The 45,816-nt window shown below is 43.2% G+C and carries 39 protein-coding genes, 3 tRNA genes and 2 pseudogenes (1 of these 44 cut by a window edge); 14 read left to right on the forward strand and 30 right to left on the reverse strand.

Annotated elements, in window-relative coordinates:
• Together dnaN and dnaA are read right to left on the reverse strand one after the other, a co-directional pair.
• Positions 1-234 carry the beginning of a DNA polymerase III subunit beta gene (dnaN, locus tag HYV65_01700; GenBank protein MBI2462931.1) on the reverse strand. Its footprint begins 906 nt before the window's first position, so 234 of the gene's 1,140 nt are visible here — the first part of the coding sequence; its start codon is at positions 232-234; the stop codon falls past the left edge of the window.
• 222 nt (positions 235-456) lie between these two features.
• Positions 457-1,827, reverse strand: coding sequence for a chromosomal replication initiator protein DnaA (dnaA, locus tag HYV65_01705; protein MBI2462932.1), 1,371 nt, complete (start codon positions 1,825-1,827; stop codon positions 457-459).
• A 410-nt stretch (positions 1,828-2,237) separates the two neighbouring features.
• Here dnaA and rpmH point away from each other — a divergent pair, with 410 nt between their 5' ends.
• The 7 genes from rpmH to HYV65_01740 all read left to right on the forward strand — a co-directional run bounded on the left by rpmH (position 2,238) and on the right by HYV65_01740 (position 7,048).
• Complete coding sequence (gene rpmH, locus HYV65_01710) at positions 2,238-2,372, forward strand: 50S ribosomal protein L34 (GenBank protein MBI2462933.1); 135 nt, start codon at positions 2,238-2,240, stop codon at positions 2,370-2,372.
• 1 nt (position 2,373) lies between these two features.
• Positions 2,374-2,721 (forward strand): ribonuclease P protein component, encoded by a 348-nt coding sequence (rnpA, locus tag HYV65_01715; protein ID MBI2462934.1) that lies wholly within the window; start codon positions 2,374-2,376, stop codon positions 2,719-2,721.
• A gap of 4 nt (positions 2,722-2,725) precedes the next feature.
• Positions 2,726-2,950, forward strand: coding sequence for a membrane protein insertion efficiency factor YidD (gene yidD / locus HYV65_01720; GenBank protein MBI2462935.1), 225 nt, complete (start codon positions 2,726-2,728; stop codon positions 2,948-2,950).
• Between the two features lie 5 nt (positions 2,951-2,955).
• Entirely contained in the window at positions 2,956-3,714 is a 759-nt protein-coding gene (locus HYV65_01725) for a YidC/Oxa1 family membrane protein insertase (GenBank protein ID MBI2462936.1), read from the forward strand.
• An 81-nt stretch (positions 3,715-3,795) separates the two neighbouring features.
• Positions 3,796-4,251 carry a KH domain-containing protein gene (locus HYV65_01730; GenBank protein MBI2462937.1) on the forward strand — a complete coding sequence of 152 codons (456 nt, stop codon included), beginning with the start codon at positions 3,796-3,798 and terminating at the stop codon, positions 4,249-4,251.
• An 18-nt stretch (positions 4,252-4,269) separates the two neighbouring features.
• Positions 4,270-5,742, forward strand: a complete 1,473-nt coding sequence (locus tag HYV65_01735; GenBank protein ID MBI2462938.1) for a flippase — start codon at positions 4,270-4,272, stop codon at positions 5,740-5,742.
• A gap of 73 nt (positions 5,743-5,815) precedes the next feature.
• Positions 5,816-7,048 carry an O-antigen ligase family protein gene (locus tag HYV65_01740; GenBank protein ID MBI2462939.1) on the forward strand — a complete coding sequence of 411 codons (1,233 nt, stop codon included), beginning with the start codon at positions 5,816-5,818 and terminating at the stop codon, positions 7,046-7,048.
• A 2-nt stretch (positions 7,049-7,050) separates the two neighbouring features.
• Here the strand turns inward: HYV65_01740 and HYV65_01745 are convergent, their stop codons facing one another.
• The 12 genes from HYV65_01745 to HYV65_01800 form a co-directional block, all read right to left on the reverse strand.
• On the reverse strand, positions 7,051-7,803 hold the full coding sequence (locus HYV65_01745) for a hypothetical protein (protein ID MBI2462940.1): 753 nt from the start codon (positions 7,801-7,803) through the stop codon (positions 7,051-7,053).
• 11 nt (positions 7,804-7,814) lie between these two features.
• Positions 7,815-9,326, reverse strand: coding sequence for a hypothetical protein (locus HYV65_01750; protein MBI2462941.1), 1,512 nt, complete (start codon positions 9,324-9,326; stop codon positions 7,815-7,817).
• Complete coding sequence (locus HYV65_01755) at positions 9,327-10,805, reverse strand: hypothetical protein (protein MBI2462942.1); 1,479 nt, start codon at positions 10,803-10,805, stop codon at positions 9,327-9,329.
• A 2-nt stretch (positions 10,806-10,807) separates the two neighbouring features.
• Complete coding sequence (locus tag HYV65_01760) at positions 10,808-13,426, reverse strand: hypothetical protein (GenBank protein MBI2462943.1); 2,619 nt, start codon at positions 13,424-13,426, stop codon at positions 10,808-10,810.
• Positions 13,419-13,781: a hypothetical protein gene (locus HYV65_01765; protein ID MBI2462944.1), complete on the reverse strand. Its 363-nt coding sequence runs from the start codon at positions 13,779-13,781 to the stop codon at positions 13,419-13,421. The genes HYV65_01760 and HYV65_01765 overlap by 8 nt, the downstream gene beginning before the upstream one ends.
• Positions 13,782-13,935: 154 nt before the next feature.
• Complete coding sequence (locus HYV65_01770; protein MBI2462945.1) at positions 13,936-15,753, reverse strand: ATP-binding protein; 1,818 nt, start codon at positions 15,751-15,753, stop codon at positions 13,936-13,938.
• A 176-nt stretch (positions 15,754-15,929) separates the two neighbouring features.
• Positions 15,930-16,595, reverse strand: a complete 666-nt coding sequence (locus HYV65_01775; GenBank protein MBI2462946.1) for a hypothetical protein — start codon at positions 16,593-16,595, stop codon at positions 15,930-15,932.
• A gap of 121 nt (positions 16,596-16,716) precedes the next feature.
• Positions 16,717-17,118: a PrgI family protein gene (locus HYV65_01780; GenBank protein MBI2462947.1), complete on the reverse strand. Its 402-nt coding sequence runs from the start codon at positions 17,116-17,118 to the stop codon at positions 16,717-16,719.
• Positions 17,119-17,120: 2 nt separating this feature from the next.
• Positions 17,121-17,480, reverse strand: a complete 360-nt coding sequence (locus HYV65_01785) for a hypothetical protein (GenBank protein ID MBI2462948.1) — start codon at positions 17,478-17,480, stop codon at positions 17,121-17,123.
• Positions 17,481-17,492: 12 nt separating this feature from the next.
• Positions 17,493-19,973 (reverse strand): hypothetical protein, encoded by a 2,481-nt coding sequence (locus HYV65_01790; GenBank protein MBI2462949.1) that lies wholly within the window; start codon positions 19,971-19,973, stop codon positions 17,493-17,495.
• 35 nt (positions 19,974-20,008) lie between these two features.
• Positions 20,009-20,893 carry a 16S rRNA (adenine(1518)-N(6)/adenine(1519)-N(6))-dimethyltransferase gene (locus HYV65_01795; protein MBI2462950.1) on the reverse strand — a complete coding sequence of 295 codons (885 nt, stop codon included), beginning with the start codon at positions 20,891-20,893 and terminating at the stop codon, positions 20,009-20,011.
• Positions 20,894-20,996: 103 nt separating this feature from the next.
• A complete protein-coding gene (locus tag HYV65_01800) occupies positions 20,997-22,919 on the reverse strand; it encodes a UvrD-helicase domain-containing protein (protein MBI2462951.1) in 1,923 nt (640 codons plus the stop codon).
• 256 nt (positions 22,920-23,175) lie between these two features.
• Here HYV65_01800 and HYV65_01805 point away from each other — a divergent pair, with 256 nt between their 5' ends.
• Positions 23,176-24,480: a peptidoglycan DD-metalloendopeptidase family protein gene (locus HYV65_01805; GenBank protein ID MBI2462952.1), complete on the forward strand. Its 1,305-nt coding sequence runs from the start codon at positions 23,176-23,178 to the stop codon at positions 24,478-24,480.
• A gap of 232 nt (positions 24,481-24,712) precedes the next feature.
• On the opposite strand, the gene HYV65_01810 is transcribed toward HYV65_01805, so the two are convergent.
• The 11 genes from HYV65_01810 to HYV65_01860 all read right to left on the reverse strand — a co-directional run bounded on the left by HYV65_01810 (position 24,713) and on the right by HYV65_01860 (position 35,675).
• Positions 24,713-26,242 (reverse strand): YifB family Mg chelatase-like AAA ATPase, encoded by a 1,530-nt coding sequence (locus HYV65_01810; GenBank protein ID MBI2462953.1) that lies wholly within the window; start codon positions 26,240-26,242, stop codon positions 24,713-24,715.
• 3 nt (positions 26,243-26,245) lie between these two features.
• Positions 26,246-26,623: a TraR/DksA C4-type zinc finger protein gene (locus HYV65_01815; protein MBI2462954.1), complete on the reverse strand. Its 378-nt coding sequence runs from the start codon at positions 26,621-26,623 to the stop codon at positions 26,246-26,248.
• Positions 26,624-27,064: 441 nt separating this feature from the next.
• A complete protein-coding gene (locus HYV65_01820) occupies positions 27,065-28,030 on the reverse strand; it encodes a nucleotidyltransferase domain-containing protein (protein ID MBI2462955.1) in 966 nt (321 codons plus the stop codon).
• A 99-nt stretch (positions 28,031-28,129) separates the two neighbouring features.
• Positions 28,130-29,743, reverse strand: a complete 1,614-nt coding sequence (locus HYV65_01825; protein ID MBI2462956.1) for a hypothetical protein — start codon at positions 29,741-29,743, stop codon at positions 28,130-28,132.
• Positions 29,744-29,884: 141 nt separating this feature from the next.
• On the reverse strand, positions 29,885-31,969 hold the full coding sequence (locus tag HYV65_01830) for a polyribonucleotide nucleotidyltransferase (GenBank protein ID MBI2462957.1): 2,085 nt from the start codon (positions 31,967-31,969) through the stop codon (positions 29,885-29,887).
• Positions 31,970-32,379: 410 nt separating this feature from the next.
• A complete protein-coding gene (locus HYV65_01835) occupies positions 32,380-32,931 on the reverse strand; it encodes an NYN domain-containing protein (GenBank protein ID MBI2462958.1) in 552 nt (183 codons plus the stop codon).
• A gap of 146 nt (positions 32,932-33,077) precedes the next feature.
• Positions 33,078-33,344, reverse strand: coding sequence for a 30S ribosomal protein S15 (gene rpsO / locus HYV65_01840; protein ID MBI2462959.1), 267 nt, complete (start codon positions 33,342-33,344; stop codon positions 33,078-33,080).
• Between the two features lie 267 nt (positions 33,345-33,611).
• Positions 33,612-34,145, reverse strand: a complete 534-nt coding sequence (locus HYV65_01845) for a hypothetical protein (protein ID MBI2462960.1) — start codon at positions 34,143-34,145, stop codon at positions 33,612-33,614.
• A gap of 149 nt (positions 34,146-34,294) precedes the next feature.
• The gene (locus tag HYV65_01850) at positions 34,295-34,711 is read right to left on the reverse strand and encodes a DUF4430 domain-containing protein (GenBank protein MBI2462961.1); all 417 of its coding nucleotides are present in this window, start codon (positions 34,709-34,711) and stop codon (positions 34,295-34,297) included.
• 136 nt (positions 34,712-34,847) lie between these two features.
• Positions 34,848-34,921, reverse strand: a tRNA-Ala gene (locus tag HYV65_01855).
• A 181-nt stretch (positions 34,922-35,102) separates the two neighbouring features.
• Positions 35,103-35,675 carry an elongation factor P gene (locus HYV65_01860; protein ID MBI2462962.1) on the reverse strand — a complete coding sequence of 191 codons (573 nt, stop codon included), beginning with the start codon at positions 35,673-35,675 and terminating at the stop codon, positions 35,103-35,105.
• Between the two features lie 242 nt (positions 35,676-35,917).
• On the opposite strand from HYV65_01860, the gene HYV65_01865 reads away from it, so the two are divergent.
• On the forward strand, positions 35,918-37,258 hold the full coding sequence (locus HYV65_01865) for an ABC transporter ATP-binding protein (protein MBI2462963.1): 1,341 nt from the start codon (positions 35,918-35,920) through the stop codon (positions 37,256-37,258).
• Positions 37,259-37,303: 45 nt separating this feature from the next.
• Positions 37,304-39,232, forward strand: a complete 1,929-nt coding sequence (locus HYV65_01870; GenBank protein MBI2462964.1) for an ABC transporter permease — start codon at positions 37,304-37,306, stop codon at positions 39,230-39,232.
• A gap of 156 nt (positions 39,233-39,388) precedes the next feature.
• On the opposite strand, the gene HYV65_01875 is transcribed toward HYV65_01870, so the two are convergent.
• Both HYV65_01875 and HYV65_01880 read right to left on the reverse strand, forming a co-directional pair.
• A tRNA-Pro gene (locus HYV65_01875) sits at positions 39,389-39,459 on the reverse strand.
• Between the two features lie 90 nt (positions 39,460-39,549).
• A complete protein-coding gene (locus tag HYV65_01880) occupies positions 39,550-40,977 on the reverse strand; it encodes an HD domain-containing protein (protein MBI2462965.1) in 1,428 nt (475 codons plus the stop codon).
• Between the two features lie 273 nt (positions 40,978-41,250).
• Between HYV65_01880 and HYV65_01885 the strand changes: the two genes are divergently transcribed.
• Both HYV65_01885 and HYV65_01890 read left to right on the forward strand, forming a co-directional pair.
• Positions 41,251-41,529: a hypothetical protein gene (locus HYV65_01885; GenBank protein ID MBI2462966.1), complete on the forward strand. Its 279-nt coding sequence runs from the start codon at positions 41,251-41,253 to the stop codon at positions 41,527-41,529.
• A 103-nt stretch (positions 41,530-41,632) separates the two neighbouring features.
• Positions 41,633-41,708 (forward strand) — tRNA-Arg (locus HYV65_01890).
• 487 nt (positions 41,709-42,195) lie between these two features.
• Here the strand turns inward: HYV65_01890 and HYV65_01895 are convergent.
• From HYV65_01895 to HYV65_01905, 3 genes and pseudogenes are all read right to left on the reverse strand, one after another.
• Positions 42,196-42,372, reverse strand: a pseudogene (locus tag HYV65_01895) (recombinase zinc beta ribbon domain-containing protein).
• Between the two features lie 378 nt (positions 42,373-42,750).
• Positions 42,751-43,206 (reverse strand): annotated as a pseudogene (locus HYV65_01900) (recombinase family protein).
• 40 nt (positions 43,207-43,246) lie between these two features.
• Positions 43,247-43,633, reverse strand: a complete 387-nt coding sequence (locus tag HYV65_01905; GenBank protein MBI2462967.1) for a hypothetical protein — start codon at positions 43,631-43,633, stop codon at positions 43,247-43,249.
• A gap of 32 nt (positions 43,634-43,665) precedes the next feature.
• Here HYV65_01905 and HYV65_01910 point away from each other — a divergent pair, with 32 nt between their 5' ends.
• The gene (locus tag HYV65_01910; protein MBI2462968.1) at positions 43,666-43,872 is read left to right on the forward strand and encodes a helix-turn-helix transcriptional regulator; all 207 of its coding nucleotides are present in this window, start codon (positions 43,666-43,668) and stop codon (positions 43,870-43,872) included.
• A gap of 4 nt (positions 43,873-43,876) precedes the next feature.
• Positions 43,877-45,649 carry a hypothetical protein gene (locus HYV65_01915; protein ID MBI2462969.1) on the forward strand — a complete coding sequence of 591 codons (1,773 nt, stop codon included), beginning with the start codon at positions 43,877-43,879 and terminating at the stop codon, positions 45,647-45,649.
• Positions 45,650-45,816 lie beyond the last annotated feature (167 nt).

Consider the following 45,816-nt stretch of genomic DNA (forward strand, 5'->3'; position numbering starts at 1 on the left):
TATAAGACCGCTTAATGTATGCGCTGGTAAGGCCAATACGCCTTCTTTCTGCACTTTAGCGGAAACCCACGCGGAAATACCAACCTCTAAATCAGTAGCAATAAACACTAATCTATTCTGCTCTGCTCTAATAAGAATATTTTGAAGAATGGGCAGTGTGGTATTACGACCGCATACACGCTCAACTAACTGTATTCCTTGAAAAAATTTATTTTTAGTACAGGTGAATTCCATAATCTAATTATTATATTTATTTATAGTGTAATAGTTGTTAGTGTCTCAACAATTCTGGGGATAAGTAAATTTAACCTTTTATTTATCAGTAGAATAGATATGCATATCTATGTGTATAAACAAGGCGCAATATAGTGTATTACTAGGCGCTTTTAGAAATATTCGTACTTGTGTTCAGTTCTACCACAACTTATCCATATGGTTTTCCACACGTTGTACACCCTACAATTGTAGTATTTTTTGTTTTATTATCTCAAATTCCTCTCTAAAAAATTCATCTTTTTTTAATTTTTCCGCAATTTTATTACAAGCATGCATAACTGTGGTATGATCTCTTCCCCCAAGTGTTTTGCCAATTAATGGATAGGAGGTGTGAATAACTTCGCGCATGGCATACATAATAACCTGACGCGCGTGAGCGAGCTCTTTTCTTCTGTTTTTGCTTAATATTTCCTTTTCTTTAATATTATAAAACCCAGACACTGCGGCAGTAATAACCTTGTGTGTTATGAGAGGACGAGAGTTTTTAACAATACCCCTTAATGCTTTTTTAGTATCTTCTAATGTGATTTGCCGATCTGGCTCATTTGCTTTAGATGTAAGCAGAATATTAAGAGCGCCTTCTAGCTCCCTCATATTTCTTTGTATTTGTTCCGCGATAAATTGAAGGATACTTAGGTGTAAATTAAGGTTTTTTTCTTTACATTTTGCTTGTAAAATGGCTAGTCGCATTTCATATTCTGGGTAACTGATATCAGCGATCATTCCTCCCTCGAAACGAGATCGCAATCTCTCCTCAAGTGTTGCAATTGATTGTGGCGGTCTGTCAGAGCTTAAAATAATTTGTTTATTGTTTTCGTAAAGAGTATTAAATGTGTGGAAAAACTCCTCTTGTGTTGTTACTTTACCGGCTATAAATTGAATATCATCAATGATTAGCGCGTCAATTTTCCTATAGCGCGCCTTAAATTCATCCATTTTTTTGTTGCGCATTGACACAACAAGATCGTTTAAAAAATGTTCAGAAGAAAGGTATCTAATTTTTTTTCCTTTTTGGAAAAATTCATTTCCTATGGCTTGCAAAAGATGTGTTTTACCAAGCCCCACCCCCCCGTATATAAATAAGGGGTTATAAAGTGTTCCGGGTTGTTTAATAATAGCTTGGGCTGCCGCATGAGCTATTACATTTGAAGATCCCACTATAAATGAGTCAAAAGTATATTTTGAATTAAGTCCTGTCTCTTTATTTACCACTATGCGTTCCAAGGGCAGTTCGTATAAATTTGTTTTTTGCATCTGTTGTGGGGTAATCAAACGAACCCTAGTATTTTGAGTTAAGGGATTTTTTCGCGCGTTTATTATATAGCTTATTTCTTTTATTTCAGGGGCAAGCGTTCTTATTGCCTTAAGTATATGTTTATGATATTTATTTTCTAACCATTCTTTAGCAAAGCCGCTAGGAACAGCAATAATAACCTCCCCATCATTTTTTGCAGTGATAGAAGTATTACGAAACCACGTTATGTAATTTGCGGGAGAAATTTGAAGCTCTATGTCGGCCAAAGCCGCTTGCCATAGTTCGTTCGGGTTCATTGCAAAAAAATTTAACTTGCTAATTCCAACACAGGTTATATTGGTTGGTTACTTTATTGGAAGGTGTCGGAAACCGCGGGTTTCTGACTATAAAATTTTTCATTCAATACCGACCCGCTTGCTAGTCAGAGGTTCATTCCAGGTGTGATTAATTATATCACAAGGTACTTTATAAAAGTAAAATAACGGTAAAGAGCGGAAAAATCATTAAAAACTGTTAATAAGTCTGTGGATTAACGGTGGATAACTTTTTTAATAGATTAAACTAGAAAAAATTATACTTCTATTTTTAAATTAGCATAGAAAAAATTTTTTGTATTGTCCAACAAACAGATATTAAACATTTAATATTAAATTTGACCAACAAACTAATCTCTGCTACAAAAAGAATGAGCGCTAATAATATCATTATGTCGGTTACATACCAAAAAAAGACCAAAAAAAGAAATCGCAAGCATGGTTTTATGGAAAGGAGTTCAACTCCCAGTGGAAGAAGGGTTTTAGCTAGGAGAAGGACTAAGCAAAGAAAGAATTTATCAGTATAATATGCCTACAAAGCGCCTTTTGGCGTTGCGCGGTTCGTATAATATTCAAAATCTTTTCTCTAAAGGAAGGGTTATAAAAACACCACACTTCCTTATTAGGTATAAGGAAAAAAAAGATGATAGCGTGAGGGCGGGTGTTATTGTGACTAAAAAGATAGCTAAGAAAGCCGTTCAAAGAAATAAAATTAAGAGGCAGGTTCGCGAATGTCTTCGCAGTGTCGCGGATTTTTTTATTGGAGGAGTAGATGTTATTGTAATACCAAATTCAATAGATATGGAGTTTCAAGATATGAAAAACGAGATTATATTAGCTCTCAAAACAAGCAGACTTATTATTATAAAAGAATAGATTTATGCTCAGTTTTATTAATGTTATTATATCAAGAATCTTCCTGGTGTGTATTAAATTGTATCAGTATACATTATCCCCCGACCACGGTTTAGCGTCTTATTATACAGTGGGCGTATGCCGCTCCCGTCCAACATGCTCAGAATTTGCGTATTTAGAAATTAAAAAAAGAGGCATTAAAGCAATCCCAGCAGTTTTTATAAAGATAAAGAATTGCCAGCCTTTTTAATATATATGTGGTCAACGATTACAAATACATTATATGGCTTCTTTCATCCTGTTCTAATACAGCCGCTTTTTAATCTTCTCATTGTAATTTATATTGTTTTTCCAATAAAAGATCTTGGCATCGCTATTATTTTAATGACATTATTTGTGCGCGCTGTGACATACCCCCTCTCTCAGAAGGTTGCCGTTTCACAAAAAAAACTTTCCTTACTTCAGCCCCAAATAAAGGAAATTGAAAAAAAATACGCGCACGACAATGAGGTAAAAACTAAGGCGATGATGAATTTTTATAAAGAGAACGATGCCAATCCATTTAGCGGCTGTTTTCCAACAATAATACAACTTGTTTTATTTATAGGTTTATATTATATGCTGCAGGAGAGTATGGCGCCCCAAAATACTTTTGGTGATTTATATTCATTTATTCCCGCGCCTACAACGCTAAATACCAATTTTCTTGGGATTATAGACATAACTCATTCAAACAAAGTGCTTGCCATTCTTGTTGGTGTAGCAACATATCTACAATCAAAAGTGACATTTAATCAAAAGAAACACATTGGCGCGCAAGAGACAAAGAGTAGCGAACCAGATATTCAAAAAATTATTGGAATGCAAATGGTGTATTTTCTTCCTATTTTTATAGGTTTTATTGCATGGACTCTTCCGGCGGGGCTGTCATTGTATTGGATAACAACAACGCTATTTTCTTTTATTCAACAATATAGTATAAATAAGAGATTCAATGTAGGGTTGGGTGCGTAAAGCACCACGCGGTGCGGGGCGTTTGTGCAAAGAGGGCGCGGTCCTCCACCGAGAGTTTTACACAATTAGCAATTCTGTTTTATGGAGACGGATGAATTGGTAAAAAAAGAAGCACACACGCTACTTTCCCATATGGGATATGTGTGTGTTGCTCCAACGGAAGTAAAGGAGCGTGAAAATCGCGTATCTATTTCGCTTTCAATTGAGCGTCCTCACGAACTTATTGGAGAACGCGGCGCTACTCTTAACGCGCTTCAGCATATTATTCGTTTATGTGTTGTAAAGAAATATAATATTCACATACCCATAGACATTGATATTAATAACTATAAAAAGAAAAGAGAAGAATTTCTTCAAGAATTTGCAAAACAAATCGGGGAACGAGTTAGGATGACGAAAAATGAGATGGAGCTTGAACCCATGTCCCCCTTTGATCGTCGGGTAATACACTGTACTCTTGCGGAGTATTCTGACTTAATAACGGAAAGCAAAGGAGAAAACGAGAGTCGTCATATTGTCGTGCGCTTCTTTTCTTAATTATGTGATACATTTTAAATGCGATTCAATAATCTAAACCTAACCCAGCGCATTACTTTAAATACTATTGCGGCTGTCGGTGTTCGAGTTGCGGGAGGTTTTTTTGCGCTTTTAATAGTAGGCATCACAACACGCGCCCTTGGTCTTGATGGATTTGGCGAGTATTCTACGGTAATTGCGTATCTCTCCACAGTTGGTATTTTTGTTGATCTGGGGCTTTACACCTTGATGACGCGCGAGATCTCGTCTGTAGAAGATAAAAACGAGGAGAAGAAAATTGTAAGCTATTTTTTCACTCTGCGCCTGGCGCTCGCGGTGATTTTTTTTGTTCTGGCCGTGGCAGGATCGTTTTTATTTCCATATACCACCGCGGTGAAAATTGGAATTATTATTACATCAAGCGGGTATATTTTTCTTTCGCTATCGCAGGTGTTAATGGGAGTTTTTCAAAAATATCTTCATATTGAGAAAGCAAGTATAGCGGAGCTTGTTGGGCGTGTCGTTCAGCTTATTTTTGTTTCACTTTTCTTTATACTCGGCGGCGAATTATTTGCGTATTTGTGGGCCGTGGTATTTGGAACCTTTGCGACTCTCGTGGCCAATATATTTTTTGCTAGAAAGTTTGTAGCTTTTGGGTTAGCCATATCTATTCCCTATTGGCGTAAGACACTCGTTACAACACTGCCGATCGCAATCTCTTTATTATTTATTCTGCTCTATTTTAAAATCGACGCGATTATTCTTTCTTTAATAAAATCTCCAAGAGATGTCGGAATATATAGCGTGGCATACAAAACACTGGAAACATTAATTTTTTTCCCTGCTATGTTCGTAGGAATTACAATGCCAATACTATCCCGCGCCGCGGTAAATAAGGACGAGTTTTCTCGGACGTTTCAACGTGTATTTAATGCTTTGGTTATAAGCGCGCTGCCTATTGTTGTGGGTGGCATTCTGACCGCCTCTTCAATAGTAAATATTATAGGAGGATATCAATTTTTACTTTCAACCCTGCCACTTCAAGTGCTTTTTCTTGCCGTAGGAATAATATTCTTTGGGACCCTAGCTGGAAGCAGCGTTGTTGCTCTTAACATACAAAAAAGAGCAATGTGGATTTATTTCTTAGGAATGGTTTTTAATGTAATTGCTAATTTGATACTAATCCCATCATATTCATACATGGCAGCTGCTTGGACGACTGTGATAACCGAGCTTATTGTAACCGCAATGCTTTTCTGGCTTATTTGGAGCAATATACGCGTTTTTCCAAAGTTTCGCGTATTATGGCGTAGCGCGCCGGCGGCTATTGCGACGGGTATATTTATATATATTTTTACTAACCCCATTAGCCAGCCGATGTCGGTGTGGTATTTTATACTTATTATCGGGTTTGCTAGCGCAATCTATGGATCGTTGCTTGTTCTGTTTAGAGCAATAACAAAAGATGATTTGAGATTGCTTAATATATACAGAAGCCCCAAATCCCAATGACCAATGTTGTTGCCACGCAATTTTACGTTAGGCATTTGTGTTTGGTCGCCGGGATTTATAGGTTATGCTATCCATGCAAACATTTACCATTCTAATAATATTGTTTTTTTCTGCGGTCGCTTTATATAAGAGGCAGTGGGGTTTATATCTGTTTGTATTTCTATTGCCGCTATATATTTTTCGCATTGATGTGCAGGTATTTAACACCGGAAGGATGGTAGCGTTATCTATAAGCGAAATATTATTCTACATACTTACAATCATAGTATTGATAAGAGATTGGCGCGAAGCGGGTAGAAAAATGAGAGAATTAATTATTAGAGAGAAGCTTTTATTGTTAGGTATTTTATATCTTTTATCTGGTGTTTTTGTTGGTGTGTGGCAGAGCAACAATGCCCTACAGACGGTGGGTATCTTGCGTGGCTGGATTATAGCACCAACGGCACTGTTCTTTATATCCATAATAATCAGAGCCAATAAGGAATATATTGCAAGGGCGCTTGCGGTCAGCGCGTCGTTTGTTGCCGCGGCAAGTTTTTTTGCGCCCCACGCCTTTAATGCAGACGTAAGGCTGCAGGGTTTCCTTGGGTCTCCTAATTACTTGGCTATGTATCTCGCCCCCCTATTGCCTTTTATACTATACGAAATTTTTAAATGTATTAGAGATAAAAAACCTTTTATAACATCTGCTTTTTGGGTGGCAGGTTGCGCGGTGACCACAACAGCAATATTTTTTTCATTTTCACAAGGGGCATGGCTTGGGATTGTTGCGGCGCTTGTTGTTGCGGCGTTGTGGTATGCTAAAAAAAGATTTTCAACAAATGCCATTATTATCGCAATGTTTTTTATAATTTTATTTAGTGAGTTTATTGGGCAGTCGTTTTTACAAGACTCCATTGCTTCTTCGTTGAAATCTCGCGCTGGGCTGTGGGAGGCCGCGTGGAACATCGGCGTCTCCCATCCCCTATTTGGTATTGGCGCCGGCATGTTCCCCGAAGCCTATAAGATTCAAAAACACATTGTGCTTTACCCCACCAGCATGGAAACAGCGTTGCACCCACATAATATTTTTCTATCTTTTTGGCTTTACGGCGGATTACTAGGAATGCTTGGTTTTGGGATTATTCTTATTTGGCTCGCTAAAAAATTATATATAAGGCTTTTAGAAAAAGAAAAAAACAGCGCTATGTTATATGGCGCTGTTGCCGCGGCGTTTATCATTATATTAGTTCACGGGCTAGTAGATACCACCTATTGGAAAAACGATCTGGCGTTTATGTGGTGGATTCTACTGGCTATGGTGTAGCTCTACGGAACTTGAATTTGATTAATATCAAGTATGGGCATGCGAATATCAAGCGTGGCAGGGTCAAATCCCTTTGAGCGAATCCAATCAAGCGCAAGACCTTCTTGCCCCTGCAGCTCGTCAAAAATCTCTTGGCGAGTTTTTAGTCGGTCTGCCGAATCAGAAGGAATATTTACTGATATAAGATAATGCGCTTTTAAGTTTGCTTCATCTGACACCCCATAATCAACATGGAATCCGTCTGATTCATGTGGTAGTAATCGTAGTAACGGATTAGCCTCCTCAAGGCGTTTTTGAAAATCTATTAATTGCGAATAACCAAGTTTATTGTACTCATAGGACTGCTTGGTATTAGAGAATCCTCTAACTACGATTGGCGTTTGGTCTGAGGTTCTGAATTGTAGATTTCCTCGCACAGCACGGTTTAAAGGATTAAATCCTCGAGTATTTAACGAAATAGAGAAATCTGTATTTAGTGAAAGATTTGGAACTGGAGTTATGGTAATATTGGGTCCACTTGTAGATATTCTTGCAAACTTAAGCATGTCTGGGTAATTACTTTGTATTTGCCCGATAATATTATTCGGCAAAGAGCTACTAAATGTCATAATGATTTCAATATCGGGTGAGGTGGATACGTTTTTTGTCTCTGGAAAAGAAGAAACAAGCGTGATTGGCCACAGCAACTGTGTCAGTACGAGAGAGAGAACATATAAGAGTATCAATACCGGTAGTACTAATAAAAATCTTTTCATAAGCGCACTATTTAATTGCCAAACCCTATATAGCGATATGCATGCGTCATTCTTGATTGCCAACGATCAGGTCCGGTAGGAAGATAATTCTCTAAAGAAGCTTGCCATTCCCTTCTAACAACGCCATCAGCCCCCACTGGGTCGTCGAGCCAAATTGCAACATGTCCATCTGGCCCCCAACCATTGTTTGTAGGAAATAAAATATCACCCGGCCTTAATTGGCTAGAATCAGTTATGTTAACAAATTGAAAGTTCGGATTATTCTTAAGATAATCCTCTTGTGTTGGCGTGCCAATATCGGGAAAACTAGGATCAATTGTTGCCTTTACAACGCTAGCTACGTAAATACCACAATCAGCACCATAGAAATTTGTTGCAGTCTTAAGGTAGAGTGGTTCTGCGTGAATATAAAGCTGGTGTTCGGGAGCGCTGGGATTAAGTGTTTGTTGGAAGGGTTTTATGGCAAATCCACGAGCAACGCGCGCGAAGTCGGTATACGTGGTTCCTCCAACCACTCCCCCGCCAATTCCAGCACTTCCTCCAACCCCACCATAATACTGAAGCTTTATACTTGATACATCATTATCCCAATGATCAATAATACAACCATCCGTAAGGCAAATTAGATTGAAGTTAATAAATAATATTCCTGCCTTGTTTCTACTATCTCCGGTTACTTTAGATAAACAGTCCTGCGTTACGTTGCTGTCTAGAAACTTTTGTTTGCACGTATAAGTTGTGCCATGAACTGTTACTTCTATCCATCCTTTGGCCGGCTGGCCAGTATTGTTATTTGGATACTGGAAAAAAGTTGCCTTAGTATTTCCGGTAACAACTGCCATCTGAACCTTGCCATCATAATTACCCACAATGTTTCCAGCAGAATCAATAATTGGTAGGTTGTATAAATTTTCATTTCCCGGGATACTAATTGCAGTTGGGCAATTTTTTGTTATGTCAAAGGGTGGCGTGCCGTCTAATCTAGACAGGTCGTGTAATGCGTAAATGCATACGCCGTTTTGTAATCCTTGCGTCCCGCCTCCTACCGCGCCGGAAAGGGTTGGGAAGTCGGGATTGCTGCAAGCCGGCATGCCCGGAGCGCCGCATATTTTAAACGAACTTTCGCTCGGTGTAAGCAACTGCGGATTGATATTGGCAAGTAAAATATATGATCCGAGCAAGATTACCATGCCAACAAGAACATCGCGAATGCGCTGCTGTGCTTTAAGCCGTTTCCACGGCGAGCCGGTTGAGGTGGCGAGCGTAAACATGGCGACCAGCAGCGCGCCCAACGCCATAAGCCCAGCAAGCCATAGCGCGCCGGCAAAAGCAAACTGCAAAATCTGCGGAATAGTTATACCGCCGGCGATTTGGTCTAGCGTGTTAAGTGTTTGGGGCAGATCTCCAAATCCGGGAATATGTGGGTATTGTAGTTCAAGAGCATTCGCCGAAGGCGAATACAAGAATCCCACAACCAAAAAAAGAGCGAAGAAAAATAGTTTTTGTAAAATTTTTTTAATCATTTATCGTGTTACCGGAGGATTCAAAGGGATTTTCGCTCCATTTGTTCCAAGAGGAACAAAACGATCATAGGTTGCTCCAAAATTTTTTATAAAATTTGGATTATTCGCGCATATAAAATTTTGATTGGGACCGCAGAACCAACGTACCCACTCGGCAAAATCATTAGGGTGTTCGTTGTGAGTAAAGTTGATAAAACAATCAAGCGATTGTTGAAAGGGTACTGTAGATAATACACCGCCCGGAAAACATCCAAACCCGCTGGCCGCATCAACTCCCGGGCTTGATGCGCCAGACTCCTCGGCCCATATAGAAAAAGCAAAAGCCGGATTTATGGAATTAGCTATAGCGGCATCAATAACCCTTTGTCCTAGCTCTTCAACGCGATTGTCAGTGAATCCCATTGTGTCTAAAATATTTTTAGCCCTAGCAAGGTCTACTGCAACAGAAGAGTCTGTATGCGATATAGTATACGTGAGGGGCTGTGGAGGATTGATAACCGCTCCTCCTCCCAATAAACTTACCTTTATACTAGATATATCATCTTCCCAGCGGTCGCCAAAGGAACCACAGCTTGATTCTATACATATATTTTTAAAATTCACGTAAAGCAAACCGCCCTTATTCCTGGGGTCAGAGCCAAGATCGTTTTTACAATCATGTATATCTTGACCTGTATTAGGTTTGCGTCGGCAAGAGTAGTTGGCGCCATCTTTGATGATTTCTATCCATCCTTTGTCGTCTTGTCCTGCATTGTAGTCTCTGTATTGGTAAAAGGTGGCTTTTGTAGTAGTGCCTGTAATGATAGCGAAGTATACTTTACCATCCCAATTTAATGGTCCGCTCGATCCTGGTACAATGCGGGGATTATTAGTTAAATCTGCATCACCGGGCGGGATAATTTGAGCTGGGCAATCTTTTGTGATGTCAAAAGGTGTCCCTAGGTTTATAGGCGTTGTATCTAGCATACACACGCCTGACGTTAGGGATAAAGTTGGGTCTATTTCGCTTCCTCCGCCCAATATGTCTGGGAAATCAGGATTCTTGCATTGAATTGTTCCTCCTCTGCCATCGGGCGCGCCACAAATACGGAAATACTGGCCACCCAAGGTTAATAATTGGGGGTTAAGAAGGCCAAGGACGATGTATACGCCAAGCAGAATTACCACACCAATCATCACATCCCATATTCTATTTTTTGCATTCATTTGTTTCCATGGCGCGCCTTGGGACGTGGCATACATAAATCCTGCTATAATAAGCGCCCCAAACGCCATTAGCCCCGCGATCCACAGTGAAAAAGCCAGCACGAATTGGACAAGCTGACCAATTCCAAGCGCGCCGCTATTGTAAAGCGTATTTAAATCCCCAAATCCCGGAATGGTGGGATATTGGAGCTCAAGAGCACGCGTGGGGGGAGCAATAACACTGAAAAGAATACTAGCTAAAAATATATATATTTTTTTATTTAGTTTAATCATATTTAATTTATGTTTTGTGCAAATGACTGGTAAGCTTGATATAGCGTATCCCAGTCACGATGGAATATGTGGTCCATTCCTCGGTCGCGATCACCGTCACCGTTATCAGTAGGTGTTGCCATAAATCCCCACTGACAGTAAAATCCTGTTCCTGCGGTAAAGGCTTTTTGCATGTCATCGCTGATATTTTGAGAACGGTCGTCATTTGGTCCCGCGTTAAAACCCGCCTCATCAAGTATATAGGGTTTATTTTGCTGTTGGGCAATCCATAAATCTTGATCATTAAATCCATTATAGGAGTGAGCGCCAACGAAGTCGAAAGAATTATAAAGATCAAGCGCTTGATCTTGAGATAAGCCCGCCTGCTCTGTTTTTTCTAAACCTGTTCCTATCAAATGATATGGATCTTGTTTTCGTATTTCATCAGCCATATTTTTCATAAAGGCAACTAAATCTTCATTGTTTCCTCCCTGAAGAGTGTTGTTGCGCAACTCATTACCTACTTGCCATGCAAATATGCCAGGATGCCTGCCGCCTCCTATTTGTTCTGTGATAAGGCGTACCCATGGCAGGTAGTTTTGTCTAAAACCTTGTTTAAACCACTGTGGATTGAGCACCGCAGGTATGTTGGGCGAGCCATCAGATTGATAATACGCATCGTCTCCTGGTGGGGAAAAACCAGTTTGGAACCAATCGGTTAGTGCAACAATAACTCGCATATCGTATTGATAATAGGCCTTATCGAGAAAAATTCGTACACGATCCACTGATTGTTGCGGAGTGAGAGAATTGTTCGCCCCAAACAGTCTTATGACTTTCACACCCATTGCTTTTGCAGCGGCAAGCTGGGTATCTTCTGTGCCACCCGCTTGTTGTACATATCCTACACCAGCGCCATAGTGCGCCAGTCCCCTATTGCTTATGCAGATACCTCGAAAAGGGGTTGTTCCCAGGACAAAATTTTTGCCATTACTACTAACCACTCCAGCGATAGGCGCCGACGAATTTCCTGGTGGTCTTCCATTCCCACCTCCACTCGACCCACCTCCTCCGGTGGTTCCTCCTCCCCCGGCCGCGCCTCCGCCAACTCCAAGCGCGCTTGCCCCGTCGCAAAAATAGAAATCTTCATTGCGGCAGGTTTGGGTATCTGTGCGCGTAGCTGTGTCGGGGCAGCAAAAGTCGCTGCTGCTACAGTAAACATTTTCGTGTATCGCTGATTTTTTCTTTGTTTCGTTACAAGTGGTAAGCCAAAGGTTGTGAGGAGTAGCGGGGTCATAGTTTGCAATTGCAAGCACTCCCAGAGGATCAATTTGTTCGGCAAGATACGCCAAGCTTGCTGTGGAGTTTGCGTCTGTGCCAAGCGCCTGAAGCCGGGCGCGAAAGGCGTTAAGCTGGGCAAGCTTCGCCCATGTATCTGGTGAGCAGGATTTGTCGTAATTATTGTACGCGCCACCCTGCCTATTTTCGCAATTTCCAGCCGCCGTGCCAATACCCGCAGAACAGGTTGTGGACGAGGGGCATACAAACTGGGTGTTTGAACACGAGCACGCGTTGATGGCATTAGATATGGAATTGATATTATCAATAAGCGCCTGTTCTTTTTGTAATAATTCCGGAATTTTTAGTGTCAGTCTTCTAAAAGTCGTATGGTCTGTGTTGCCGCAAAAATAATCAGTACTCTCAGCGCAGTCAGTGCAGTTTTTTGCCAAATCAGAGAAAGGTACTGCCAGCGAATAATTTAATAGCTCGCCCGAAATAGTCACGCACGATTGAATTTGCGCACGTATTGGTTTAATCTCGTTATTCCAAAAAGTGCGAAGGTCGTTAAGAATATTAATTGTTTCTCCAAGCAATGTATTGGCTGTACCGCGAGCTGCGCATGGCTCCGGGCTTCCTCCAGATGACTGTGTGCAGGGATCTGCGACGCATGTAGACGGCGGCTGGCACTCCCAACCGCAAGAAGTGCAATCTTTCCCGCAAGACCTGCATATGTAAGCGCCCGGAGTATAGGGGGTGGGTGTTATCCCTTGGCACGCGCTTGCGGAACAGCCCGCGAGTCCATCTTTTACTTTGGTTACCAGACCGTTGTAGATTAGCCCATCCGGCAGAGAATTATACATATCTTGTATTAACACATCCGTGTTATCAAGCGCTTTCCCCAACGCGTATTTTGAAAATTGGCTGCCGGGAGCAATGGTATTGGGAATATTAGGCGAAATTGTTGATACGGAAATATCAGGGAACGCCGGTGCTTCGCGAAAACCCAGGGTGGTCAGCTGAGGATTTATGAAATTTAAAAAAATTACCGCGCCAAGCAGCATCAGTATGCCTACGATAATGCTAATGATATGGTTACGAGCCGCAAGGCGTTTCAAGGGCGTTTGTCCGCTTGTGGCAAGCTGGAAACCGATCATAATTATTCCCGCAACAGCCACTAAACTGCCTACGCCAAGCGATGCGTTAAAAATAATTTTAGTAATTTCGCCGATTGTAAGAGTATCTTTAATTGGTAAAAAGGAAGGATATGAAAGCTCCAGCGCTTGAGCTGGATGAACGACAAAAAGGCCGAAGATGAGCGCTGTGGCCAGGTAAGGCAATGCATCTATAATTTTTTTAAGCATCGGCAGATTGCATTAAAAACATAATTACGTTTATTGTCCACAAAGGCAGCGTTGTTCCTACTAGTGGAACATATTCCGCTAGCATCAATGGCGCGCGGCGTTTGAGAAACTTACTTAATCTTCCAGTTGTGTTTACTCCTCCCCCGCCTCGCGTGTACATCCACCCTCCTAAGACTATTGTAAATAAAATATCTGGTATCCACGCGATGATTTCACCTATTCCAAAGAATATATTTAACGCGAGCAAAATAAATCCAATAAAATCAGCAAACATCGCGGTGGTCAACATTAAAATTCCCTCGGGATTGAAGGGCGTTGGCCTGGAATGGCTGGATTGTTGGACTTCTTCGGGCATAGGACGGTACTTATCTCAAATCTCAAAACTCAAATCGCAAAACTGAATCTCAAATCGTAAAACTACCGACCGAGTAAGATTTTAGTTTTGCGATGTAGTTTTGAGATTTACCATTTGAGATTTGAGATAATATATACTATTATCTCTGCACTTGCTATTGTGCAACTTCTTCTGCGGGTTCATTTTCCAACTCCTCCCTCGCTTTTTCTATCTGCAATAATTGCACCGGGTCAGATGTAATTATTTGGTCTTCAGTGTAAGAGGCAATAACCTTAATTGCCACATGTTTTGTGCCTGCAAAGAAGAGTCCCTCCCCCACCGCGCCCTCAAGCAGTAAGTATTTTTCTTCATCCGTGAGGTGAAAGGTATTTTGCACAACATCGATAGAGGCGGGCGACTGCTTTAGCAAAAGCTGTAGTGATGAGTTAGTCACAATGGGTTTACCGTAATTAGACACCATAAAATCGCTAACATCTTGGCTGATAGTAGTAAGCCCCATGTAGTATTTGCGGCAGCGCTTGGCGATGGCATAAAGAAACGCCGCGCTATTTTCGTGTTGCATCATCCACCACGCCTCGTCAATAATTAACACGCGTTTTTTGAGAGTTCGGCGAATTGTGTCCCAAATGTAGTGCAGAATGAGAAACATGGCGACGGGGCGAAGTTCGTCTTCCATGTCGCGGATATTAAATACCACAAGCTGGCTATCAAGATTTATATTCGTCGGCTGGTTCAAGAATCCAGCGTAAATTCCTTCCACATACGGTTGTAGGCGCAGAGCAAGCGATTCCGCTCCCTCAATATTTTGTAACACCGTATAAAGATCACCCATGCGCGGCGGTACTATTCCTTCAAAATTTTCTCTTTCTGGAGTTATGTCACGCGAGGCGTATGTTTGGGTTATTGCTTGATCGAGCAAGGATTCTTCTTCTGGTGTCATGGTTCCTAGCATAACTTTCACCAGGCCCATTAGGGTTACGACGGTACTGCGCAGCACATCAGACGCATTTTCATCGGTACCAACCGGTGGCAGGTCAAAAGGATTAATATGATGTTCGGACGTTAGCGAGAGTTTGAAAAACGACCCGCCGACAGTTTCTGCAAGATATTGGTATTCGTTTTCAGGGTCAATTACCAGTACGTCGTCGCCAAACATTAAGGAGCGCAATATTTCTAGCTTAATAGCATAGCTTTTTCCAGCACCAGATTTTCCAAAAACTACAGCGTTGGCGTTCTCCAAAGAGAATCTATCAAAAAGAATTAAACTGGAGTTGTGGCGATTAATGCCATACAATATACCCTTGTCTGCCGTTAAATCAAAAGAAACAAAGGGAAATATTGATGAAAGCGGGCTGGTATTTAAGCTGCTATATATAAGAAGCTCATCAAACAGAACCGGCAGAGAGGAATTGAATCCAGCTGTTTGCTGATAAAGAGCGGGTTTCATGTACACCATGCGGCTTTCAAGCACCGCGCGAACCTCAGACTCTATCTGCTCAAGTCCTTTTTCTGAAGTGGCATAAATAGTAATGTATAAGCCAAACTTAAACATTTTTTCTTCCGCTTGTTGAAGCTTATCGCGCAGTTCTTCAATATTTTGGTAGGCGGCATCAAGGATAGGGTCGCGTATCAGGCCTTTTTCCGAACGCTCCATCAGGTCTGCTTCAACCGAAGTAATCTGCCGCTCAAGGGTTTTTAATATCTGTTCTGTGGACAATGGGTGGATAAACATTGAAACATCCACTGCATTACCCATGTTTATTATCGGCGAGAACCAGTTAGTGGTTAAAAAACGAGGATAGCTGAATACAAAAAGCGTTCTCGCGTAGCTGTCGCCGAGTTTTATGAAAGAGGCGTTAATTTCAAGCGCGGCAGGCGCTATAATATCGCGCAGAGTTTGCAGTTGCTGTTTGTTAGCCTCTGGGCTCTGCGCAAGCGCGTTTTCAAATTGTTGATTGGTATCTTTTGGCATGAGTTATATTCAAATTAACCTCATCTAACAGTTTAGGTGTTTTTTGGTTAGTAAAATAGTATCTCAGATCTCAAATCGTAAATCTCAAAACTGAAATTTAAATCTCAAAACTACACGTGAAGATTTTAGATTTGAGTTGTAGATTTGAGATTTAAGATTTGAGTTTTGAGATAACTTTATTCTGGTGCGGTATAACTTTCTTCAAGAGGTTTCATCATAGCGCGTTTTTTAAGGCCTTGTGGGTTATATAGATTCCAGAAAAGGACAATCAGCTCTTCTGTTTCAAGTTGTTTGGTAAGTAAGCCCATGCGATGAAGACCAGCCGCGACAAAATCTAGGCGTTGTTCAAGCTGTGTGCGGTAATGAGCAAATTGTTGTTCCTTTAATTCTTCGCCCCCGCCGCCAATACCGAACATTCCCAGCAATCCCTTCCCTCCCCCGCTGGTTATAGCACCTTGCTCAAAAGGGTTTAGAGGAGCTACGACAAAAAAATCAGTGGAGACAATATTTGTGGTTTCAACAAATTCTTTTATAAACTTGCGATACTCTTGTGTCTGTATGCGTAAAAGGTCGTTATTTTGACGGGATTCAAGATCGGCAAGCGTGGCGATATATTCATCAATATTTAAGAATCGCGAATTGATGAATATCTGTATGTCAAAATCAAGTGAATTCAGAAAGCTTTGAAACGCGAAGATAATCGCGTCTTGCTCTTCCTGCGATTTTAACGCGAAGTTGATGCTGGACACGCGAAGCACGCCGCGCATTCCCCCGCCCTTGAGGATGAGGACGCCATCGCGGATTGCGTCAATACGGACAAAGTTTTGAGTGGAGAAAGCCATAACAATTTAAATTACAAAGTCCAAATTACAAATGTCAAAGTAATGTCAAAGTTTAAAGTTTTGACATTTGGCATTTAGTCATTTGAAATTGATTTGTAATTTGACATTTGGATTTTGAAATTTATTTTTTGTCTATCCTCTGTGCCAACTGTTGTATCTGTTCTCGAGTAACCGAAGCACCCGGCCGAGCAAACTGACCCACCTCTTTTTTGATCTTAGTCGGTGTTTCCGCTTGTTTTTGCGGCGCTCTAGTCCATACGTATACGCGCGGCGAGACAGTAAAGGTAAGGAAATTCATGAAAAAATCAGCAAAGGGTTTCTCGTTTACGCGTACAAAAGCAAGCACAAGAGTCACGATTGAAATAATTATCGCGACAGGGAAGAAAAGAAAAGACTCTAGTATAAAATATAGGCCGACAATAACCGCGCCCGCCCCGACAACCGTTAGTGTTTGGGGCAAGGTGAGCGATGCGAGAATTTTCTCCTCAAGATCAATGAATTTTGGGACTTGGAATTGCTGCATACTTAAGATTGAGTACCCACGTCTTCTTCGGCGGCGCGGGGTATGTTATGAGTCTTCCTAAGATAGTCGCCAATTTTTACAAAAAGTTTATCGCGAACCTCGTATGCTAATTGTCTAGCAGTAGTTTCAGGAAGTCCAAGCTCTACCTGAAGAGTTTCGCGATATTTCTGGACAGGAATTAAACCCATAATTACATAATCGGTTATTTGCGAGAAGGTATAAACTTTATCTGGTATGTTGTATTCTCGCACTAGATAAAAAAATAGATCTGTTAGATTCTCATCCCAAAGTAAATCCTTAACTTCATCTGGAAGGTCTCTATATTGCAGCCAAAATTGTTCTTGAGAATAATTGGTAAGCATCGCATTATGGCATTACGTTCCTCTCTTATTGTATATTTGTTGAAGTATCTTAATATAAGCCGCTCGTCGTGCTGGCGAAGGTTCATCTTGTATAGCATCGTTTACAGCCTTTCGATATCGTTCAAGATTTTCCGGCGTTTCGTTAAGATTGTACGTGGCTTCAGTCTGTTCTACTTGCGCGCGTAAACGATTTTGTTGTTCTTCTAACTCGGCCTTGTACTGTTCTTTTTGTGCTTGCTCCGCTTCTTTTTTAGCCGCTTCTGCTTTGGTGACAAAATTAGCGTTTTTACCACTCTCTGATGTAGGCGGAGTTGGCGCAGGCGTTGGCTTAGAAACAAAATCTCCCTCTGGTGTTCTTGTAATATTATGTTGCTCCATTATTCTATCAAGGTCTTCCTGGCTCATAGATTCACCAGTAGTAGCCGTTGGTAGTGGAGGAGGTGTTTGTACTGAAGGGGGAGTTTGAACTGGAGTAGCGGCCGTAGGTTTTGGAGAGCTTGGTGGTGTAGGCGGCGGAGTTGGCGCGGGTGTTGGACCAGATGGTGGTTGTTGCCATGGAGGAACAATAGTTCCAGGTTGGCTTGCGCCTCCTGCTCCAGGAGTTGCGCCGGGCGTTCCTTCACCCGCAGTCGTGCCACCACTCCCCGGAGTTGGTATATACATATTAGGTATTCTCGGGTCGATTTGTTGCGCCTGGAAAGTTGCTGTAAATTGAGCAAACTTTTTATTTTCATTATTAAACTTCAGAAGCGCCGCAGGGTCGTTATATATTTTAATAAGCTGATCAACCACCGCATCCATAACATCCGGGTTATAGTTATCATGAATGTTTCTTAAATGCGTTGCTTGAATACCCCATACCCAATCTGCCACATTATTCTTTATTTCATCAGGAGAGATTTTATCTGGATCAAACCTGCCAGGAGTAGGGATTTTGTTTACTTTTTTCGGCGCCATTCCTCTAGCAAGACCAGCACCCATAGCCGCGCCAGCTGGACCTAGGCCAGCTAATTGTTTTTGTGCAAATGGCACAGATCCCTTAACCGCTTCCCCTGCTTTTTTCTTGCCAGCCGTGTATCCCGCCTTGGCTTGAGATTTAACATATTTGCCAGCCGTCGTAGCGCCAGGAACTTGACCTAATACACTACCAACTTTTCCTGCTACCGTGCTAGCCTTTGTTTTAGCGCCAGCATAAGCCCCCCCAATTTTTTGACCTACAGGAGTGCCGGCAATTCTGGTTTTTGCCGCGCGATAGCCCGTGCGGCCAACACCAACAGTAGCTCGGCCAGTTTTCTTTCCCATCCAAGTACCTGCCGCAGTTCCCCATTTTGTGCCATTGCTGACGATAAGCTTTGATCCTACCGCGCTAAATGAGAAGCTGATCATGAACCCGACGAACAGTGTGCCGATTGCAAACAGTAGCATGATGGCATTGCACATATTGGCATTCTGCAAAATGGTGAGGCCAGTTCCAGTCGTCGCATCATACGCTGTAATTGTATTGTATGATCCAGTAATGCCAGAGGGATTAGTAAAGGAAAAGTTAGTACACAGCGCGTTTCCTGATGCAATGAATCTCGCCGCCAGCCAGTAGAATAGTCCCAGTGGAATGGGTAATATTGCCCACTGGAAAAAATTACCCCACCATTGGCTAAAGTATTTTCTTGTTTCAGGAAGAATATATGCTACAAACGCAAGCGGTGAGATGATAACCAGAATCCACACAGCAAGAATTCGTATGAGTATGAGCAGAGACATTGCTACAAACGCGGCTATTGAAAGAATATGGAAAATCACATCAACCAAAGCTTGGGCGAATACTCCAAACGCGACGCCGACGTCACCGGTAAATATTGTTTTAAGAGCCGTTAGCCATATTGAGCCAAGTGTGCTGAACGCGGGCAAGAAAAGCTTCCATCCCCCGCCAGCTCCACCAGCATCAAAAAATATTTTTGTAAGAATGTTTGTGACATCTATAATAAAGCCAGTTATTACGGGTGTGAAGTTAATGAGTAGCGCAATTCCAATAAAGGGTATTAAAAGTTTTCGCCATCGTTCCGTTCCCAATTCCAGTATTGTGCTAACCGCAATTGCAATTAGCACAAACACAAGTCCTATATTTGCCAGATCGCGCATCACGCCCCACGCGATTGTAATAACAGTGTTCGCAGCCGCCGGGTTTGCGGGGGTGTAGGGGACGGCAAGAGAAAAATTAATTATTGCGTCCATCACAGCGCCCATAATAATTGCAAAAACGGTAAGTATCGTACTGATGATGACAAGAATGGTTGTTACGATTGCAACAAGTAACGCAGTGAGGCGAGATGCAAAGAACCCAACTATAGCATCGTAGAATGCATCTCCAATAACATTGGCAGAAGCTATGTGGGTTGGCATCAACAGACCAATAGAAACTAAACAAAACAAGGATAACAAAATTACCGCAGTGCTTTGTGTGGAATGCTTGGTGAAAAATTTCACTATAGATTTCATCACTATCTATTGTAGCACAAGAGTGCCTGTGCTGATTACAGTGGATATCTATTGACGAGAGTTTTCCACTCGTTAAGCGATAATGTTTCGGGACGGCGAGTTTGTTCAATATCGTTTTGAGCAAGCCATATCGTTATTTTTTCTTTTGGCAGGCCGAGCCCTTGCGATAAGGTTTTTTGTAGCTGTTGGCGCGGGTGTGCAAACCCAGCTTTGGCGATTTTGAAGAACAACGGAATATCTTTTTCTGCTATGACTGGGCTAGGATAGACATCCACAACTAATAATGCGGAATCAACTGTAGGTTGCGGCCAAAAAGCGCCCTTGGAAACTATGCGTACAATAGTAGGGTTGCCATATAATTGCACGGAAAGAGCCAAAAGATTCATCCCGTTAGAGGTAGAGCGGCGCTGTGAGCCCTCGCGACCTCTAACGGGATTCATGTCTGGGGTCTTTGCGCAAATCTTCTGCGCTACTTCTTTTTGGATAATAACAGCGATTCGACTTGGGCGAATCGGCTCTTCATCAAGGAATTTACGGAATAGACGGGCTGTTAAATAATAAGGAGGCGTTCCGACGAGTTTGTAGTCCTGTATTCTGTATTCCGTATTCTGTATTCTCAGTGCGTCGCCCTCGATAATTTCTATATTCTTATAGTTTGCCGTTTGCTCGCGCAGAATAGGAATTAATGCGCGATCTTTTTCAATTGTCACGACGCGGCCAACGTATTTTGCTATTTCTGTCGTAACCGTGCCTAGTCCGCCGCCTATCTCAAGCACTGTATCGTTTTTATCTAGCTGTGCCGCGGCGATTAGAGCGTTAAGAATATCTTGATTAACCAAAAAATTCTGCCCAAGCCGCTTGTTTGGCATTAAAATATCATGTTGCAGGTAGATTTCTTTGATTTCAGAGGGCGTTAGCATAAGCAATCAACGAATAACGAATCCTGTGCGAATATACGAATACTCCACTGTAGTCAATTCGTTTATTCGTAACGGATTCGTTATTCGTTGATGATTAAGATTGTTATCCCCACTCAATCACCTCCTCTTCCCCACTATCGATATGGTCAATTGGGCGAAAGTCGATGAGGTGTTCCGGTATATCAAACAAGAAAGACGACGGCGGGTTAGCGTGCACCGAGCCAAACACCATGCGGGTACGGGCAAAGGTGAAGTACAGGCGCTGTTTGGCGCGTGTAATGCCTACATAGCAGAGACGGCGTTCTTCTTCAAGCTCTGATTGTGAAGTAGCGCTGCGGCTGTGCGGGAAAACTCCCTCCTCGCAGCCGGCGATAAACACTACGGAAAATTCAAGGCCCTTGGCGGCGTGAAGCGTCATAAGAGAAACGCGATCCTTGTTATAGCGACCATCCGCCTCCTGCACCAGAGCCACTTTTTCTAGAAACTGGGTTAATGCCTCTCGGGGCGGCGTGTCTTTGTAGAATTCAGCCGCGCTGATGAGTTCGCCTATGTTCTCCCAGCGCTCTTCCCCCTCTTTAGTACCATCACGTAGATACTTTTCATAACCCATTTCCTTTGCCACCTTTGTAATTAAAAGATGTGGTGGTGTTGTTTGCATCTCACCGCGCAGAGTTTCTATCTGTTCCAAGAAGCGCGTTGCTTGCGTTGGTTCTTTGTCTGAACCAATTTTTTCCCGCGCTACCTTGCCAATGCCGCGAGGAGGTGTGTTTATAATACGGTTCAACGCGGCAATGTCTTTAGGATTAGCCAGTAACCGCAAATACGAGATTATATCTTTAACCTCTTTGCGCTTGTAGAACTGCACGCCGCCTATTAGCACATAAGGAAAATCGTATCGCAAAAATGCCTCTTCCAGGGCGCGCGATTGGGCGTTTGTTCGATATAGTATTGCGCATTCAGATAGCGGTACACGCAGTTCGCGCACGGCACGTTCAATCTCTGCGATTATATACCCCCCCTCTTCTTGTTCATTGTCCAACTCTTTTAGAATAATTTTTTTTCCTTCGCCATTGTTTGTCCAAAGAGTTTTTTTTGTTTTGTATTGGTTGCGATCAATTACTGCGGTTGCGGCATCAAGAATAATTTGGGTTGAGCGGTAGTTTTGGTCGAGAATAACCACTTTGGCATCGGACCAGTCTTTTTCAAAGCGCAAAATGTTGCGGAAGTCGGCTCCACGCCAAGAATAAATGCTTTGGCTGTCATCCCCAACGCAGCAGACATTATGGTGTTTTTGTGCTAGCTGGCGGATAAGTTTGTACTGCGCGCCGTTAGTGTCTTGGTATTCATCTACTAATATATATTGGAATTGATTTTGGTAGCGTTCCAGCACGTCGGGGTTTCTCTCAAATAAAAGCACGGTCTGAAACAAGAGGTCGCCAAAATCCATGGCATTGTGATCTTTGAGTGTTTGTTGATATATAGGATAAACCTTAGCCACAAGGTTTTTAGGATAATCGGTGGCTATATTTTCAAATTCAATAGGCCCCAGCAATTCGTCTTTGGCGCGGCTGATGGTATCCATAACTTTTTGAGGCGGATGTTCTTTGACCGACAGCTTTACTCGATCCATTGCATTTTTAATAATGCGCAGCTGGTCATCATCATCATATACAGTAAAATGCGGCGTATAACCGAGTAGACTGCCGGTATCGCGCAGAATTTTAGCGCAGATACTGTGGAATGTGCCCATCGCAGGCGCGCCCCAAAGGGGCGCGCCTGCGATGCAAAGTTCATTTTGGCGCAAAAGCGCATTCACCCGTTCTTTCATTTCCCCCGCCGCTTTGTTGGTGAATGTCACCGCTAGAATGTGATGCGGGGCAATGCCTTGTTGGATAAGATGGGCAATGCGGTGCGTGATGGTTTTGGTTTTACCAGATCCAGGACCTGCAATAATAAGAAGCGGCCCGTTTATAATAGAAGCCGCTTGTTTTTGTTTGTCATTTAGGGAATCCAGGAAATTTTCCATAATTTTAATCATATCGTACTGGTGGTGTTTTTCCAAATTTAATAGTTTGCGATTACCTTAAAAAAGTATCTTAGGGCGCGTGCGTTCGCGCACGCGCCCCTTCGTGTTTTATCCACCCGTCCAAGGCTTGACCTACCAGCTACCAAAATGCTAGGATACTAAAGTTAAGGCAAATGCCTTTTTTGTTTGCAATTTTGTTCTTCAGTCGGTCGTTCGAGTGAAAGACTTAAAGCCACAAACTCCTTTAGGCGTACATATGGGCGCAAGAGGATTTTCAAGGCCTATTCGCAAAACCATACAACATTCTGTGTCCGCGGACGCCCCTAGGGGAGCAGCAGTAAGCGCGCTACAAAGCGTGCAAGCTGTTACCACCAAGGGGATCGCATCGCGGGTAGAGAACTACATAACCATTCCACATAAAGAGTTGCCACGTTTTTTCCCAAACACTCTTAAAGGAATGATTCTTACCACAGCGCATCGTTTTTTGCGCTTTGTTGCGTATAATGCGGCGTGGTCAGGAATTGGCGCCATTGTGCTTGTTGTGGGTGTTGGTAACGTCATACAGCCGCAGTTTCCAGTAGATTTTGGATTTATTCGTGATGTTGGTCAAGAAAATTTTGTTCAAGAGGTAGAAGCCATGCCCAAGATGACCGTGGTAACACCCATACTTACGCCAAGTTTGTTTTTTGTGAGCGGATATAATTCCGTGCCCGGCGCAGATATAGAGGCTTCTATATACAGGGGCGTAGGCGGACCAGCGGATAATGAAATATTTATTTCAATAGAAGATGCCACGGTGGTTGCCTCCTCTTCTCCGCTTACCATTGCAGCATCGGCAAATCAACGTAAGAAAATTGAAAAATACATTGTGCAAGATGGCGATACGCCCTCTAGTATTGCGGCAGCTTTCGGTATTACCACAAATACGCTTCTATGGGCAAATAGTTTAAGGGATGGCGATTATATTCGCCAAGGGCAGGAACTTAGTATATTGCCTGTGTCGGGCGTAAGCTACCAAGTGAAGAGTGGTGATACTCTTTTATCTATATCAAAGCAATTTAATGGTAACGCAAGCGCAGTTATTGCGTATAATAAACTTGCCTCAAGTGGCGACTTGAGCGCTGGTGAAACTATTATTATTCCCGATGGAGAGATGCCTAAACGTCAATATGCTTTGGCGTCTTCGCGAGTATATACTTATGGAGGGCAAGATTTGGGCGGTTACTTTTTAAAGCCAGCCGCGGGCTATATTAGTCAAGGGCTTCATCCTAATAATGCCGTTGATATCGCAAATGCTTGCTGGACTCCTGTTTATGCTGCTGCAGAGGGTACGGTTGTTATTGCTGATTCTTACGGATGGAATGGTGGATATGGGCAATATGTTCGCATTCGTCATCCCAACGGAGTTGAAACAGTTTATTCTCATGCTATTAAGTTAGTAGTATCAGCCGGTCAAAAAGTTACGCGCGGGCAACTTATTGAATATATGGGTGAAACGGGTCGCGCCACGGGATGCCATGTGCACTGGGAAGTTTATGGAGCAAAAAACCCCTTAAGATAAGAGGTTTTTGCTCCATAAACTTGGCCGCAAAAGCGGCCGGGGTAGTTGTGGTGACCTCAGTTTTTTGCCCGAGACGACTTCATATGCTTATGAAGTCGGTGAGAAATATTTGGCGTCGCCACAACGGTACCTTGGTGTTAATATTTTATGGAGCAAAAAACCCCTTAAGATAGAACAGAATACAGAATACAGAATACAGAATACAGAATACAGAATACAGAATACCAACTGTTTAGTAGGTTTCTGCTTCTTTCCTAATATACCCCAATGCCTCTGTAAGATGCGGCACGAGTATTGCTTCTGACGCGGCAAGGTCTGCGATCGTTCGCGCAACTTTGAGTAAATTGTGATATCCGCGGGCGGAAAGGCCAAAAGAGTTTACCGCGCGTTCAACAATGTGCTCAGAATCACCACTAAGAACGCAGTATTTTTTAATCAAAGGCAGAGTCATTTCGCTGTTTGTTTTTGTTGCGAGTCCTGTAAAGCGCTTGTTTTGTATGTTGCGTGCTTGATTTACTCGAGTCTGTACAATAATAGTGGATTCACCAAGTATAGTTGAGGATAGGACCTCATATGTTTGCGAAGGAACCCAGACGTGAATATCTATGCGGTCGGCAATCGGCCCAGAAAGTTTTCGTTGATACATCATAATTTGCGACGGACTGCACACGCAAGGGTGTTTGTCATCATTGCGATAGCCGCAGGGGCAAGGGTTTGCCGCCGCAACAAGCGTAAAGGAAGCGGGATAGTGTATAGTGCCCTTGCTTCGCGCCACTGTTATTTTGCGCGATTCAAGCGGTTGACGGAGACTTTCTAACACATCGCGATGAAATTCAGGGAATTCATCAAGAAACAAGACGCCGCGATGGGCCATGGTGATTTCGCCAGGTAAAAGATTGGACCCGCCGCCAAGCAAAGCCACCTCAGAAGAAGAATGATGTGGCGAGCGGAACGGGCGATCGTAAACAAGCGGGGAATCGGGATTTAATTCTCCTTTTATGCTTGTAATTTGAGTAACTTCAAGCTGCTCCTCTCGTGACATTGCGGGCAAAATACCTGCCATGGCGCGTGCAAGAAGAGTTTTGCCGGAACCAGGGGGACCTTGCATTAATACGTTATGGCTACCAGCTGCCGCGATTTCTATAGCGCGTTTTGCTTGATGCTGGCCTTGAATCTGACCGATGTCGGGCAATGATTGCTGATACGATTGTTTGGGCGCGATGTTTTGTGGCGGCGTGAAATGCTCGTTATGCTCCAGCAGGCGTATACATTCATTGAGATTTGAGGGAGCTTCAACAACCATGTTCCCGACAAGCGATGCCTCGGCGGCGTTTTCGCGCGGAACAATAAGCCGCGCGATTTTCTTTTGTCTAGCGCAGAGGGCCATAGACAACGCGCCGCGTACAGGGCGTAATGTGCCGTCTAGACCAAGCTCGCCCATTATTAATGTGTTTGCATCAATAGGTTTTATTTGTTTAGACGACACAAGAAATCCTAAAGCCATTGGTAAATCAAAATGTGTCCCCTGTTTCTTTATATCAGCAGGCGCAAGGTTGATAATAGTGCGTTTATTAAAACTGCGAGGCGGTTTAAACTTACTGTTTTTTAAGGCGGAAGACATTCGTTCTTTTGCTTCTTCTACCGCTTTATCGGCGAGGCCAACGATATGAAAAGCATGGAGGCCGACGTGAACGTCGACCTCCGTATGAATAAGACGGGAATGAAGCCCATCAATGGTTGCGGATAGAATAGTTGCGGGCATGAATTATGCGCGACGAGCGCTGCAATCGCGGCAAAACTTCGCCTCGGGATATGCTTGTAATCGTTTTATATCAATAGGTTTACCGCAATGCTCGCAAGCGCCATAAGTTCCTTTCTCAATTTTTTCTAGCGCGTTACTTATCGCTTGCAGGCGCAACTCCAGGCTATGCTCAATGGGAAGATTTGTCGCGTATTCTTCAACTTCATTCGCCGCCTCTTCAAGGCTGGCATCGTTGTCGTAGCTTGGAAACCGCGCATCCCAGTCCCCTTTTAGGTTGGGATCTTGCGATGCAAAAGATTCTAAGCTCTTGCCCAGGCTAGCCTTAAGCCCAACAAGTTTTTCTTTTAATTCCGTAATGTCTTTAGTAGAAAGTATTTCCATAATATTTATTGTACGCAAAGAGAATAAAAATACAATAGAACAGAGAACAGAGAACCATGAGCAATAACAAATGAAAAGCCACTCGTATGTTACGGGTGGCACGGATGAAAGAACAGATATATAAGAAATTTCTCAGAGATGCAGGAGATCCCCTTGCACATAGTGTTGGGTTCGTGCATCTCTGAGAGAAAGAGTCTTTTTCGTTTCCTCTTAAAGCGAAATGACTTTATTGGTTTGCCAATTGGGGGTATGTCCCCGATTCGTCGGACAAGAGGTCAGAACAACCTGCGTCCAATGAGCAAACCAATTGAAACAAAGAACTGTTACATATACATAATAACATTTATAATAATTTACATCAAGCACCAGTTATCCACAGGGTGAATCTCTAGTACGTAGTGAGTAGTCCGCGCGTCTTCGGCGCGTTATTCTACTCACTACTCATTGGTTGGAGTAAAAGTGCTCTTCTAGTAATTTACTGCGAGAAAAAGGGTAATGAAAAAGCAGGGTATTGTCGTCAATAATCATTTGTACCGGCTCCAGTTGTTTTTCATTGACACTGTGAACTATTCGCATCCTTTGGAAGTATCGCGCGCTTTGTTCAAGCATTACTCCAATTCCGCATGAGTTCATTATAAATTCAATAGTCAATTTTATTGCAAGTAATAAACGAGCTGGCTTAAATCCAAGCGCCGCGATTTTAGAGTTGTTGATTAGGGGCATATATTGAAGCATCCATTCATTTGTCTCGCCAATTTTTTTGAAATTATCTTGACCCCAATATGGCATTGCGGCTGCATAAATATGGGCAGTAGAAAGTATTTGGGGGTTGAGATGCGCGCTAGCTTTAGAAATATTGTTGCTATCTATGCTTATATAGTGGTTAAGGCATATTTGGTCACAAATAAGGGTTTTGTGTCGGTATTTGCCAAGCAGCCATGTAAACATTCCCACAAGAAATCTTGTGAGCCAAACACGACCCGGAGCGCTTGCGATAAGAACATCAATATCGCTATCAGCCGTTGCGCTATCACGCACAACAGAGCCGGTTAACGTAACCACGCGCACGTAAGGAATATACGGATAGAAACGCGCAATTTGTTGAAATACACGTCGTTTCTCAACGCTTATTTTTCTCGAGCGTATTCTTTGCCAGTAAGAATTTTTTGGAGATTCGATTAAAAAGAAATAACCGTTTGATTCTATAATTTTTTTTTGCGCGATAAGTCCGTCGAGAGTTTTAAAGATTTCTTGCAGCGAAATTCTGTGTTTGTCCTGTTGATTTTTGTCTTGTGGCGCCCAAGTCAAATAACGCATCAGCTCAAGCGGAGTCAGCGCGTATAAATGAAGCGGCTTGTAGTATGTAAAAGTCGCAAGCAACGCTCTTTCGAGGTTAATTCTATCCATAACCAACTAATAATCATCAACGAATAACGAATCCACTACAAATAAACGAATTAACTGGTCGAGTATTCGTAAATTCGTACACGATTCGTTATTCGTTGATTATTTACCCACCAACTGGTCAAGCGCAAAATACGCGGAGTTTTTAGATGTGGCAATGAGCAGATAATCGTTAACTAGCGCGTAATTTAACCCCGTGGGGGAAATGGGCATATTGTTGTAGCGAACAATAATTCCAGCAGGATAGCTAATAGAAAAACCAGTGTAATTTGCTGTTTTCCAGCCCGTTGTTTGATCAAAAAGCGGAGAACCTAGAATAATAGGCATAAATAGCTGAACCAGGTTTTGTTCTTGATCGGAAATTGTATTTTGTACGGCAGTTTCGTGCGCGGGTAAAATCTTGAATATAATGCCAAGGCGCGACGAATAGCAGGAGATGTCAAAATTATTTATTTCCGTACATTTATTCTTTTCTTCCTCGCCAGGCGTATATATATAAAGCATGGGCGCGGGATCAAGAGAGTCTATAAGCGTTTGCGGGAGCTGGACATTGAGCAAGCTAAGAAGCTCTTTTGTTTGCAAGTAAGAATTATCTGTTAATTTTTTAATTGGCAAATAGGTTATTGTTTTAGGCGAGTTGATTGAATGTTCTAATGCGCGTAATTGTTCTACCAAAAACGACTCATTTCCTTTTTGTAATTCAATAATTTGTTGTGGTGTTTGGAAGAATGGACTGGGTGTTGCGGGTGCAACGGGGGTGGACGGAGCGCTCGGCGCGGCAGGCGCGGAGGGTTGCAAATAGACTCTCCAGTAAACAAATCCTCCGATTCCGCTGCCAACAATTAGTATACCGAGTAAAATTGCTACAAACTGCAAGATATTCGCGCGTCTTTTAGGAATTTCTTCGTATAATTGAGCTTCTGTTTGCGGAAATTTTCTTGTCGGCGACAATGGGGGAGCAGTAATCGGTCTTTGCGGCATTGTCAATTGTGGCGACTGAGGCAGTGGTTTTTCTTGTAAGCGCATTGGCGTTGAAGACAATCCTAAAATTTCTTCAGGTGTTTTTAGCCCCCCCTCTTTACTAGGAATAATTTGTCTTATCGGTCTTGTTTCTTTTTCTATACTAGGTAGGTTGGGCGGCGGAGCGGCAGTGAGGGGTTGTGGGCGAAGTGGGGGCGGAGGTAGCGCGGACGGGGGTGTTGGCGTAACAATAGGCCTTGTCGCTGTGGGTAAGGGCAAGGGTTTTTCTGCCGCAACTGAAACCGTTGGAGGTATTGCGCGTTCTTTTAAGATTTGTTCAAGCTCCTCTTCTTCTACAGGAATAAAATTTTTAGGAAGCTGAGTGGAAGGTGTTGCTGGTTTTGTCGGTGCCTGTGGACGCAAAGCAAGCTCGCCCAATTTAGGTTCACCTAGTTTTGGTTCATCTAGTTTTGGTGCGGGCTGATGCGTGTTTTGAGTTGGCTTGACTGGTATGGGTGGCGCGGGCATAAAAGGCCTCTGTGGCGCAGGTCGTATTGGCACAGAAGGTTTTGCTGGTGATATTTGTGAAATCGGAGCAGATGGTTTTTTGAGTTGTTCCAACACACCTTCTTTTTTGTAGGGCTCTATGCCAGTAGGCAGGGGTTGTTTGAGCTGCCCTTGTTGTTTGCGTCGTGAGTCCTCAATGTCTTGAGACATTGTATGGATTCTACCGAGTGAAGACACGCTAGTGGGCATAGTCTAAAATTTCCAATGATCAATTTACAATTTTCAATGAATTAACAAACTCAATTTTAATACGTATTGCGTATTTGGAAATTAGGTCATTTAGTCATTGATTGTGAATTGAAAATTGGTGCTTGAAAATTAGTTTTGTTTCTACATCGCCTGTTTTCGCGAAAGTCCAACTTTCCCCTGCTCGTCTATTTTAACAACCTTAACGGGAATAATATCTCCTACCTTAACGATATCCTCTACGCTTTTTACGTATGTTGATGCAAGCTCTGAAACATGCACGAGACCCTCTTGGCCAGGTAGGTATTCCACAAATGCGCCAAACTCTGCAATTTTCACTACTTTGGCTTGGAATAGCTCCCCTATCTTTGTTTCGTGAGTTAAGTTTTGGATTCTTTCAATCGCGCGCTTGCCGTCTGTTTGATTTTGCGCGGTAACAAATACCGTTCCATCATCTTCAATATCAATTTTAGTATTTGTCTCGGCAATAATTTCATTAATAGTCTTCCCGCCAGTGCCTATTACTAATCTTATCTTACTTGGGTTAATTTTCAAAACCTGCACAAGCGGCGCGTAAGGTGAAAGTGTCGCGCGCGGCTCTTCTATTGCTTCAGATACTGTCGCAAGAATTTTCATGCGAGCTTTTTTACCATGTCGTAATGCCTCTTTTAGAATATCAACCGTAATCCCTTCTATTTTAACATCCATCTGAATTGCAGTCACGCCATTCTTTGTGCCAGCAACTTTAAAGTCCATATCGCCATGGTGATCTTCGGGTCCTTGGATGTCGGTAAGCACTTGCGCGGATCCGTCAGAGCCCATCATTAAGCCAATAGCAATGCCCGCTACTGCTGCTTTGATTGGTACGCCAGCGTCCATCAAAGCCAGCGAGGCCGAGGTGGCGGAACCCTGTGAAGACGATCCATTTGAGGATAGTGTTTCAGAAACTATGCGAATTGTGTATGGAAAATCTTCCACGTTGGGGATAACCGCCTCCAGCGCGCGCTCCGCAAGAGCTCCATGGCCGATTTCGCGTCTGCCTGGACCGCGGTTGGGAGTTGGCTCGCCGACAGAGAAACCAGGAAAATTGTAGTGAAGCATAAAACGCTTCGTGTATTCCCCTGTCATTTCTTCCATTATTTGCGCGTCGCCAGGCGCTCCCAGCGTGCAAACAGATAGTACGTGAGTGAGTCCGCGCATGAAAAGACCAGAGCCGTGCGTGCGAGGCAAAAATCCAACATTGGCGCTAATAGAGCGTAGTTCGTCAGGCTTTCTGCCATCAACGCGTATGCCCCGCAATGCTTTTTCGTGAACAAGGCGGTTAATTTCTTCTTCAAAAAGGGCGAGAGCTGTTTCGCGGCGCATTTTGTCGTCAGGATATTTTAGTTTCAATTCTCCTGCAAAAGCGTGATGAAGCGCTGTTACCGCTTCCATGCGCTCTTGCTTGAATTCTTGAAAGAGAGCGGCTTCAAGCTTGTTTTTAGTAAATTCGCGTACTTCTTGTACTAGCGCCTCATCCGGCTCCAAGATTATTACCGGAGATTTGGTACGGCCAATTTCTTTTTGTATATTCTTTTGAAATTCAATAATTGAGGCATTCGCGCGGTGTCCAAACTCAATTGCTTCGGCAATTTCTTCTTCAGAAACTTGGCTCGCGCCAGCTTCCAGCATGTTTATGCGGTCTTCTGTGCTTGCGACAATAACTTCTACATCGGTCTTTGGCGTTAGGTCAGTGGTCGGGTTTAGCGTCCAGTTTCCATCAATTCTTCCCACGCGAACAGCGCTAACAGGGCCATTCCATGGTATGTCTGACACAAGTAAGCTTAAAGAAGCTGCTATGAACGAAGGAATATCCGGGTCATTCATGCCGTCAACTGATAAAACAGACACAGTAACCTGCACATCATTGCGCGTGCGTTGGTCAAAGCGAGGGCGCAAAGAGCGATCAATCATGCGGCCAGTTAGGATAGCGTCATCACTCGGCCTGCCCTCACGTTTTACAAAGCGTGATCCGCGAATACGTCCCGCGGCGTAAAATTTCTCTTGGTACTCAACCATGAGAGGAAAATAATCTATTCCCTCTCGCGGGCTTTTCCCCATAACTGTTGTTGCTAAAACGACTGTGTCGCCATAGCGAACAAGGGCGGAACCGTTTGTTTGTTCAGCCCAATTAGGAAATGAAGCAGTTAATGTTCGTCCCCCAACTTCCAAAGTATATTCTTTTTGCATGGCCTATAGGCGCGCCATGCATAGAAAGACATGAAATGAGAGTTCTGAAAACTTGAAACTTGAAATATGAAACACGATTTACGCAGTGTTTCGCTTTTCACGTTTCACGTTCTGGCAGAATACTCAATCTATGGCCTTAATTCTACGCAAAGCGTACGAATGAATTATTAAATATCGATCTTGTTATGTAACTGCTCACACCTCTCATAAACGACTTTACGTTGAGGTTAAACCTCACCAGATACATTGTTTCATTGTTACACTGCTTCATTGTTTATGTAACCATGAGACAATGAAACAATGGAGCAATGAAGGGGGCAATGGGAACGGTCGGCAATAACTGCTCATGCGTCTTCAAAAATGGTTTGCGTAAGCCAAATCATTATTTAGGGGTGTAAGCAGTTGCCTTGTTATGTACCATGAGTCTCTGTCTTTGTATTTGTACGGCGTGGGCGGGCTTGTTTTAGCAAGAACTTCTCCGGCTCTTCACATAGGTCGAGGAAGTCGTCTGCCGTTTCTCGCAAACGCGACGACGCGCTTTTGCCGAACGCAACCACCTCTGTTTGAATTCCTCTGTTTTGAAGATATTCTACCAGAGGAATAAAGTCGCCATCCCCGCTCATTAGTATGATAACGTCAACGTGGTTGGTCATGCGGATGGCGTCAACAGCGATTCCGACGTCCCAATCTGCCTTTTTAGCGCCGCCAAAGAAAATTTGCAGTTCTTTTACGCGTATTTCAATTCCAAGCTTCTCCAGTGCTTCAAAAAATGTTTGCTCTTCGCCAGATTCAGTGCTTACCACATACGCAAAAGAGCGCACAAGTTGGCGCCCTGCGACTGCGGTACGAAGCACCGCCTCAAAGTCAACCCTACGCTGATAGAGATTACGAGCGCTGTGGTAAAAGTTCTGCACGTCTATAAGGACGCAGACTCGTTGAGCTTTGTGACGAATAACAGGCATTTATATATATTTCTGATTTGCCCGGGTTTGCTCGTCTGGATGCAGTTCTAGGCGCGGACGAGCACCGGAGTAAGCCGTATATAGATATACGGTGTCCGAGGAGCGCAGTCCGCAACAACGAAATGCGCCAGACGAGCAAACCTTAATTATTTCTTTAATCCAAGAGCCTTTATAACTTTATTATATCGTCGCGTGTCCTCTGTGGAGAGATACTTGAGAAGTTTTTTGCGCTTTGACACCATTTTTAAAAGTCCGCGGCGCGAGTGATTGTCTTTGTCGTGGGTTTTGAGGTGTTTGACCAAAGCTTTTATTTCATCGGTCAGCAAAGCGATCTGCACTTCCGCGGATCCAGTATCACCTTCATGAACCTTGAACTTCTCAACGATTTTGCTTTTTGTGGTTGAACTAAGCATATGTACTTATATGTTAGCACAAAGCTATAAAAGATACAAGCTGCAATACTAACATAAACTAATTTTCAAGCATCAATTTTCAATTTACATTGAATTTTCAATGTTTCAATTACTAATCGTGTGTTTTCAGCCATAGGCTGATCCGCCTCAGGCGGAGAAAATTAGGACATTTGGTCATTGATTGCGTAAAGCAACGTGGTTGCCACGCAACTATACGTTGAAAATTGAAAATTGATGCTTGAAAATTAGTTGTAGTATTTTACGCAATTACAAAATAATCCCCACAGAACCTTCTTTTAAAACATGCTTTCTCTTAAGGAATATCGCTCCCTCCATCACCCCCACAATAGCAAACGTATAGAAAGCGTCTCCAGCCAGTGTTCCGCGCAAAAATGGCAGACCATTGATGTATGATTGGGCAATTCCCAGTATGTTATGAGGATATTCGGGATAGAACCACGCGAAATTGGTGACAAAAAAGAAAATAAGCGCGCTTGCTAGTGGTGAAACAGCTATACGCAATATGGTTTTGTTTTTTTTCACCCACAGTCCGATTGCTACTCCTGATAAATGAGAAGCGTAAACAGCAATCATGAGTGGCCACGAGAAAAAACCAATAATAATATCTGAAACCAGCCTAATTGCCACTGTAAGGCCTATTGCCTGCCATTTTGGTAGATAGATAGCAGATGCTATCGCAATCGCCGTAATAGGGGCAAAATTCCACGCGTGGGGCACAAGGCGTGCCAAGACCGAGGCGCTGATTATAAGAATATAGAAAAATAGTGTTTCTTTGCGCATATTGTTTAATCTCAAAACTCAAATCTTAAATCGCAAAACTGAAATTCAAAACGCAAATCTACAGATTCTTCACTATGTTCAGAATGACAAACCAGATTGTTAGTTTTGAGATTCAGATTTAAGATTTGCCATTTGCGATTTGAGATGCTTTAGTTTGCAGAGCTTATCTTTTGAATCCTCCACTCAATTACATCTCCATTTTTGGTTATGTAAGACGATGCTCCAACCATTGAAGACTTGCTGTTTACAAAAAGCGCCCAAAATTCATCTTTTTGCGGCGTAATGCCATCGATTGCTTCAACAAACTCACCGAGGTCATGTCCGTAGTCTTTGCTTTGAATAGAATAGTGTTGTTTTAGCAGCTCAAGCGCGTTTTTACCCTCAACTCCTTGGTAGGAAATCGTTGGCGCTAGCGGTGAAATCTGCTCGGATTCTTGAAATGCCTCTTGTAGATTGAGCTCTTGGCGTAAGAATGTTAGCGCGCCACTGCCCCTAAGTGGATAAAGCACAAACAACACGAGCGCCGCGAGAATAATAACGATAAGACTGATAACGATTTTTTTCATAAATAGGCAATAGATAATTTTTTGTAGTTTTGGGTGGCTTGCCACGAGTGAGCACCTTGATTTATCAAGGTGCGAATCGAGTGGACCCGAGGAGACTCGAACTCCTCACCTCAGCAACTTGCCCCGTTAGACATTTTGGTGGACCTAGGCAGAATCGAACTGCCGTCTCCACAATGCGAATGTGGCGTCTTACCACTGGACCATAGGCCCAATATGTCTAACGGGGTGAAAATGCTGCGCTCTACCAAATGAGCTACGGGCCCAAACACTAAATTTCAAAATCCAAATTACAAATGTCAAATGAATGTCAAAACCCAAAAAGCTAAAACTTTTGACATTAGTCATTTGGATTTTATTTGTAATTTGACATTTGGACTTTGAAATTTCAGTATTATTTTCCCTTTTCAACCCGCTCCGCATAAGTCCCAAGATCTGTGTTCACGCGTATTATATCACCCATTTCAACAAAAAGCGGCGCTTGTATTCGTGCTCCGGTCTCTAGTACGACGGTTTTCGTACCACCCGTAGCAGTATCTCCTTTTATTGACGGGGGAGCTTCTATTACTTTTAAGTCCATTTTCACGGGAATCATAACGCGAATAACCTTTTCTCCGAAGAACTCAAGGTCAACGGGGGAGTTTGGCTTGAGATAGTCTTTGCTAGAGCCAACTTCTTCCTCCTTCATAAAGAAACGCTTTGATTTGTCCTTTTCATTGACAAAGCAGTATTCTCCGCGATGCGCAAAGAGAAATACAAACTTCTTTCTTTCAATTTCAGCCTCTTCTAAGCGATCGGCCTGCTGGAAAGTCCTGTTTAGCGTAGATCCAGTAACTAGATTCTTAATTTTTGTCTGCATGACAGCGCGCGATTGAGCCATTTTTGAATGACTTGACTCAAGAACAACATAGGGTTGGTCCTCCAGCACAAAGATCGTTCCTTTTTTGAGATCATTCATTGTAAGCATATTTTTATGTTGATTATATTTGATTTATTATGCCATTTTGTATCGTAGCAATGTAACAATGTAGCAATGTAACAATGTAGCAATGAAACAATGTAACGCCAAAGTAGCAGTACAAAGCATTGTGGCAACGATGATATAATTTATACGCCTTTATGGTACAATATGCAACAGATGGATTTGTATTAAGCGAGCGGCTCAACCAGCTACTAATTTTGATGTATTAACGCAGGAAAAACAAACAAATGGAACAAGAGCCAATAATAAAAATTGAAGGGCTGCGGCTTGTTTATGATAAGGGCAAACCCAATGAAACTCTTGCGCTGAAAGATATAAACCTTCAGATCTCTCCGGAGGAATACATTGTGTTTTTTGGTCCTTCGGGTAGCGGCAAATCATCCCTTTTGTATATTATTGCGGGCATGGAAGTTGCTACGCAAGGACACGTGTTTGTGTCGGGGAAAGACATCACTAAATTCAACCAGCATGAACTCGCAATATTCCATCAGAGCACTATTGGAATGGTTTTCCAAGCATATAATCTTGTGCCTACGCTAAGCGTTTTGGCAAATGTTATTCTGCCGAGCATGTTGCGTTCTGGGAACCGTTCGCAGCGCGCAGAGAGAGCCAATATGCTATTAAATAAATTTGGTCTCGGGCCATATCTAGAGCGTCTTCCAAACGAGCTTTCCGGCGGGCAACAGCAACGCGTAGCCATTGTGCGCGCATTAATGAATAATCCGCCCATTATTTTGGCGGATGAGCCGGTGGGAAATCTCGATACGCAATCCGCCAAAATTGTTATGGATATTTTAAAAGATTTAAATGATAATGAAAAAAGGACTGTTATTTTGGTTACACACGAGCCTTCGTATCTTCAATTTGCCCACCGCGTGTATTATATTCGCGATGGAAGTATTGAGCGCGAGGGGGTTAATAAAGAAAGCTTGAACATGGACTTGACGCAGAAGAGTTCTGCGCCGTCCACGCAGTCCCAAATAATGCCAGTAGAGTTAGAGAATCTTGTTAGAAAACATCCTGGAGCAACATTAGATCAGCTAAAAGCCAAAGCAATTACAGGTTTTTTAACCTCTCCATACAGTGTTGAGACGGTAGGGCGTATCGAAAAAGCCGTTACAGAACGACTGACTGGAAAGCTTACAGCCGCAGCATTTTTAGATGCTTTAGAGAGGCCGCAAGAAAAAGATGGGGTCGGACTTGATAAAGAAGTCGCAAATAAACTGCTAAAACAACTCGAGGAGCTTGTAGTTGTATCCGAAGTTATAGGACGAAAACAAAGCAATTCTACGCAGGAAAATCAAAAATATTTATCTGCAGATGAGATACAGCTAGACGCTACCATGCGGTACCTCCTAGAAGATGTGAGTAATCCTCTGTCGGAAAATCAGAAGAATCGCCTAAAGGATATCACTTCTAGGAGGCTACAGGATAAAATGACTAGCTTAACATACGAAGAAGAGCTTAAAAAGCCTTTGCAAGATGGCGGTGTCGGGCTTGACGAGTCTGTAGTTGAGAGGGTGGCACGGAAAATGGAGGCAATATTGCTTAGAATTACACCTTCCTAGTTGGCAGTCTTGTGCGCCGAAGGCGCTCACTACTCACTACTATTTATGGCAGTTATACTTCTTTTTCTATTTATAGCTTCCACGGCATTCTTTGTGCTTTATGAAGCAAAACTGAAGTCTTTGGAGAGAATCCAAGGAAGGACTATTGTAATTTCTGCTACTCTTGGATTAGCTCAATTTTCGTATGAGGCTATCAAGTTTATCTTTAATTCGCTTGTTGTAGGAATAAAAGCGTTTGTTGGCGAGATGGTTAACGCTGGAAGGTCGCGACAATTGGGAGGCGTTGTAGGACCTGCTATTTCGCCACGCGTCTCTATTATACGCGCAGTACCAACGCAGAGGCCGCGAGCAGGCGAGCTTATTATAAAAGCGATTAAGTTACCGGGATTCCTTATAGGGCTTGTTATTAATACAGTCGTGATTGTATTCAAAGTTGTTTTTCTCGGAGTATTGTTTATCATAGGCGGTGTATTTAAGCTATTCCTGCTTTCCTCCAGGATTCTTGCGGAAGGGGTTGCGTGTGTTTTGCGGCGGTTGCGTTTTCTGTCAGTTTTTGTTGCTAGTACAGTTTTTAATGCTATTGAGAGAAGTCCATTACCTAAGACCACGTGGTTTGAGCGCATACGTGCCGGGCTAGCTAAGCTGAAAGAACGCGGGGAGGTGCAATTAAAGCCAATTTCCGCAGAAAAAATTGATTTATCCCATTTTGCTTCAGCGCCAGAAACAAAAATGAGCATTAGCGCGGTGAAGGTTGAAGGCGGGGCTGGTTTAACAGTGATAGACCTGCTCTATCTTGCAACGCATACATTTGTTGCTAGGCCAATGAGGACGTTTTTGACGATTCTGGGCATGAGTGTAGGTTTGGGCACGGTTTTGCTGCTTGTTTCCCTTGGTTATGGCCTGCAAGAAGTTCTGTTGCAACGCATAGCGAGCTCCGATGTTTTGCTTACCCTTGATGTAATGCCAGGCGCCGAGGGGCGAATGCCAGTAACACGGGAGCATCTGGCAGTATTGGCTAGTATTGATGGTGTCGCGGAGATCAGCCCGGAGCTTGTAACTGCGGGGCAGGTGGACTTTGATTCTATTTCAAGCGAAGCCGTTGTGCATATCGTTGAACCTGATTATTTCATTCTTAATGGTGATAAATCAAGTCTCGGTCATTTCTTTACAGAACAGGATCCCTCGGAGGGCCTTGTTGTAACAACGGCACTTGCAAACCTTTTTGATGTTAAGGATGTGTCAGGGGTGATTGGAAAGCCACTTGGTGTGCAAATTTTTGTTCCTAAGCTTTCTGAAGAAGGGGTGCTAGAGGTGCTGATGTTTACCATCCCGTCTTCTAAACCAATTATTGGTGTTATAGACAATCCAATTGAAAGCGCTGTTTATGCATCTCAAGAACTTGCTAAAGATGTTGCCGTGTCAGAATATACTGGCGCTAAGGTTAGGGTGGGCGACAGCAGCGTTCTTGAATCCGTGAGAGGCGCAATTGTAAGCTTAGGATTTACTGTTTCAGCCATTGCCGATACCATAGATCAAGCGCAGACAGTGTTTAGAATTTTGCAGATTATTCTCGCATTCTTTGGCCTAGCGGCGCTCATCGTTTCCGCAATCGGAATGTTTAACACAATGACCATATCTTTATTGGAGAGAACTAACGAAATTGGCATTCTTAAGGCACTGGGTGCTACGCAGAATGATATACGCAGAATGTTCCTAGTGGAGTCGTTTTTGATGGGATTTCTGGGTGGTTTAGGGGGACTTGCTATTGGCTATGGGCTTGGTTATTTAGTGAATATAGGCATGGGTTTTTTAGCTCGAGCATTGGGAGGGGACGTAGTTAATATTTTCTCCGCCCCCACGTGGTTTGTGGGTATTATATTATTCATGTCGCCCGTTATCGGAACACTTACTGGTTTTTGGCCAGCACAGCGTGCCGCGGCCATGCATCCTTTGGCGGCGTTGAGATACAAGTAATAGAATCTCTCCGCCCGAGCAAGAAATACAAAAGGATGTATTTCTACGTTTAAGCGGATCCGCCTTGGGCGGAAAAACGCAAATCTCAAATTTCAAAATTATGGAACAACTAAAAACTCAGCTTGCAAGCTGAGTTTTTAGTTGTAACTAATATAGTCGGGGCACTGGGAATCGAACCCAGTCTACGCCCTCCCGAAGGGCGCGTACTACCGGTATACTATGCCCCGCCTTCGCTCGCAGAAGCGAGCTACGGCGGGCATTGCCCGCTAGTAGATCGCGAAGGCGAGAAATCGTATTGTTACGCTTATATACTTTATCTATTCTTTCACCCAATACCGTTCCCGTATTTCCTCATGCACCTCCTCATCCAGTTGTTTCTGTTTCTCCTCAGACTCTTTGCGGCGGTTTTGGAGCTCTTCCGGCTTTAATTTGCTTAGCTTTTGCGCTTTGTTAAGCAAATATTCTTTGGTATTTCTCGTTGGGTCATCAAGCACTTCGTCGAGCAAAATCGCCAGTATTTGACCTACTAGCGGACCTGGTTCAACATGCAATTGCTCCATAATATCATTGCCATTTACTGCTAGCATTTTAACGCTAGTAGGGTCTTTCTGCACCTTTTCTATCATGTACTGGAAGTGGCGCAAGCGATAGGGCATTGCTTTTGGCACACCAGAGCCAATGCGATCTGCCTGGCGCACTTGCAATAAATCGTTGATATTCTCTGGTCCGACTTTGGCAAGCAGACGGCGCACAGAGCGTTCTGTAACTTCTCCCACGTTATAGTAAAAAAGATGGTAACGCACAAGCAGCCACACTTTTTCAATGATTTCATTGGGAAATTTTAGGCGTTGTAGTGCCTTGCGGGTGATTCGCGCGCCAACAATTTCATGGCCGTAGAACGTTGAATCTACCCCATCTCCGCGCTTTGTTTGCGGCTTGCCTACGTCGTGCAGCAGGGAAGCGATACGTACATGAAATTCATAGTTATTTTTAGCGCACCAGCCCAGAGCGCGTACGTTATGTTCAAATACGGTGTAAATATGATGTTTATTTTGTCCGACATTAAATCCTGCAGCAAGTTCTGGCAGGATTTCCTTCAATAACCCGACTTCTTGTAGCAACTCAATGCCCTCTTGCGCTCGTCGTGCATTGATAATTTTGACAAGTTCGTCACGGATTCGTTCCGCGGAAATGTCCATAATAAGTTTTTTATTAGTGACAATTGCGTTTAATGTTTTGTCACTAATCGCAAAGTCTAATGTCACAAAAAAACGTATTGCTCTCATCATGCGCAAGGCATCTTCTTGGAAGCGCGTATCCGGGTTTCCAACGGCGCGGATAATCTTGTCTTCCAAATCTTTTTGTCCTTCATAAGGATCAACGATACTGCCGTCAAGCCGCATTGCCATTGCGTTTATGGTAAAATCACGGCGAGCTAAATCTTCTTCTATTTTGTCAGTAAATGTCACGATATCCGGGTGGCGCCTGTCAGAATAACCAGATTCTTTTCTGAACGTCGTAACCTCAATCAACTCTATGTTTTTTGATTTTTTGATGTCTGTAATTGTCCGCAACGATGTCTGTAATTGTCCATAAATGTCACTAAATGTCACTAACGATGTCGGTAATTGTCCATAATTGTCTTTTAATTTTTCCTCCGAGTTTTTAATTTGAGCAGAATTTGTTTTTATGGTAATGGTGCCAAAAACATTTTCGTAGAAGCTGTCAGGGAATAGTCTTTGAATCTCCTCTGGTTTAGCGTTGGTTGCTACATCCCAATCTTGTGGATCCACGCCACGCAACACGTCGCGCACGCATCCGCCAACGGCATAAGCCGAAAAACCATTATCGCTAAGGGTTTTGAGGATGTTTGTGACTTCTGGTGGAAGTTTGCCCATTTTACCCCGAGTTTTCATACCTTGCTTTAATAATATAATACCACTATTCGTTATTGGGAAAACCCTTGACTAATATATTATGTTGATGTATTATATTAAACAATAGAAAGGAGGTGCGGAATGGACTTCCGCCAGGCATTTGGTTGGTGCCCTCCTCGCGATGAGGGGGATATGTTCGCCTTGCGCGCAAGCGTAAGGCGAACCCTCACCGTTTCGTGGGGGACATTTGTTGTCCTCAACGGTGGGGTGGAGAGGTGGTGGCAAGAACTAGGGGCCAAGGATTATATTGTTGGCCCCGAGGACATGGACAGGCTGGAGAGGCTTGTCCGGGGCGCGGAGAGTGCCCGTAGTCGTTTTTATGGGGGTCTAGCCGCAGCTCGCGCGGCAGGCCTTCTTTAACTACACAGCTGGACAGATCGACGAAGGCTCCTGATAGTTTCATAAACTCCAGGGGTCTTTTATTTTTCTATGTATGCGCTATGCTAAAAATATAATACGTTTTGCGCCCGTGGCTCAATGGATAGAGCGCTTGGCTTCGGACCAAGAGGTTGCGGGTTCGACTCCTGCCGGGCGCACCAGTATCAAACTTTCAGGAATTTTGCCGACCGATTCAGCCGCGCGAAGCGCGACAGAGAATGGAAACACTGGCTCGCCGCGCACGGCGCGGCTCGCCAAGCGCAGGTTCGAGCCAAAGATTTCTTTGGCAATGACCTTTTTCTGCAAAAGGTCATTATCCCTTGCGATTTTGACGAGGGTTGAAGCGACTTTTATCCATTCTTTCATCGGTTCGAGCCAATCATTCTGCTTTTGTTCAATCCGCGCCATTTTCTCGTCCAGCGACTTCTTTTCCATAAGAAGTTTTGTTTTTTGTTCGCGGTAAATTTTCCGTTCAATATCCTGCTCTAAATAGCCGTCCAGCAGTCGCTGGAGTTTTTCATTTATGGCGCGGATTTGATTTTGAGATTCAAGAACAAAAGCAGAAACGGATTGGGCGGATTTATTTTTATCGGTTTCCGCCATTTCCAAAAGTTTTTCCGTCCAATCCGGACGCAAAGAAAATTTTTGAAGCAGAGAGGAAATATGTTTGTCCAGTTCCTCTTGGCGAATACAGGGTTCGGGACATTTTACCGTCTTACTCTTTTTCGTGCAGTGATAGTAAATGTAATCGTGGACATTTCCATTTTTCTGCTTTTTAACCCTGTATTCGCCAGTTATGGACATTCCGCAAGAACCGCACTTCATTAGTCCGCAAAAATCTTGCGGCTCATACTTGGTTTTGTGATGTGGTCTTCCTCTCTGCTTCAAAACTTCTTGGACTTTATCAAAAATTTTCTTTGCGATGATTGGCTCGTACTTTCCTTCGTGGAGTTCACCACCATATTTGAATAGTCCGGTGTAGAAAGGGTTGGAAAGGATAAAAGTCGCCCTCGTCTTGTGGATTCTCTTTCCGCCGCGGGAAAATATTCCGCGTTGCGCCAAAAAGTCCGAGACATCTTCCAGCCGAGCGTTGCCAGTGGCGTAATACTCAAACGCTGATTTGATAACTTTCGCTTTCTTTCTATCCACCACAATACTTTTGTTTCTCACATCATTGATATATCCAATCGGTGCAACGCTCGGATATTCGCCTCGTCTCACTTTTTGGCGCAATCCACGCTTCGTATTTTCGGAAAGAGAATCCACATAGTATTTGCTTTGCCCAAAAGCGATATTCAACATAAATTTTCCCTGTGGCGTTGGTTCAAACCAGAATTGAGGGAATTTCAACGCCGCAATACGCCCGCAATCAATGAGATAAATGATTTGTCCGCCGTCCACAGAATTGCGCGCCAATCTATCTGGGTGCCAAGCCAAAATCCCGTCCGCTTCGTCATGTTCAATTCTTTTTAACATTTCACCGAATATCGGACGGCCCGGAATTTTGGCAGATTGTTTTTCAATAAAAGTATCAACGACATTAAGGTTGTTTTGTTTAGCAAAGGCGCGCAATTCTGTGATCTGCGCTTCAATGCTTAAAACTTGTTTATCCTCAACATCGGTTGATTTGCGGGCGTATAGAAAAAATTTGTTGTTCATAAATTTATGTTGTTAGTTTTTAATTGGGCAAAGCAAATACTTAAAATCGCAAGGGACTCCGAACCTGCGCTTGGCGAGCCGCGCCGTGCGCGGCGAGCCAGTGTTTCCATTCTCTGTCGCGCTTCGCGCGGCTGAATCGGTCGGCAAAATTCCTGAAAGTTTGATACTGGTGCGTTTGTTTGACGAAATCCGAACCTTTTTTGAACGGAACTGATGGCGCGCTTCGCGCGCCAAACTGAACGCTCGGGCGGGCAAAAAGGAAGGGGGTTGGGGGGAAGGAATTTTTGCCCGCCCTCGCTTTCCGCCGCCCGCCCTCGCTTTCCGCCGCCGCCGAATTTCGTATTTCGCTTTGCGAAATGCGCCGCCAATAAATTTGTTTGATTTTTTTCATTTTATTTGGTAGTATAACAATAAGGGTAATAACCATATATACTATAATACTACCAAAACTTTATTTATATGACAAGTGGAAAAACAATCAGTGAAAATATAAAGAAAGCACGGGCTAAACTTGGTTTGACCCAAGATGATTTAGCAAAGAAAGCGGACATCAAATATACAACGCTTATGAAGGTCGAAAGCGGCACTGTTAATAAACCGAGCGTCCAAACTATGGCGAAAATCGCCAAAGCGTTAGGTGTTTTGATAGAGGATTTAATAAAATAATTTTATGGAGACGGATCAAAAGGGTTTTGCGAATATCATTTTGGTTGTGGTAACGATCATACTTTTAGGCGCGGCTGGTTATTTTATCTTTGTTGAAAACACCAAACCAGCTAAACCATCTTTGGAAATGCCTATTTCATCTAATACGCAAGAACCAACTCCGGAAGGAATGCCGAAAACCAAAGCAAAGCCTGATGAACCTATAGCTGGACAAAAAGATATCACGAAAGAAACTCAAAAGGACAAGAGCATCATTCCGCCTGCTGAAGATACACCAGTAACCGGGAAAGGATGGGCCAAAACATTCGGAGGCGATTTCAACAGCGCGGTAAATGCGGTTCAGCAAACTTCAGACGGCGGGTATATAGCTACCGGATGGATAGGTTCTGGTACGATATATCCGCGCAACCTGAATGATACGATAACAATGGAACACACCGCTGTTTACCTCGTGAAAATGGATGCGAACGGAAATAAAGTTTGGAGTAAGTCATTTGGAGCGCCTGGCGCGTCTATGTCTGACTGTTCAAACTATGAACCTATTATGTTGTGTACCCTGAATAAGAATAATCCATCAGCATTGCTTGACAATGCCGCAGGACACTCTGTGCAGCAAACATCAGATGGAGGGTATATAATTGTTGGGGTATCCCATGGCGAAATTGATAAAGGATATGAGGTCTTTCTGATTAAAACAGATGCTAACGGCAATATGCAGTGGAACAAAACTTTTGATGGAGAGAAAAAAGGTGAAATGGGACACTTTGTCCAGCAGACCTCAGACGGCGGCTATTTCATTGTCGGGATGACGACCTCCTACGGCGTGAGCCCTTACACCGCGGAAGAACTTGAGCAGTCGGCGCCGCAAGACATTTATTTAATCAAGACCGACGCTAACGGAAACAAGGTTTGGAAAAAAGTATTCGGAGGAACTCGTATTGATATGGCGTTGTCGGGCCAGCAGACCTCTGACGGAGGGTACATTGTAGTTGGGCAGACAGCTTCATGGAGCGGGAAAAAAGATTATTTCCGAGGAGCGTCTGGTGTTCCTGGTATTCCCATCGCCGAAGAAGAAGGTTATATATACGCAGGGTGTCTGGGTAATTTCACCTTTGGCGAAAAAGATCTCCCGTGTCCAGAAGATGTGTATCTGCTGAAAATTGACGTAGACGGAAATAAGGTGTGGGAAAAAATATTCGGAATGAAAAATAACAGGGGCGATGCCGGATATTCAATCCAGCAGACCTCAGACGGCGGCTACATAATTGTCGGGCGAACATTCTGGCACGTCCTTGATTCAGAAGGCACAATATCTTGGAATGATGCGCAATCAGATGTTTATTTGATAAAAACTGACGCAGACGGGAATAAAATCTGGGAAAAGACGCTTGGCGGAGACAAAAACGACTATGGATACTCTGTTCAGCAGACCACTGATAAGGGGTACATAATTTCCGGATTTACAAAGTCCTTCGGAGATATTAAAATTAGAGATTCCTTCGGAAATATATTATATGTAGCAGGTGGAAAACCCTATCTCATCAAAACCGATTCAAACGGAAACAAAATTTGGGAAAGGATATTTGAGGGTGGCCGAGGTAAGGAAGATTGGACATCATTATGGACGGGTGGAATGAATTCGGTACGGCAAACATCCGACGGGGGGTATATCATGGCTGCCGGAGTAAAACGTACCCATGACTTATCACCAGACCTGAAAATGGGAGAAGGAGATGATGCCTACATTATAAAGACCGACGCAAACGGGAATAGGTGAAACTATTTTTAGGTCGTATGCGTTCAACGAAATTCGGCGGCGGCGGAAAGCGAGGGCGGGCAAAAATTCCTTCCCCCCAACCCCCTTCCTTTTTGCCCGCCCGAGCGTTCAGTTTGGCGCGCGAAGCGCGCCATCAGTTCCGTTCAAAAAAGGTTCGGATTTCGTCA

Source organism: Candidatus Spechtbacteria bacterium, assembly GCA_016188605.1.
Taxonomy (GTDB): Bacteria; Patescibacteriota; Minisyncoccia; order Spechtbacterales; family JACPHP01; genus JACPHP01.

Coding starts and splice junctions, on each gene's coding strand:
- dnaA (MBI2462932.1), bottom strand. CDS start 1,827: ATGAACCCGAACGAACTATGGCAAGCGGCTTTGGCCGACATAGAGCTT.
- rpmH (MBI2462933.1), top strand. CDS start 2,238: ATGTCGGTTACATACCAAAAAAAGACCAAAAAAAGAAATCGCAAGCAT.
- rnpA (MBI2462934.1), top strand. CDS start 2,374: ATGCCTACAAAGCGCCTTTTGGCGTTGCGCGGTTCGTATAATATTCAA.
- yidD (MBI2462935.1), top strand. CDS start 2,726: ATGCTCAGTTTTATTAATGTTATTATATCAAGAATCTTCCTGGTGTGT.
- HYV65_01725 (MBI2462936.1), top strand. CDS start 2,956: ATGTGGTCAACGATTACAAATACATTATATGGCTTCTTTCATCCTGTT.
- HYV65_01730 (MBI2462937.1), top strand. CDS start 3,796: ATGGAGACGGATGAATTGGTAAAAAAAGAAGCACACACGCTACTTTCC.
- HYV65_01735 (MBI2462938.1), top strand. CDS start 4,270: ATGCGATTCAATAATCTAAACCTAACCCAGCGCATTACTTTAAATACT.
- HYV65_01740 (MBI2462939.1), top strand. CDS start 5,816: ATGCAAACATTTACCATTCTAATAATATTGTTTTTTTCTGCGGTCGCT.
- HYV65_01745 (MBI2462940.1), bottom strand. CDS start 7,803: ATGAAAAGATTTTTATTAGTACTACCGGTATTGATACTCTTATATGTT.
- HYV65_01750 (MBI2462941.1), bottom strand. CDS start 9,326: ATGATTAAAAAAATTTTACAAAAACTATTTTTCTTCGCTCTTTTTTTG.
- HYV65_01755 (MBI2462942.1), bottom strand. CDS start 10,805: ATGATTAAACTAAATAAAAAAATATATATATTTTTAGCTAGTATTCTT.
- HYV65_01760 (MBI2462943.1), bottom strand. CDS start 13,426: ATGCTTAAAAAAATTATAGATGCATTGCCTTACCTGGCCACAGCGCTC.
- HYV65_01765 (MBI2462944.1), bottom strand. CDS start 13,781: ATGCCCGAAGAAGTCCAACAATCCAGCCATTCCAGGCCAACGCCCTTC.
- HYV65_01770 (MBI2462945.1), bottom strand. CDS start 15,753: ATGCCAAAAGATACCAATCAACAATTTGAAAACGCGCTTGCGCAGAGC.
- HYV65_01775 (MBI2462946.1), bottom strand. CDS start 16,595: ATGGCTTTCTCCACTCAAAACTTTGTCCGTATTGACGCAATCCGCGAT.
- HYV65_01780 (MBI2462947.1), bottom strand. CDS start 17,118: ATGCAGCAATTCCAAGTCCCAAAATTCATTGATCTTGAGGAGAAAATT.
- HYV65_01785 (MBI2462948.1), bottom strand. CDS start 17,480: ATGCTTACCAATTATTCTCAAGAACAATTTTGGCTGCAATATAGAGAC.
- HYV65_01790 (MBI2462949.1), bottom strand. CDS start 19,973: ATGAAATCTATAGTGAAATTTTTCACCAAGCATTCCACACAAAGCACT.
- HYV65_01795 (MBI2462950.1), bottom strand. CDS start 20,893: ATGCTAACGCCCTCTGAAATCAAAGAAATCTACCTGCAACATGATATT.
- HYV65_01800 (MBI2462951.1), bottom strand. CDS start 22,919: ATGGAAAATTTCCTGGATTCCCTAAATGACAAACAAAAACAAGCGGCT.
- HYV65_01805 (MBI2462952.1), top strand. CDS start 23,176: ATGGGCGCAAGAGGATTTTCAAGGCCTATTCGCAAAACCATACAACAT.
- HYV65_01810 (MBI2462953.1), bottom strand. CDS start 26,242: ATGCCCGCAACTATTCTATCCGCAACCATTGATGGGCTTCATTCCCGT.
- HYV65_01815 (MBI2462954.1), bottom strand. CDS start 26,623: ATGGAAATACTTTCTACTAAAGACATTACGGAATTAAAAGAAAAACTT.
- HYV65_01820 (MBI2462955.1), bottom strand. CDS start 28,030: ATGGATAGAATTAACCTCGAAAGAGCGTTGCTTGCGACTTTTACATAC.
- HYV65_01825 (MBI2462956.1), bottom strand. CDS start 29,743: ATGCCCACTAGCGTGTCTTCACTCGGTAGAATCCATACAATGTCTCAA.
- HYV65_01830 (MBI2462957.1), bottom strand. CDS start 31,969: ATGCAAAAAGAATATACTTTGGAAGTTGGGGGACGAACATTAACTGCT.
- HYV65_01835 (MBI2462958.1), bottom strand. CDS start 32,931: ATGCCTGTTATTCGTCACAAAGCTCAACGAGTCTGCGTCCTTATAGAC.
- rpsO (MBI2462959.1), bottom strand. CDS start 33,344: ATGCTTAGTTCAACCACAAAAAGCAAAATCGTTGAGAAGTTCAAGGTT.
- HYV65_01845 (MBI2462960.1), bottom strand. CDS start 34,145: ATGCGCAAAGAAACACTATTTTTCTATATTCTTATAATCAGCGCCTCG.
- HYV65_01850 (MBI2462961.1), bottom strand. CDS start 34,711: ATGAAAAAAATCGTTATCAGTCTTATCGTTATTATTCTCGCGGCGCTC.
- HYV65_01860 (MBI2462962.1), bottom strand. CDS start 35,675: ATGCTTACAATGAATGATCTCAAAAAAGGAACGATCTTTGTGCTGGAG.
- HYV65_01865 (MBI2462963.1), top strand. CDS start 35,918: ATGGAACAAGAGCCAATAATAAAAATTGAAGGGCTGCGGCTTGTTTAT.
- HYV65_01870 (MBI2462964.1), top strand. CDS start 37,304: ATGGCAGTTATACTTCTTTTTCTATTTATAGCTTCCACGGCATTCTTT.
- HYV65_01885 (MBI2462966.1), top strand. CDS start 41,251: ATGGACTTCCGCCAGGCATTTGGTTGGTGCCCTCCTCGCGATGAGGGG.
- HYV65_01905 (MBI2462967.1), bottom strand. CDS start 43,633: ATGGTTATTACCCTTATTGTTATACTACCAAATAAAATGAAAAAAATC.
- HYV65_01910 (MBI2462968.1), top strand. CDS start 43,666: ATGACAAGTGGAAAAACAATCAGTGAAAATATAAAGAAAGCACGGGCT.
- HYV65_01915 (MBI2462969.1), top strand. CDS start 43,877: ATGGAGACGGATCAAAAGGGTTTTGCGAATATCATTTTGGTTGTGGTA.